Genomic DNA, 57,671 nt, shown 5'->3' with positions numbered 1-57,671 from the left:
GGCGACGAGCTCGGAGACGATCGGCAGCTTCGCATCCGATGTCGCGGCCAACCGGTACCGGTCCTCCCCGTCGGCGCGGGCATACGCGGTTCGGGTTCCGCCGTCGAGCCGGACGCGGACTTCATGGCAGGCGGCCGAAGCGATGTAGCCGAGTCGTTCGAGTTCCTTCCATGGCACCTCGTACTGCTTGGGCCCGATGAGGGAGAACACCTCGTCCTCGCGTCCGTCCTCACGCACCAGCGTCGCGGTCAGGCCGAGGCGACGGCGAGCCTGCAAGCTTGCGGTCAGTCGGAAGATCGGCGCCGGAAGCAGATGCACCTCGTCATAGATGACCAGGCCCCAGTCCTTGGCATCGAGGAGCTCGAGGTGGAGGTACGAACCCTTCCTGCGGGTGGTGAGCACCTGGTAGGTGGCGATGGTGATCGGGCGGATCTCCTTCGTCGATCCCGAATATTCGCCGACCTCGTCCTCGGTCAGGGTGGTGCGGCGCAGGATCTCGTCCTTCCACTGCTTGGCCGAGACCGAGTTCGTCACGAGGATGAGCGTCGTCGTCTGCACCCGAGACATGGTGGCCACACCGACGACCGTCTTCCCCGCACCGCACGGCAGAACGACGACCCCGGACTCACCGGACAGCGACTGGTCGATCGCCTGCTTCTGGTAGTCGCGCAGATGCCATTGACCGCCGTGGGCATCATCGGACAGGGAGATCTCGTGGGCTTCACCGTCGACGTAGCCGGCGTGGTCGGAGACCGGGTGGCCCAGCTGCAGCAGGGCGTGTTTGAGCTCCCCGCGCTCGGAGGGGTGGACGAGGACGGATTCGGCATCGATGCGTTTGCCGAACTTGCCGACGAGGTCGGGCTGACCGACGAGCTCATCGAGCAGTCCCGTCTCCGTCGACGTCAGGGTCAGTCCGTGGATCGGGTGGTCGATGAGGGTGAGCACACCGAAGCGGTCCATGATGTCGACGATGTCGACGAGCAGCTCATGCGGGACCGGGTACTTCGCGAATTCGAGGAGCACATCGACGACGGATTCGGCATCATGGCCGCTGGCGCGAGCGTTCCACAGCCCCAGCGGAGTGATCTCATAGGTGTGGATGTACTCCGGGGTCCGTGACAGCTGCGCAAACGGGGCGATCGCCACGGCCGCCTCGACGGCCAGAGGATGTCCCGATTCCAGCAGCACAGTCCGATCGGACTGCACGATCAACGGACCATTCATTCAATACTTCCCTTCCCGAGGTGTGATGACGCCAGAGGGCACAACACGTCCATCACCCCGATTGTTCCCGCTCCAAGCTACCTGACGGGGGCCCAGCAACCTGGCGCCAGGTTGCTGGGCCCCCGTCAGGTAGCAATTAGGGGGAGGGGTCGACGGAGACGATGCGGGCGACGGACAGGGAGGCCTCGGCTCCGGTGGTCGTCACCACTCCGCGGACGCGGCCGGCGTTGAGGGTGGCCGGCAGCATCTCGATCGTCCGTTCCTTGCCGTGGGAATCCGCGATCCGAATGAGCACGCGCCGCTTCGCCTCCGCCGCTTCCCGCAGCCGATCCATATGCCCTAAAGGCTCATCCGTGCTCACCTGGGCGGCCGCCGCCGGTGCGGACCGCAGGATTCGAATATATTCGCCGAGGTGGCCGTCGCTGACCCGCGGACGTCGCCTCACGCTGACCTCGGGTTCCGATTCGGTGATCACCCGACGTTTGCGCACCGGTCCGGCCGCCGAATGCAGCAGAGCATGATGATCCCCGGCCTCGAGCAGATGCATCGTCCGCTCCGGGCCCAGCTGGGCGATCGCCACGGTCGGAGCCAGCCGTTCGAGACCGGCCGGCATCATCGCCTGATCGGAGAGGATGACATCGAGGTCGACCGGGTCGTCGACGATGAGCACCGCCCGGGCCCCTGCCACCCGCACCCGGCGCAGCTTCGAGGCCGTGTTCTGCACGAGGAATTCCAAGGTCGACGGCAGCTCTTCGGCACTGATGCCTGCAAGTTCGGCCAAGGCCTCCTCCGGGGTGGTCCCGGACTGCATGGTGTCTTCGATGGTCTCGGCGTCGATGCGATAGACGGTGCCCTGGCCGCGTGCCTCGACGACGGCATACTTGCGCAGAATACGGTGGACCCGTGGTTCGATCGGGCCGGTGGCCACGGCGGTGAGATCGGACTGGATGAGCACTGTGTCGACCTCGGCCCCCAGCCCCTCAGTGACCGCGGCGATGACATCGCCGGGCACGGTCAGGGCATCGACGGAGACACCCAACGGCAGGATCGAGGGGTCCTGCTCGGCATGCTCGGCCATCGCCCGATCCAGTCCGGCGGCCAGACGGAGTCCGAACCGGCTCGGACCGAAATGATCCGGCTCCTGCAGCGGAGTCGTCGCCAACCCGAAACTCACACAGGTGTGGAGAACGGCCTCGGTCATTGCGAATTCGTGCGCCGGCAGCAGCGGATGCCGACGCAGCACCTCGGCTTGGATCCACCCGGCCGACCGTGCCGAGCCCAGACCGATGTCATGGAGGACGGAGAGCACGGCGAAGCGCAGCAGCGGCATCGCCGGCACCGACAGCCCATAGCCCTTGAACAGGGACTTCTTCGGAGCAGCGAGCACCGTGAGGCGTTCGTTCTCGCTCGCCCCCGCCGCCAGCTGCGTGACGTCGAGCAGATCGCGCAGCCACGCCCCGACCAGCGCCGCCCACAGTTCGGCACGATCGCCGGCGAGGGCGGAGTCGGCATCGTCGGCGGCCGTCCACTGTGGATCGAGCGCATCGTCGAGGACCCCGATGAGGTGCAGCGATTTCGCCGCCTGCAGCAGGGTGATCGTCTGCTCGAGACCCAGTTCGAGGGTCCGGGCGAGTCGGGAGACGTCCCGTTTCGAGATGCCGCCGCTGGTCAGCCGGGAGATCGGGGAGGCGGCGAGCTCATCGACGAGGCCGCGCAGAGATGAGATGACCTCGGCCACGGCGGCCTGTTCGCTGTTGTGGATGAGCGGCTGGCCGATCGTGGCCGTGCTCGCATCGACCGACGAAGGGTTGATCTGCCACGGATATGCCCTGGCAGATTCGGCCGCCGAGGTGGGCAGCAGGGTGATGGCCTCGGACTGGATCCGCCAGTTCCCATCCCCACCGGCCGGCCATGCCAGGCCGAGGTCGCGCAGTCGGGGCAGGGCCTCCTCGGCGAGGGCGGGATCGATATGCGGATTGCCCGTGATCTTGATCTCCGGCGTCGTCCGGGCCGCCTTGGCCAAGGCGATGAAGACCTCGAGCGACTGCGCATCGAGAGCTTCGATGCCGCGGGAGACCCCGATGCGCGAGGACGCGGCCGCGGCCAGGGCCGCCATCGTCGGGGACTCGGGTTGGAGGAGGTCGCGTCGAGTCCGGACGAAGGACTCGAAGTCGGCATCTGCACTGTGGGACAGCCACTGGCTGAAGGTCATTGACATCGCAGATCAGTCTATCGCGAGGGGTACAATGGAGGCGCAGAGAAGGATCAGAGATCGGACGGAAGGACGCGCATTGTCAGCCACTCGAGTCGACACGACCATCGTCGTCGCCGCGGTTGCCGCCGCAGCCATCGGGGCGCTCGGCCTCATCGGCGTCCTCGGCCAGGCCTGGATGGGACTCACGCCCAGTCCGCTGCTGACCTACCTGCCCATGATCCTCGTGCCCATCGCCGTCATCCTCGCCTGCGTGGCCATGATCCGAGCCGCCATCCGACGCAGACAGACCGGGGTGGGCCACCGCTGAAACCATCACTCATGCCTCACCCCGCAGGTTCGGGTACGGGCATGAGCCCCACCCGCACAGTGTGATCGAATGGTGCGGATCCCCACCTCGCCGAGGCGGCCGACCACCCAATCGCGTACGCCCCCGTGATCTCCCGCCGCGGACAAGGTGCTCACCGCCACCCTGCACGTGACCTCCACGGACAGGTGAGAGCCAGGGATCACAGCGCCGATGCGATGCCCTCGGTCCCGCAGTCGGCATGGTCTGACTGACGGCGATGAGGGCACACGAGCACAGCGACCACACCACCCGACCTGCTTGCCGGCCGCGGAATCCGACTCCGCAGCTGACCGACACACAGCCCGCACCTGCGGGCACCGTACGATCAGCCCGCTTCAACGGGTACGAACAGACAGAAAGGACATCATGCCCACCGGACGTGTGAAATGGTTCGATGCCGACAAGGGCTTCGGCTTCGTCATCGCCGAGGACGGCTCGCAGGCCTTCCTCCATTCCTCCGTGCTGCCCGAGGGAGTCGAAGTCACCAAGGGCACCCGGCTCGAATACGATGTCGTCGATTCCCGCCGCGGAGCGCAGGTGCTCAAGGCCCGCCCGATCACCACTCCCGGCAAGGTCGCCAAGGCCCGCCGACGTCCGGCCGTGGACATGGCAGTTATGGTTGAAGATGTCATCAAAGTTTTGGATGACCTCAACAACGGACTGCAGCACGGCCGTTACCCGGACCCCACCCATGGGAACAAGGTCGCCAGCCTGCTGCGGGCGATTGCCGACGATTTGGAGTCCTGATGTCATCACTGTTCAGTGATTGGCTGGCCCGGCAGACCGCCGCGCCCGCCGAGAACGACGCCGAACAGTCCACCGAGGCGGCCCCAGGCAGCGATGTGCCGACCGCTGCGGGCGAATCGACCGCCGCTGGAAGTGCGGTCGCCGCGGATTCCGGCACGGCTGCCTCGGCGAAGGCAGCGAAGACCGGTCGTCCGCGATCGGGCACGGAGAAGGTTGTCCTCGACACCCAGCTGGCCGCGGCGATCGACATCGCCCGCACCGCCATCACCGAGGTGGCCGGCACCGCCGTCGTCGGCGAACACCTGGGCGCCGTGGCCGAGGCGACCCGCCTGGTCACCCACTACTTCGTGTGCACCGACCCGACCTACCGCGGTTGGCGGTGGGTGGCCGTGCTCGCCCGCGCTCCGCGTGCGAAGAAGGTCACGGTCTGCGAAACCGCGCTGCTGCCCGGGCCCGATGCCCTCGTCGCCCCCGAATGGGTGCCGTGGGAGGAACGACTCGAACCCGGCGACATGGGTCCGCGCGACACCCTGCCGAAGCTCGACCAGGATCCGAACCTGCAGCCGGGCTTCCAGCAGACCGAGGACAATTCGGCGGACAACGTCGACCAGATCCAGAACTTCGAATTCGGTCTCGGTCGTGAACGCGTGCTCTCCTCCGACGGGCTGAGCGCGGCCGCGAGCCGGTGGTCGGATTCCGATGCCGGACCCGACAGCGAGTTCGCCTCACGCGCGGCCGGACACTGCGGCAGCTGCGGCTACCTCATGCCGATCGCCGGATCGCTGCGCCAGAAGTTCGGGGTCTGCGCCAATGCGTGGTCGCCGTTCGACGGTCGCGTGGTCGGACTCGAATCCGGGTGCGGTGCGCATTCGGAGACCGATGTGAGACGGCCGAACAACGAGCCTGCTGAAGCAGTCGTCGACGACTACTCCGGCGAGCTCGAGTTCCAGGAGGGCTGAACCACTCGATGTCCCAGATGTTCCGGTCACTGTCGGAGCCGAACTACCGGCACTGGTTCGCCGGTGCCCTGATCTCCAACACCGGGACATGGATGCAGCGCACGGCGCAGGACTGGATCGTCCTGACCATGCTCACGGACAACAACGCTTCGGCGCTCGGCCTCACCATGGCTCTCCAGCTGGGCCCGCAGCTGATCATGTTCCCGTTCGCGGGCAACCTCGTCGACAAGTTCGACAAACGGCGTCTGCTCATGGTCACTCAGGCGCTGCTGGGATTCATCGGACTCGTCCTCTTCGTCCTCACCATCACCGACGTCATCGTCCTCTGGCACGTCTACGTGCTTGCGTTCACGCTCGGGATGCTGACAACCCTGGACAACCCGGCCAGGCAGGCCTTCGTCTCCGAACTCGTCGGTGAGAAGTTGCTGCCGAATGCCGTCAGCCTCAACTCGGCGTCCTTCAACGGCGCCCGCATGATCGGTCCGGCCGTGGCCGGTGTGCTCACCGCTGTCATCGGGCCCGGTCCCGTCTTCCTCATCAGCGGACTCGGCTTCGCGGCGACGCTCACCGTACTCCTCCGGCTCGACAAATCGAAGCTGCACCCTTCCGGTCGGCGCGGCAAGGGCGGAGTCCTCGGCGGACTGAAGTATCTGCGCAGACGCCCGGACATCACGGTCGTGCTCGTCGTGCTGTTCATCGTCGCGACCTTCGGATTCAACTTCAACATCTACACGGCGACGATGGCGAAGATCGAATTCGGCAAGGACGCCAGCGGCTTCGGCCTGCTCAACTCCGTCATGGCCATAGGCTCCGTGACCGGGGCGCTCGCCTCGGCCAGGCGGGAGAAGCCCCGACTGCGCTTCATCTTCGGCGCCGCCGGCGGATTCGGTGTGGCCGTCGGCGTGGCATCGCTGATGCCCAACTACTACCTCTTCGCCGCCTCGCTCATGTTCGTCGGCTTCGCATCGCTGACGATGATGACCTCGGCGAACGCCTATGTGCAGACGACCACCGCGCCGAACTACCGCGGCCGAGTCATGGCCATCTACGCGGCCGTCGTCATGGGCGGCACCCCGATCGGGGCACCCCTGGCCGGCTGGGTCGCCGATGCCTTCGGACCGCGGATGGCGCTCGTCGTCGGAGCCGCCTCGGGGATCATCGCCTTCGCCGTGGGCCTGCTGTGGATGATCATGGCCAAGGACCTGCGCCTCCATCGGGATCCGAAGTCGCGGATCCGGTTGCACATGAGCTATCAGGGCAGGCCGCCGGGCGGCAGCGGACACTGACGGGTTCGAGCGGGCGGGGCAACTGTCCGCAGGTGGGAGTTCGCCCTGGGGCGGTGTCGGGCGGAAGCCGGCACTCTGCGGGGGTTGGCACTCGGCGGGCCCGGAGGTTCGTGTCATAGACTTTCGATCGACCGCCTCGGCGAGGGATTCGAGGGTCGAGCAAGGGAAACGGACGGACTGTGACAACTGACATCATGACCTCGGTGCTCGTCGGCCTGGCGATCCTCGTCGGCTGCCTGGGCATCATCGTGCCGGTGCTGCCCGGGTCGATCCTCATCGCCATCGCGGTTCTCATCTGGGCGATCATCATCGGCGGACCGACCGCGTGGATCATCTTCGCCATCGTCGCCGTGTTCGTCGCGGCCGGGATGAGCGCCTCGCTCGTGCTCACGGGCCGCAAACTCAAGTCCATGCAGGTGCCGAACTCCTCGGTGCTGCTGGGCGGGGTGCTCGCCGTCATCGGCTTCTTCGTCATTCCGGTGCTGGGCCTGCCGATCGGCTTCGTCGCCGGCCTCTACCTCGCCGAGTATTCCCGCCTCAAGGACGGAAAGACGGCGTGGAACTCCAGCTGGGAGTCGATCAAGGCGATCGGCCTCGGCGCGGGCATCGAGTTCATCCTCGCCATGCTCGCCGGCATCACCTTCGGCATCGGCGTGCTCATCCACTTCTTCGCCTGAGGCTCGCAAGCATCCGTCACCGTTAGGGCTTAACTGCATCGTTGCAGTGGAGTGATTTGCTGCGCAGGGTGAGGGTTGCTCGAAGCCTCGCCAGGTACGTGAGCATCCCCCACCATTAGTGTCAGCTTGGCGCCCGTAGCGGCTTCTCCCACGGCTGCTGGGGCATCTGTCACCTTGAGCGCCGAATCGCCTCGTTGCAGTGGGGTGTTTTGTCGCGAAGGGTGAGGGATGCCCCAAGTTCCGCCCGTGGCGCATGCATCCGTCACCGGTTGCGGCAATACGTCCTCGGAGTGGCTTCTCCTACCGCGGCAAACGCATCCGACGCACTGAGTGCCATAACACCCCTTTGCAACGGGTCGTTATGGCACTGAGTGGAGGAGTTGCGCGGCCGAGGTGCTGGCGGCCGACACTGGAAACTTGCGTATGCGTTGCGTCCGCAGCTGCCTGTCGCGGCTCTGCGCTACTTGAGGGCGTCGATGACGAAGTCGATGCAGGCCAGCAGTGCCCGCACATCGTCGGGGTCGACGGAGACGAAGGTCGCGATGCGCAGCTGGTTGCGGCCGAGCTTGCGGTAGGGCTCCACGTCGACGACGCCATTGGCCCGCAGCACCTTGGCCACAGCAGCAGCATTCACCGAATCATCGAAATCGACGGTGGCCACGACCGACGAACGATCCGCAGCGTCTGCAACATAGGGGTGGGCCGCCTCGGTGGAATCCGCCCAGTCGTAGACGAGCCCGGAGGACTCAGCGGTCCGCTCGGCTGCCCAGGACAGACCGCCGTTGCCGTTGATCCACTCGATCTGTTCGGCGAGCAGCAACAGGGTTGCCACGGCCGGAGTGTTGTAGGTCTGGTCCTTGGCCGAGTTCTCGATCGCGGTGACGAGGTCGAGCGAGGTCGGGATCCAGCGTCCGGAGTCCTTGATCTCCTGCGCGCGGGCGATCGCGCGCGGCGACATGATCGACACCCACAGTCCGCCGTCGGAGCCCATGTTCTTCTGCGGGGCGAAGTAGTAGACGTCGGTCTCGGCGATGTCGACAGCCAGTCCGCCGGCACCTGAGGTGGCATCGATGACGACGAGGGCATCCTCGGCGATCCCGGTCGGACGTGCGATCCGAGTGGCCACACCGGTCGAGGTCTCATTGTGGGGCCAGGCGAAGACGTCGGCGGCGGACTCTCCGGTGGCCGCCTCGGCGGGGGAGTCCACGAGACCAGCGGCAGCCAGGGCCTCCGGTGTCGGGATCGCAGCGGTGCCCGGTTCGGCGCCCAGGACGAGGGACGACTTCAGGTGCGGGGCGGTGTCGGTGGCCTTCGCGAACTTCTGTCCGAACTCGCCGAAGGTCGCGTGCGCGGCCCGTTCGCGGACGAGGCCGAAGGCCGCGATGTCCCAGAACACGGTGGATCCGCCGTTGCCGAGCACCACTTCGTAGCCTTCGGGCAGACTGAACAGCTCGGCCAGTCCGGAGCGGATGCGGCCGACGAGGTTCTTCACCGGAGCCTGGCGGTGGCTGGTGCCGAGCACCTCGGTCGCGGCCGAGGTCAGCGCCTCGATCTGGGCGGGGCGGATGCGGGCCGGGCCGGACCCGAAGCGTCCGTCGGCGGGCAGGAGGTTCTTCGGGATCTCAATGTTCGTCGCAGTCACGCTCGACATTCTACGGCGGGCCCGCCCGGCGCCCGGGACCGGTCCGTCATGTGACGGACGTGCAGACTCGACATTCCCCGCCTCGGCCGCCCCATCGAGGCGGGACCCGGCTGACTCGTGTCCGTGCCGCGTCGTAGAGTGAAGACATGAGTGAGCCCGTCGATCGTCTCCCGCAGACCCGGAAGTCCTATGACTCAGCCGTCTTCGAACACCCGGACACCGCACCCCTGGACCTGCTGCGCCAGTGGTACGACGAGGCGGCCGACCATGTCCGCGAACCGAATGCGATGACCGTCTCGACCCTGGACGAATGGGGCCCGAGCTCGCGCATCGTCCTGCTCAAAGGCCTCGACGAGCGCGGACTGCTGTTCTTCACCGACTACGACTCCGCGAAGGGCCGGCAACTGCGGGCCGACCCCCGCATCGCCGTGAACTTCCCGTGGCAGGACATGGAACGACAGGTCCGCATCCGCGGCCTCGCCGAGGTGGCCGCCCCCGAGGACTCGGACGCGTACTTCGCCGTGCGCCCCCGTGGATCGCAGATCGGGGCGACCGTGTCCAAGCAGTCCCAGCCGGTGACCAGCCGCGAGCAGATGCAGTCCGAATACGATGCAGCGGCGGCCGAGTTCGAGGGTCAGGACGTGCCGCGGCCCGATCATTGGGGAGGTTTCCGCGTGCGCGTCTTCGAGATCGAATTCTGGCAGGGTCAGCAGAACCGGTTCCACGACCGGTGGGTCTTCCGCCGCGCCGACGGCAGTCACGACGCGGCCGACCTCGATTACGCCTCGGCCTGGGAGGTCGTCCGCCTCTACCCCTGAGGTTCCTCCCCTGAGCACCGTCGAGCTGTGCCGCAACGCAGCGGCGGTCGACAGCACCGTTTCGTGGTGCGGATCAGCGGCGCGCCATTGGTCCACGTCACGGGGCCGTGTTGCAGAACGAATCAGCACAGGGCGCCGGCCACCCAGCACAATGGTCACAACATGCGCACCGCAACCGGGCGCAGACGATGCAAAGGAGCACCCATGACACCCCCAGCACTCAGCACCCAGTACGGGCCCGACGCCGTCTTCGATAACCTCATCGGCGGAGCACGGGTGCCCAGCGACGACCGGTCGACGAATACGAACCCGTCCGACCCGTCCGATGTGATCGGCCGGTACGCCCGCGCGGATGCCGCCACGGTCGCCTCGGCGATCGCTGCCGCCCGCGCTGCCGCCCCCGCCTGGGCGGACCTCGGCTCACAGCAGCGATTCGCGATCCTCGACAAGGCCGGCAGCCTCATCGCCGAACGTGCCGATGAACTCGGCGATCTGCTCGCCCGGGAAGAGGGCAAACAGCTCGCCGAAGCCAAGGGCGAGGTGCTGCGCGCTTCCCAGATCTTCAAGTTCTTCGCCGGCGAGACCATCCGCAACACCGGTGAGGTCGTGGACTCGGTCCGCCCCGGACTCATTGCCGAGATGACGCACGAGCCCATCGGCGTCATCGGCATCATCACCCCGTGGAACTTCCCGATCGCCATCCCGGCCTGAAAGATCGCCCCGGCTCTGGCCTTCGGCAACACGATCGCATTCAAACCTGCCGAGCTCGTCCCCGCCAGTGCGTACGCACTGGTCGATATCCTCGCCGAGGCGGGACTGCCCGATGGGGTCCTCAACCTCGTCATGGGGCCGGGCTCCGTGGTTGGGGACGCACTGACCACCTCGGCGAAGGTCGACGCCGTGACCTTCACCGGATCCGTCGCCGTCGGACGGTCCGTCATCGCATCGGCTGCGGCCCACCAGATCAGAGTGCAGTGCGAAATGGGCGGGAAGAATCCGCTCGTCGTGCTCGGCGACGCCGACCTCGAAGCGGCCGCCGAAGCCGCGATCAACGGAGCCTTCTTCTCCACCGGCCAGCGCTGCACCGCGTCCTCCCGCCTCATCGTCACCTCCGGTGTCCACGACGAATTCGTCGCGCTGCTCAAGGAGAAGATGGCGGCGCTGACCGTCGGAGACGCCCGCGCCGAGGGCGTCGCCATCGGACCCGTGGTCTCCAAGACCCAACTCGACCAGGACCTCGATTACATCGCCAAGGCCCGAGCCGAAGGCGGGGAGGTCACCGGCGGTGAGCTCATCGATTCGGACACGGAGGGGTACTTCCTCGCGCCCGCACTCGTCACGGGCACGAAGCCGGGCGACACGATCAACGTCGAAGAGGTCTTCGGTCCGGTCGCCTCGGTGATCGAGGTCGCCGACTACGACGAAGCGCTGTCCGTGGCCAACGACACCGAGTTCGGACTGTCCGCGGGCATCTTCACGACCTCACTGAAATATTCGACCCACTTCAAGCGTTACGCCGATGCCGGAATGGTCATGGTCAATGCCCCGACGGCAGGAGTGGACTATCACGTGTCCTTCGGCGGACGGAAAGGGTCGAGCTATGGTCCCCGCGAACAGGCTCGGGCGGCACGCGAGTTCTTCACAGTGCACAAGACGACCTACACGAATGCGGGCTGAGCAGGCCGGTGCGAATTCCTCCCGAGCGGGCAGATGCACACCCCGGTCGAGCCGTCAGGGGGCGACCGAAGCCGCATCCGGGACGGGGCGAATCCTCGAATCACGGGAATTGCTGAACGCACGATAGGATTGGGGCAGATCGCAACGGCCGCGAACGGGTTCGCCTGTGCGGGGCGGGGCAGGGTCGGAACGACCCGAAATGGTGACAACGCCTGAAATGGTCGAAACGACCTGAAGACGAAGAGTGGAGTGGCTGGTCAGAAGTGAACGACCTCATTGATACAACCGAGATGTACCTCAAATCGATCATCGAGCTCGAAGAACAGTCGATCGTGCCTTTGCGTGCCCGCATCGCCGAGCGCCTGGACCATTCCGGCCCCACCGTGTCACAGACCGTGGCGCGGATGGAGCGCGACGGACTGCTCCACGTCGGCAACGACCGCCATCTCGAGCTCACTCCGGAGGGCCGACGGATCGCCACCGACGTCATGCGCAAGCACCGCCTTGCCGAGCGTCTCCTCTCCGATGTCGTCGGACTCGAATGGGAACTCGTCCACGACGAGGCCTGCCGCTGGGAGCACGTGATGAGCGAGCAGGTCGAGCGCAAGCTCGTGACGCTGCTCTCGGAGACCTCCACCGGGCCCTACGGCAACCCAATCCCCGGACTCGACGTCATCGGCGGCGAGGCCTCGAAGACCACCGACGTCATCGACCTCGCCACGGCAGTCGGCCGGGACGGTGCGAAGAAGCTGACGATCGCTTGGCTGGCCGAACCCCTGCAGGTCGATATCCATCTGCTTCAGCAGTTCCAGGTCGCCGGCGTCCTGCCGGGCAGCGACGTCGAAATCTCTCGCAACGGCGAATACATCACCGTGCAGGTGCCCGGCGCGCAGGACGTACTCGACCTGCCGGTCGAGACCGCCTCGCACGTCTTCGCCTACCGAAGCTGAGACGCCCAGAGACCTCCGCCGATAGCGGCGAGACTGAGTCTCGGTAACGGGACGAGAGGGCGTTTCGGTGACGGCAGCGCTGTGTCTCGATAACGACGAGACCGAGCAACGGTAACGAAAGAGCGGGTGCCCGAACCCCGATTCGTTACAAATGACTGCGATCTCTGACCCAGGGAGTGGATTTTCCACCCCTGGGTCACGTGGTATAACGAGAAAATGTTACGAATATTCTACGCCGTTTAGGGCCTCTGACCTGCGGTTTTATGGAAAACATCACGGTTTTCCTCCGGTGGTTGTGACAAAAACGTGACAATCAGTCACCGATTGGTTACAGTTGTGGAGGTCGTTCACGCAATGACGACTGCACAGCGAGAACCGAACGCCGCGCTCGCTGTGGGATACCAAGGACCAAGAGCGGCGGTTGGCCCGGAAAGCCAATAGGTGCGAGAGGGAAAACGTGGCAACTAAGCAGCATGGCCGCCGCGCCGCCGATGCCAAGGTCAAGACTCCACTGACCGAACTCACTGAACTTCTGAACGCCAACTCAGGCGTCTTCGGCCGTCGCGCAGCAGTTGTCGCTGCCAGCGGTGGTCTGCTGACCGCCGCAGTGATGCCGGCCGCCGGCCAGGGAGCCGACGACCAGAGCAAGGTCTCCGCAGAAGCCGAGGCCACCCAGAAGGTCGATTTCGAGAACCAGACCGTCACCATCGGCGGCGACTCGAAGGACAAGAAGGACGACAAGAAGTCCGATTCCTTCGGTGTCGAGAGCAAGGCCATCACCGCTGAAGCTGCTCCGAAGCCCAAGCCGAAGCCCAAGCCGGTCGAAACCTCCACTCCCTCCTCCGACGAATCCGCCGGAACCTCCGACGACACCGCCAACAGCGGATCGTCCGATTCGGGCGAGTCCGACTCCAAGGACTCGGGATCCATCGACGGATCCAAGGCCGAGCAGGTCCTCGCCTGGGCCCAGAAGGGCGTCGGAACCCCCTACGTCATGGGCGGAACCAGCCAGAGCGGCTGGGACTGCTCCGGCTACACCTCGTGGGTCTACAGCCACGTCGGCGTGAACCTGCCCCGCACCTCCGGTGCACAGAAGGGTGCAGGCCAGATCGTCTCGCAGTCCGAAGCCAAGCCCGGTGACCTCATCTGGCACCCCGGCCACGTCGGCATCTACGCCGGTGGCGGACAGATGTACGATGCCGGTTCGCCGAGCTCGGGAACCTCGAAGCGCAGCTACAGCTGGATGGGCAACGTCACCTTCATCCGCGTTCTCTGATCTTCTTTCCGATTGCTCCGCGTGAGACTCGACGGTCCTCGAGTCGCACGGGGAGCTTTTGTATGCCCGGAAACTTTGGGCGCACACTCGCACCTACCAGATTCGGTGAACGGAAACCGAAGTTTCCGTGACGCTAGCCGTATGAATTGGGTCACGGGCGCGCGCGGCGTTACTCTGGAGAAGATTGAGTTCCATAAATGGTGGACACCAAGTGGTGTCAGCCGCTGATGCGAAGGAAAGCGGATGGGGCATAGTCGAATAATTCGAATAGCCGCTCCAGTCTCTGGTGCGGAGTACATATCTGTCTCCGTGCCCTCTTTCCCAGGCGTCGTGCCCATGAGCACGGCGCCTTTTGTGTTCCCTGGGGCCGGGGCAGCCGGTTTCGGCCCGATAGAGAAGAAGATGAGGGGCGAGATATGAAGACTCTCGTGCTGAACGCCGGTTATGAACCGCTGTCGATCGTTCCGTTCACACGAGCCGTGGTGCTCGTGCTGACCGGAAAGGCGACAGTTCTGGCCGCAGAGGACATTCCGGTGAGATCCGAGCACATGAGTCTCGATCAGCCCTCCGTCATCCTGCTCACCCGCTATGTGCGCCCGCCGAGCAACCGCCGCGTCTCGCTCTCCCGTCGCGGAGTCCTGCGTCGGGACGGCCACCGCTGCGCCTATTGCTCGAAACCGGCGTACACCGTCGACCACGTCGTCCCACGGTCTCGCGGAGGAGCGAACACCTGGGAGAATCTCGTCGCGTGCTGCCGCGAATGCAACAATCGCAAGGGCAATCGCACTCTCAGTGAGATCGGCTGGAAGCTCAGCTTCCTGCCGCAGGAGCCCCGCCTGGGTCAGCTGTGGATGCGTGGGATCGACAAGCCCGTCGAGAAGTGGCGACCATTCCTCGAATACTCCAGCGCTGCTTGACAACAGCTCCAGCGCCGCCTGAAAACGGGCCATCGTCCCAGATAGGGGACCGTGTTGTCCATATGTTGGCGCAATTCGGATAACGATGTGACATAGGTGAAGTTCTCACCGTCAATGTGCTCTAGGGTGGACGAAACAGAAGTTCGCTTCGACCCAAGGAGCTTGCGATGAGTGAGCAGGATCGCCCACAGAACCCCGACCCGGCCCCGGCCGGTGAGCGCGAAGCCGTCATCGTCGGAATCGACGGTTCGCCGCCGAGCCGCAATGCCCTGGCCTGGGCGATCCAAGAGGCACGCTCCCTGGACCGTCCGATCCGCCTCGTCGGCGCCTACACGATCCCGAGCGTGGCCGCGGCCGCCATCGACGTGTCCTATGTTCCCATCGACGACAGCTCGATCCGTGCGGCCGTGACGAACACGCTCAAGGAGGCCGCCGCCGAGGTGAAGGCCGCCGGTGTTCCCGTCGAGGCGGTCATCGAGATCGGAGACGCCGCCGGTGTGCTCATCGACGAATCGAAGACCGGCTGCCTCACCGTCGTCGGCTCCCGCGGGCGCGGCGGCTTCGCCGGTCGTCTCCTCGGCACGGTCTCGAGCGCTCTGCCGGCGCACTCCGCATGCCCGACAGTCGTCGTCCCCTCCTGCTGGGACAACCAGGCCGAGCGCCCCGCGCACCCGACCTCGTCGCGGCCGATCCGACAGGACGGCGTCGAGGTCGAAACCCACGACCCCAATGCCGAGTCGATCGAAGGTCTGCGCTTCGACGGGAAGGTCGTCGTCGGCGTCGACTCCCTCGGCGCCGAATCCCCGGCGCTGTGGAAGGCGGCCCGATTGGCTGTGCGCCGTGGCTCACCGCTGCACATCGTCGCCGTGATCACCACAACGGTCATCGGTCCCGAGTGGCTGCCGAGCACCGCCGACCTCGAACGCCTCGTCAACGAGGGCGCGGACAAACTCGTCGTCGCCAAACAGCGGCTGGCCGAAGAGTTCCCTGATCTCGACGTCACGTGGACGCTCTTCGACGGCCAGCCCGCCGAGGTGCTCGTCCGAGCCTCTGACACGGCCGAAGTGCTCGTCATCGGATCGCGTGGCCGCGGCGGATTCGCCGGCCTCCTGCTCGGTTCGACCTCGCAGTCGGTGCTGCCGTACTCGCAGTGCCCGACGATGGTCGTCCGCGTCGCCCGTGATCACGGTCGCCGCAAGAGCAACGAGGCCCCGGCAGAGCCTGGCCTCTAGACCCCGCCTGAGTCCGTGAATCCCGATCACGAGGAGCGGATCCTTCAGGCCGGAAGACAATCGCCGAGGCGGCCGATCGATACGATCGGCCGCCTCGGCGATGGTGGGTCTGGGCGACATCGGCAAGTGGATCTTGCTCGGACAGGTGGTTCTGGCGCCCCCGGGCAGATTCGAACTGCCGACACCCGCTTTAGGAGAGCGGTGCTCTATCCCCTGAGCTACGGGGGCCAGGTGGTCGTCCTCAACCACGATCACCCAGTGTAGCGTAGAAGAAACCTCACTGTTCCACGGTGTGCCAGCACCTATTATGGACAGATTCTCGTTAGGGTCGAATTGTGTCGGATTCCGTTAGAGACGAACAGTTCCCAGAACTCGGAGATGTCTTCGCCGAGTGGAAGAAGCAGGCTGCCCATCTGGGCGGTCGCGACACCATGCTTCATTTCCGGGACTCCCGTGACGGCAGCATCGACCTCTCCGGCGCCCACCCCTCCGGCCTGGCACAGTTGCTGGCCGGTCGCGCCACCCGACTCTCCAGCCTCATCCGCGACCACGACATCCTCACGGACGCGCGTCGGCGTGCGAAATCCATCCGGTCGAAGGCAGAACAGCTCGACAACGAACGCGGCATCCGCACCGCCCACCTGGCGCTCGGATTCGCTTCGTGGACGGAAAAGGACGCGAAGTTCAAGTTCAACGCCCCCGTCGTCATGCGCCACATCACGCTGGTGCCTCGTGGGTCCCGAGTCGAGGACTACGAGATCGTGCTCGACAACGAGATCACGATCAACCCCGCTCTCGTCCAGCATCTGCGCGAGGAATACGACCTCGACGTGCCCGTCGACGAATGGGTCGACGCGACCGGCGGACCGCACGGCTTCGACCCGGGCCCGGCTCTCGACCGCCTGCGCGATCTGGGGCAGAACGTGCCCGGTCTGCGGATCAACCACCGCCTGATCATCTCGACGTTCGCGAACATCGCAAACCCGTTCTCTACCGACTACCTGCCTACCCAGCATCCCGTTCTGCGGGCGCTGGCCGGTGACGAGGACGTGCGTGCCTCCCTCGGCGGGCCCTCGTATGTGCCGCAGCCGGGCGTGCTCCCGGACGAGAAGATCGCCGCCGCCGAGAAGGCCGAAGCCGAGCAGAAGCGAGCCGAAACGAAGAGAGTCGCCGGCGTCGCCGCTGCCGCCGAGTCCGCAGACAAGGACACCGAACCCGCAGGCGATGAGAAGTCGGCGCCTGAAGCGACCTCCGCGGACGCTGCGAAGTCCGGAGGTGGGACGAAGACTGCGGAAACGGCAGAAGGCGACCTCGCCGAGGATGCTGCTGAGTCCGCTGATGAGTCGGCAACCGGCGGCGAGAAGACCGGTGAGAAAGCTGCGTCCGAGAAGCCTGCGGCCGAGAATGCTTCGTCCGAGGCAGCTGCCGGTGCCGCTGATGAAGCGGATGCCGATGAGGACTACGGTCAGCCGACCGTGCCGATCACCGACGAACCACTCGATGCCGCAGAGCCGGTCACTGCCGCCGAGTCCGCCGTCGACACGACCACCGACGACGAGAAGACGTCGACCGATGCCGAAGCTGTATCGGCGACCAAGTCTGAGAAGACAGCACCCGCGGCTGAAGCCGACGGTGAAGACGTCGTACCCGCTGCGCTTCAGGAGCCGATCACCCCGCTTCCCGACCGGAAGCCGCAGGAGGAATTCCTCGTCATCGACGTCGACGGTGACCAGCAGGCCGTCGTCGACGCTGCCGTGTCCGGTCACTCCGTCGTCGTCGACACCCCGCCCGGAACCGGTGCCACCCAGGTTGCCGTCGCCGTGGCCACCACACTGGCGCACACCGGCAAGAGCGTCCTCTTCCTCGCGCAGACCTCCGATGCGCTCGACGATTTCTCTGCTCGCCTCGGCGAGGTCGGACTCTCCGACTTCGCGGTCGACACCCGCGCTGGTTCGGAAGACATCCGCAAACAGCTCATCGGTCTCATCGCCTCGGCAGAGAAGTCCGAACGCCCGGACCTGTCCTTCCTGCTGACCGAACTCAACGAACAGCGGGCGATTCTGGCCGACCACGTCTCCTCCCTGCACCGCAGGCGCAAGCCGTGGGACGTCTCCGTCTACGAAACCATGCAGCACCTCGCCGAACTGACCTCCGGTGATGACTCCCCGCAGACACCGGTGCGCTTCGATGACGATATCCTCGGCGCCAGCGACGACCGCCGGAACATCCTGCGCGGCAAACTCGGTGAACTCGCCGGACTGGGTGCTTTCACCCTCGATGTCGAAGACACCGTCTGGTTCGGAGCCGATCTCAAATCCGTCGAAGAGGCCGAAGCCGCACGCACCGTGGCCGAACGCATCGGTCGGATGATCCCCGACCTCGTCGCTGCCACCGAACCGGTGCTGCAGAAGGCGAAACTCAATCCGCGCCGCAATGTCGACGACTGGTCCCGCGCCGTCCGCGTGCTCCTGCGCGTGCGCAAGACGCTCGACAACTTCGCACCCGACATCTACGACCACCGCCTCGATGACCTCATCGCCGCCACCGGCACACCCGAATACCGGGCCGATGTCGGCGTCGAGATGGGCATGATGCAGCGCCGTCGACTGAAGAAGTCGGCCGCGGAGTTCCTCCGGCCCGGCGCCGAGGTGGCTAACCTCCACGAGGCCCTCATCGACGTCCGCGCCCAGCGGGTCATCCTTTCGGACCTCGCCGGACATGACGGCCGACCGCAGATCCCGCGCGGCGTCCTCGAAGCCGATGAGATCCTCCAGAGCGTGGAAGCCGATATGGCCAAGCTCGCCCCGATCCTCGAGACGACGCCGGACGGCGGGGACCTCGGATCGATGCTCATCGAGGAGCTCCAAGCACGTGCCGAAGCGATGGGCAGCGATTCGGAGAACCTCGCCGATCTGCCCGAACGGTCCCGCCTGCAGCGTGAACTCGACGGCGAGGGCCTCGGCGATCTCATGGCCGATCTGCGCAGGCGCAAGGTCGACGAGTCACTCGTCGGCCCCGAGTTCGACCTCGCATATTGGGCCTCCGTGCTGCAGACCATGGCCGGTGAAGATCCTGCGATCGGTCGCCACGACGGTGCCGCTCTCCACCAGGTGGCCGAAGGCTTCCGCGAGAACGACCGCGCCTTCGTCGCTGCCGGTGCCTCCCGACTGCGCTACAACCATGCGCAGGCATGGAAGCGCGGAATCGAATCCGACCCGATCGCCGCCGGAGTCATCAAACAGGAGCTGCTGTCGAAGCACACCTCGACGAAGCGGATCTCCACGCAGGCACCCGAACTGCTGACGACTCTGGCCCCGGTGTGGATGGGCAGCCCGTACACGGTGCCCGAACTCTTCTCCGCTCTGCCTCTCTTCGATGCGGTCGTCATCGCCGATGCCGGACGGCTCTCGGTCGCCGATGTCGTCCCCGGAATCACCCGAGCCCGTCAGGTCATCTCCCTCGGAGACTCCCGCCTGCTCGGACCGCGCCCGTTCTCGATCGCGGTCGATCGCTTCGGCATGGACGACGGGAAACATCCCCGCTCGGTGCAGGACCGCCTCGGCGAGTTCCTGCCGCGGATGCGACTGTCGAACTCCTACCGCTTGTCCCCGGTCGGGCTCATCGACCTGGCCAACCGGCACTTCTACGATTCGACGATTTCGACGCTGCCGACCGCGCATACCGGTGAGGGCAGCGGCCTCGAATTCTCCTATGTCGCCGACGGCAGGGGCCCCACGGACATCGGGACCGGTCGGGTCGAGAGCCCCGACGCCGAGGTCAAACGCGTCGTCGATCTGGTGCTCAAGCACGCGCGGAATCGGTCGCGGGAGTCATTGGCCGTCGTCGCGCTCACCCCGCATCATGCGCAGCGAGTGGCGACGGCGATCTCACGGGCGATGAAGGATCTGCCGTATGTGGCGGCGTTCTTCAACGATTCTTCGAAGGAACCATTCGTCGTCACCGACGCCGAACGCGTCCAGGGCATGTCGCGCGATGCCGTGATCTTCACCCTCGGCTATGGCCGCACCGTCCACGGTCGCGTCATCCACGACTTCGGTCCGCTGTCCGGGCCGGATGGTCGTCGCATCCTCGCGGCCACGATGACGCGGGCCAGGAAGCGGCTGACCCTGGTCTCGAGCATCGAGGCAGAGGACTTCGACCGCAGCAAACTCAACGGGGGAGCGGTCATGCTCCCGCAGTTGCTCGAGGAGGTCGCGACCGGCGGCGTCCACCAGCCCGGACCGCACGGCGAGATCTACGATCCGCTGTTCAATGACATCGCCGACCGGCTGCTGCAGCTCGGCGTCGTCGCTCACGAGCACTACAACGGCATCGACCTGGCCGTGGCGAACTCCACCGAGGACGAGCACGGAATGATCATCGCCGTCGCCGGTGACGGACCCGAATACGCGTCGATGCGCAGCCTGCGCCAGCGGGATCGGGTGCTGCCCGAACAGCTGAGCCGCCGAGGCTGGAAGTTCATGCGCGTGTGGTCGACCGATGCGTTCGTCGACCCGCAGACCGAGACCGAGAAGATCTTCGAGACCTGGCGTGCCACCGTGGAGACGATGAGCCCGCAGGCCGTGCTCAACGCGGCACGTGCCGCGTCGGTGGTCGTCGGCCGCACCGGCAGCCGACCGAAGCTCGTGCCCGGTCTGCCGATGCACAAGTACTCCGCCGAAGGCCTCGATCAGATGATCGACTGGATCCAGTCGGATGCGGTCGTGCGCGGCGACGGTGAGATCAAAGATCTGCTGCGCACCGCCCTGGCGCAGAAGGGCAACTCGAGCCGCGGCGATTCCCAGCTGCAGGCCGCCGTGGACCGCTACCGCGAACGCCATGCGCAGGCGAAGAAAGTCACGGGCGCTGAGGTGTTCATCCCACGGTCGAACTCGGCCGGCCCTGTCGAAAACGACATCTTGCCGACCTTCGACACCGGTAAGATCCGTGCCGATGAGCTCCGCTCCGCCGGCCTCGTCCAGACCGCAAGCAATGACCAGGTCCCCGAAGCGGCCGACGAGCCCGCCCACGCTGATTCGGTTGATGCGAAGTCCGACAGCGCCGGTGAGGACAGTGCACGTTCGTCCGCAGAGGCAACTGCAACGCACGACTCTGAGGCCGCCAGTGCAGCTGGGGCCGCCAGCGCGGCTGGGGCCGAGTCCGCAGACTCGGATTCGGCCGACGAAGATTCGACCGCCGCTGACTTTGGCGGGTCGGATTCGGCCGAGGTGGAGTCGGGGGAGTCGGAGTCGGCTGAATCCGGGACAGACGGGACCGCCTCAGCGAAGTCGGGGTCGAAGAACGACGATGCCTGACCGGCCCGCCGGCACCGAGGATGCTGATTGCGGCCGAGAATCGGTTGATGCCAGCGTCAGCGGGTCGAGCACCGAGCTGGAAGGGCCATCGCACGGCGATGGCGAGTCCGGCGCTGAGCCGACAGAGCCACCACACGGCGACGGCGATGCCGAAACTGCTGAGTCTCGGAGGGCCCGGGTCGAAGCGGCGAAGCGTCGATATCGAGCGACTCTGCGCAATGAAGCCGACTCCGGTGGCGGCGGCTTCAGCGAGGACTACTACCGTTCGCAGAAGCCCCCGCACTGGTCATAGCTCCTGATCCGTCTGGTGGCTTCGATCTGACCGGGCATCTCCCCGCCCTTTACGGTCGGTCAATAGCGCCCGATCGGTCTCAGATAGCCCGATAGGTTTCAGACGGGCCGATAGGTTTCAAGCGGGCTGGGAGAGGTTTCAGACATGAAGAAGGCCCGCTCTCGGATGCGAGCGGGCCTTCTTTGCGATCGGCTGGTGATCAGTGCCGCGGAGGCTGGTTCGGATCGATCGGACCGTCGGTGGCGGGACCTTCGGCGGGTCCGGCAGGCGAGGCAACCTGGTTGCGCAGGATCTCGCGGATGTCGCCGAGCAGATCCTCGGTGGTCGGAGGAACTTCTTCTTCGGGAGCTCCGCGCTTGCGCAGCTCGTTGAGCTTGTTCATCGGCACGATGATGATGAAGTAGACGATGGCGGCCACGATGAGGAAGTTGATGGCCGCAGTGATGACCGCACCGATATCAAGGGTGGCCTCGGGCACGCCTTCCTTGAGCGGGATCTGCAGGGCCGGTCCCTCAGCACCACCGACAGCGGCGATGAGCGGGTTGATGATCTTGTCGGAGAAGGCGGTGACGATGGCGGTGAAAGCGCCGCCGATGATGACCGCTGTTGCGAGTTCGACGACATTCCCCTGGAGAATGAAGTCTCTGAATCCCTTAAGCATTAGAGAAACCCTCTCGGTGTGTGTTCACTGAAATGCTGTTATCGAATAGCTCAATTACGTTCCAATAGTACACATGGGTAACTCATTGTCAGCAGAAATGTTCTGCGAGTCTGATCATCGTATTGACGCTTCGGGTAATCGTTGTGATGCTCCGGGTAGTCGGAACGCAGTGATGAATGCCGGTCAGGTGAATGCAGACGTCTCCGACTACCGCAGATCAGCAGGGCGAACGGCCCGGCGATGGCATGGTTCAGCGAGGGAGGATTGCAAAGCTGATGGGGAGTCCGGCGAACTCGGCGACACGCCCGGCGTCATCGGCGGAGAGGATCACGGAAACAAGTTGTCCTGACTCCGCGGCTATTCCTTCGGGTTTGTCGACGAGGCGGGCGATCGTCACTTTCTCGACGACGACTTCCGACCCGCCATCGGGCAGGGACGAGAAGAGGCGGATCTTCTGCCCCGGTTGGAGCAGTGCCGCCGAGGCGTCATCGGCCAGACGGATCGGCATGAGCAGATCGCGACTGCCTTTGGGCAGCGCCTGCTGATCGAGAACGATCGACGAGGTCAGAGGTGACCCCTTCGACAACCCCGCCGAGGTGGCCCGTCCCTTCACCTCTTCAACGGACCTGAATGCCTTGTCGGGGACGAGGTCGGAAGGGAACTGAGTGAGAGTGAGGTCCTGGGCCTTGAGCTCGGTTCCGGGCGCCAGGTCCGACTTCGCGACGACGATCGCCGTTCCTGCGCTGCTCGGTGTGAGCACCCAGACGGCAAGAGCGCAGGCGCACGCGAGGCAGACGGCGGCGAGGATGCGCTGCGGCCGAATGCGAGACGGCCGTGACCAGCTAGACGACGAGGACCGGATGCGGTGGAAGATGCCCATGCGCCGAGTCTGCGGCGGTGCGCGGCCCGCGGCAAGGGTACGGTACTTGCCTGTGGACAGTTCGTGTCGTCCACAGGCGATTGGTGTCTGAGTGACGAGAGCCGGTTCGTCGCGGCATTCGGTCGGCTGGCGGCTGAGGTGAATCACCTGTAGGTGCCGGCTGTCAGCTGGCGGCTGGGAAGTGTCAGCTGGCGACCGGCGTCGCTCAGCTTGCGGCTGGGGTGCTCGCTGCCGAGGAGCTGCTCGATGACGAAGTCGACGTGCTGGAGGATTCCTTCGACGACGAGCTCGAGGACTCCTTCGAGGAGGAGTCTGAACTCGAGGAGCTGACGGTGCTCGACTTGCTCGAGCGGGAGTCAGTGGCGTAGAAGCCGGATCCCTTGAAGCTGATGCCCACGGCGCCGAAGACCTTCTTCAGGCGGCCCTGGCATTCCGGGCAGACGGTGAGTGAGTCATCGCTGAAGTCCTGATGAATATCAAAGGCGTGACCACAGCTCTTGCAGGCGTAGGAGTAGACGGGCATTCGAGACCTTTCTTCGACGACAAGATTATAGTGCACGTCGGAACCTCCCCGGAGCACCGGTCCGGGATATGCACAAGGTTATCCACATATCAACACGCGCGAGTGGGTGCTGATTCCCGACGATCAGGCCGTGAAGATGTGAGTTCCGTCGTCGGTGACGGCCTCCGGGATGCGCAGGTCCCAGACTTCTGCGGCGAGACCCTTGAGGTTGAGCTCGTCGGCGAAGCACACCCCGACAACGCGGGGACCAGAGCCAGGAGCTTCCGAATCAGAAGCTGCCGAACCATTGCGTTCCGAACCAGGGGGCGCGGAACCAGGGGGCTCGGAACCAGGAAGTCCCGATCCGAAAACGCCCGACCCGAGAGGCTCGGCCCCGTGCGGGCCGAAGGTCCTGTCGTAGAAGCCGCCTCCGTTTCCCAGCCGAGCACCATCGGTGCCGAAGCCCAGGGCGGGGACGAAGACGAGGTCGAGGCCGATCGTGGGGGAGAGCAGCTGGGCGGCGGTGAGCAGCTCACCATCCCGGGCCGGCTCGCGGATTCCCCATCGTCCCTGCGGTCTCAGGCCGGCCATTGAACCAGTGACCTGGCCGAACATCAAAGGTTCGCCCACCTTGGTGACGACGGGCAGGTAGACGGTGCCGCCGGATGCGAGAAACTGATCGAGTGCCGGGTCGAGGTCCGGCTCTCCGGGCAGCGCCGCATAGGCAAGAAGGGAACGAACCGGTGTTTCTCGGATGAGGTCCCACGCAGCGGCCGCCACCGTCCCCGCAGCCTCCGTGGTCCCCGGAGTCGCCTCGATGAGGGAGCGGTCTGCGCGAGCTGCGCGGATGCGGGACCGCAGCTGCGCCTTCGAAGTTTGTGAGTCCACGCATTTCAGACTAACCGGGGTTGGCGGATTCGTTAAGATGACTTCATGAGTGATGAAGTGCAGCGCACCGTTCGCAAGGCCGTGATCCCCGTCGCCGGTCTCGGAACTCGGTTCCTCCCCGCCACGAAAGCCACCCCCAAAGAGATGCTCCCGGTCGTCGATAAGCCGGCGATCCAGTACGTCATCGAGGAAGCCGTCGATGCCGGTCTGCAGGACGTTCTCATGATCACCGGTCGGAACAAGCGGCCGCTGGAGGATCATTTCGACCGGGTTGACGGGCTCGAGGCAGCGCTCGCGCAGAAGGGCGACGACAAGAAGCTCGCCGCGGTGCGCCATCCCTCGGAACTCGCTGATATCCACTATGTGCGCCAGGGCGACCCCAAGGGACTCGGCCATGCCGTGCTCAAGGGGCGTCAGCATGTGGGCAATGAGCCGTTCGCGGTCCTCCTCGGTGATGACCTCATCGATGAGCGCAGCCCGATCCTGCCGAAGATGATCGAGGTCGCGGAGAAGACCGGCGGCAGTGTCGTCGCCCTCATGGAGGTTCCGCCCGAGGCGATCCACCTCTACGGCTGTGCCGCCGTCGAGTCCACTGCTGACGACGAGGTCGTCAAGGTCACCGACCTCGTCGAGAAGCCCGCCACCGAGGATGCTCCGTCGAATCTCGCCATCATCGGCCGCTACGTGCTGGCGCCGGAGATCTTCGATGTCCTCGAGACGACGAAGCCGGGACGCGGTAACGAGATCCAGCTCACCGATGCCCTGCAGGAGCTCGCCGGAGACGACGAGGGCCACGGAGTCTACGGAGTCGTGTTCAAGGGCGCCCGCTACGACACGGGAGACAAGCTCGACTACCTCAAGGCCGTTGTGCAGATCGCGTGCGACCGGGAGGACCTCGGCGACGACCTCAAAGCGTGGCTGCGCGAGTTCGTGCCGACGCTGGACTGAGCGCCGACACAGGACCGATCCGACCGTCCTGGTTCAGCCCGTCCGGGCAGACCGACCTTGATCCCGAGAGCGAGGGCAGCCGTGTGTGGCCTGTCATCCTGACTGATCGACAGTCCGATATCGTGCTGCGACCGCTGCGCCGCCGCGACGAAGAGGCCTGGCGAGAGGTCCGCCGATTCAACCGCGACTGGCTGCGCCCGTGGGATGCGACCCTGCCTGCGCCGGGCCAGGAGCTGCCGGGGTTCCGCACGATGGTGCGGATGCAGGACAAACAGGCCAAACGCGGGCAGACCGTGCCGTTCGCCATCGAGGTCGACGGGAACTTCCGCGGACAGATCACCGTATCGGGACTGAGCTGGGGTTCGATCCTGTCCGGGCAGATCGGTTACTGGATCGACTCGCGCGTGGCCGGGCGCGGTATCACCCCGGTCGCCGTGGCGATGGCCGCCGACCACTGCTTCTTCGCCCTCGGACTCCACCGCATCGAGATCAACATCCGCCCGGAGAACACCGCGAGCCTGCGCGTGGTCGAGAAGCTGGGTCTGCGCGATGAGGGGCTGCGCGAGAAGTACATGCACATCGATGGGCAGTGGTGCGACCACCGCACTTTCGCCCTCCTCGCCGAGGAGGTCCCTCAGGGTCTGCTGGCCGCATACAGGCACGGCACCGGCGGGTGGTAGGCGCGAACCGGGGACGTCCAGCCGCCGCCTGGGAATTCGGTGAACTTCGCCCCAGTTTGACCGACACACCTCGCGTCTTCACGACTTCCCTGATGCCTGCAACTTAGGGTGGCATTGTGGACACCAGCATCATCGTCGTCATCGCCATCGTCGTGGTCTTCGCCGTTGCTGTGCCCGCAATGATTCGGAAGTCCGCGACGGATCTCTCGCGCGTCGAAATCGACACGGTTCCGGACAATGCGGCCGTCGTCTCCGCCGAGACAGCCATCCCCGGGCACGACCATTCGGAGCGCATCCAGGTCTTCCACGACAAACCTCGGAAGGTGCCGTCGGTTCCGACCCCGGAGGTCTCACAGGAAGTCGAGGCCCCGAAGCTGAGTCTCTCGGCCTCCACTCCCGAGTTCGCCGTCATCGACGGTCACGCCGAAGCACACACCATCACCGAGGCTGCCGAGCACGCCCAGCTCAACGTCCTTCCCGTTGCGGTCGGTGAAACTTACTCCTCCCTGTCCGCCGACCATGCGGCCGTCGGTCGCGGTGTTGTCGTTTCCAGCGTAGGCGTCGGCACTGACACAGGTGTTCGTGCAGGCGCTGCCACTGACAATGTGCGACTGCTCCACCCCGCGGTCCATGCCGTCTTCAACGACAGCGGCCGCTCCGTCGGGCAGTCGGACAGACAGGGCCGTTCGCCACAGGCCCATCCGCCGCACTCGACCGGCGCGGGGCACAAGGTGTCGACGAGCCGGATGGCTTCGGCCGGCGCCGGTCCAGCTCCTCACGGAGGCGGACCACGTGAAGGCCGGTCCCGGACGGGACGCGACGGCCACCTCGGCGAGGGGATGGCCGGCACAGATGGACAGAACCGACAGATTTCCAATCCGACCATCGGAACCGATGAGGAACATGCGATGACCGAGCAAGCCACGACCCTGCGGGAGTCACTGAAGTCGCTGAACACCATGGTCAGGAGCTTCTCCCTGGTCTTCCTCGCCTCGGTTCTCGGCATCCTTGTGTCGAGTGTGCTCGCGGCCTTCTCGGTCGTGCACATCGCCTTGGCCGGTGTCTTCCTCGGGCTCGCGGTCGTCACTCTCTTCCTCGTGCGCACGCTCAATCTGCGCAAGCGGGAGACGAAGAAGAAGCTGCGACGTCTGCAGGAGACCGCACGGTCACGGTCAGCGGGCCAGCCGAAGCGTGCCGCTGAGCCGGAGCACGCCGCCAAGGTCGAGCGTGCCGCCGAGCCGAAGTCGGCCGAACCGTCGACTGCCACGGCGCGACAGATTGCCACAGCCAGGACGACTGATGCTCAGCCTGTAGCTGGATCGCAGCCAGCTCGCACGGGCGCGAAGTCCGCGAAGTCGCAGACCGTTCCGGTCAAGCAGCAGCCTCGCACGGCCCCGGCATCGACCTCGAGCGGAACCGCTGCCCGGATCGCCGCGGCCGCCCAGGGCACAAGCGCGGCGGCGAAGGCCGCGCAGGCTCGCGCTGCGATGAACCGCTCCGCCGCGGCGAAGAAGTCCCGCGAAGAGGCCGACACCGGAGAGATCCCGCTCGTGCGCATCCGCAAGGAAGCCGCCGAGGGCCACACCACGCGCCAGGTCCTCCTCACCGGACCGATCCCGGTCGTGAAGGAGAACGCCACCGCAGACGGTGACGCGACTTCCGCCGAGGTGGCCGCCGGCTCGGAGGCCGCCTCGACGTCGGGCACTGTCGCCACCGCGGAATCAACGTCGACGGCAGAGTCGAAGGCGACGGGTACCAACATCGACCGCGAGAACGATGCCGACCCCGCCTCGGCGACGTCTGCAGAGAAGGCTCGGACCGAATTCACCAAGGCTCCGGTCTCGCTCGGAGCCGACCTCCTCACTGAGACCGAAACCGTCTCAGATGCGTCCGGTGGAAAGGAAGTCGATGCGGATGTGCACGTTGCGCTTGATGCGGCGGCACGCACGGTCGATGACCCGTTCATGCAGCGCCTGAAATCGCGCGACGGCTGGTCGCCGACCCCGCTGCCGGTGCCCAGCTACGTCGACGCACCTGAAGCCGAGCATCCGGTGCCCTCGGCATCAGCGGCCGATGCCAGCTCGTACGAAACCGAGGCCCGCAGCCGTGAAGATATCGCGGCCCAGTTCGCCGAAGAGCTCGGCTACCGTCCCGAACTTAGCGACTCCGCCCGCGAGGAAGGACCGCTCGGCCACGGGCGCAAAGCGATCCGGACGACGAAGACCGCCGACCTCGGCGCAGTCAACGACGTTCTCGCTCGCCGGCGCGCGTGAAGCCCCGAAGCCTCTGAAGCGAGGTCTGCAAGGATTTCGCGAGGCCGACGCAGACGCCCGTACACTCCGGCGGGCTTCTGCGTACCAGGGCTGCGGTGACCACGAGGGTTTGTCGCTGGCAGTCCAGTTCACGACAGATAGCACCCGTTTGAAAGCGTGCTGTCTGCCATGGAGGGTGCCGCCAGCGATCAGGCGCTGAAGACCGAACAGCAGATCGCATCGCGTCGTGCCTGATCTTCCAGCACGAGTTCGCGGACTTCATTCGGCAGCCGGTCGCGCTGCCAGTCGCGTTCGCCGAGACCGGCCCCAAGGTCCTTCCCCGATGCCCCTCGGGCCGCTTTGATCGCGTAGGCCGCTGCACCGAGGTTGTGCTCGGCGACGTGTCCGACGCAGGCTGCCTGTCCCGCCGCATAAGCGGCGAATCGGGCGGGTCCACGCAGGGGTCGTGCCGCACCCATGGCATGACCGCCGAGGGCGCGAGCCTCCATCATCGGCATTTCACCGGCTGCCCACGCCCGGGCGGCGGCAATGGCTTCGCGAGGTCGTTCATCCTCGGGGCAGACGGCTTCGAAGAACGGCAGGACGTGTTCGGCGCAGTCGGCGGCCCACAGCGCGAGAAAGTGGTGGTCGGAATCGGTGAGGGAGCCGCCTCGGCGAATCGTGATCATCCGGGGATCACGGACCTCCGGCAGGATCACGGGAACCGGCCGAAAATCGACAGCGGTCGCGAGCGGCGAAGCGTGCAGGCGTTCACAGTTGCCGATTGTAGTGGCCCCTCCGCTCGGTGCCTGACCCCAGCGCATCGGCAACCGTGGACGGAGACTGACCGGCGACGTGCGTTTTCCCTGGTGGACACGGGCCGCTCAGTCGTCATCGGCCGTGCTAGATTGCTCAGCGTCGATCACGCGAGGGCGGCCAGCAGGAGGCCGAAGACGAGTTCAGGGGAGAATCCGATGGCCGATATCGAAGACCAGGTGAGAGCTGAACCTGACGTGGGACGGCGTGCACGCCGTGCGGCTGCCGGGTCGTTCATCGGCGCCGTCGTCGAATGGTACGACTTCCTGCTCTACGGGATCGTCGCAGCTCTGGCCTTCGGCGAGCTCTTCTTCCCCGGTTACAGTGACCGGGCGGGCACGCTCGCGGCGTTCGCGACCTTCGGCGTCGGATTCATCTTCCGCCCGCTCGGCGGAATCATCTTCGGCCACTTCGGCGACCGCCTCGGGCGCAAGTCCATGCTCATCTGGACGATGACGATCATGGGCGTGGCGACCGCCCTCATCGGTTGTCTGCCGACCTACCAGGCGATCGGCTGGCTGGCACCGGCACTGCTCGTCCTGCTGCGCTGCATCCAGGGCGTGGCGGTCGGCGGAGAATGGGGAGGCGCCGCGCTCATGGCCGTTGAAAGCGCACCGCCGAAGCTGCGCGCCTTCTACTCCAGCGGGGTTCAGGTCGGCTATTCGTTCGGCTTGCTGCTGGCCACCGGACTCGTCGCCATCCTCAGCGGCGGACTGACCTCCGAAGGCTTCCTGGCTTGGGGATGGCGGATCCCGTTCCTCGCCAGCGCCGGCCTCGTCCTGGTCGGGCTGTGGATCCGTTCCGGTGTCGCCGAATCCGAAGAATATGTGGAGCGAGTGAAGAACGCGGACGAGGACAAAGTTCCCAAACTGCCGATCCTCGAGGCCTTCAAGCGATTCCCCGCACAGATCGCACAAATCGTCGGACTGCGGTTCATCGAGCTTCTGACTATGTACATCGTCACCACCTTCGCGCTGTCGTATGCGACGGACGAACTCGGTCTCGACCGGCAGTTCATGCTCAACATTACGCTGCTCGTCGGCGGACTGGGAATCGTCACGATTCCTGCCTTCGCCTACCTCTCTGATCGGTACGGACGGCTGCGCGTCTATCTCACCGGCGGGGTCGTCGGACTGCTCAGCGCGATCCCGTTCTTCTTCGCTCTGGAATCGGGAAGCACGATTGTCATCGTGATCTTCGCCGTGCTGCTGGTCAATATCGCCCACGACGCGGTCGTCAGCGTCCAGCAGCCGCTGTTCGCCGAAATGTTCAGCCCCGAGTTCCGATACAGCGGAGCGGGCGTCGGCTACCAGTTGGCCAGCGCGCTGGCCGGCGGCTTCACTCCGTTCATCGCCACGTACCTCGTCGGAGTCGGCGACGGCAGCTGGTACCTCGTCGGTGCCTATCTCGCTGTGGGCTGTCTGGTCTCGATCTCCGTCGCCGCCTACCTTGCGAAGAAGGGACGACGCACCGCCAGTGCCTGATCACCTCAGTGCTGACTGACGGCACTGTTGCTCCAGTGCGTTACGTCAGGCCGAGCGCAATTGGTATGGCCGAGGCGGTTGTGGGCGTAGCGGTGTGGGGTGTGGCCCGGTCACCGCGAAGTGGTGAGGCGGTCCCGGGCGCTGGATAGCGGTCAGTCATCGAGGCCGCGCGACATCATCGACAGCGAAGCATGAGCCAGCGCACTCGCGGCGATGAGCTGACGATTGGACATCGTGATGCCGCGGATCACGCTCAGGCAGACCCTGTCGCGACTGTGCTCGATGCTGATCGGGCGGACATGAGACTGAGCGATAGGGGCAATGGCCCGGCACTGGGCGACGATCGAATCGACGGTGACCGGGTATCCCCCCGCATCGACCACCGCGACGACACGGGCCAGTGCATTCCTCGCTGCCGATTCCTCATCGGGCCAGCCGAGGCGATCGATCACCTCGGAGACCAGATCATCGAAGCGGTCAGGGGTGGGGCAGACTGCGGTCGGATGTGTTCCGGAGGCCCGCAGGGCGAACGGCGGGGAACCCGGTGCGCGCTGCGCCGAGGCGGGCAGTCCGGAATTCCCGCGCAAGGCGAGCTCCTGGCATACGCCCATCAGCTCGATCGTCGGCAGCGATTCGTCGTCAATGGCGCGGGTGAGTTCAGCGGTGTCGGCGATTGGAGTGGCCAGCTCCTCGCGCAGCCAGCGGATGAGCGCCAGCCGGTGCAGATGCGTCTCGTCGTAGATGGCCGTCGTCGCATTCTTCTTCTGTCCAGGCGGCAGAAGCCCCTCGTGGATGTAGTACTTGATACTCGCAGCCGAGACGCCGGCGGCCTTTGCCAATGCGCTGAGCTTCACTGTGCCCCTCCTTCTGCGGGTTGCTTCTGCAGGTTTCGTCCTCGACGACGGTGAATGGATAGTGGAAGCGGCGTTCACTATCCACGTTGCCACACTTGGTTAGTGACACTATCTTAATGACATGTTCTCACTCTTCATCGCCATCCATGCCATCGCCGCCACGGGTGTCGTCCTGCTGGGACCTATCCAGATCATCCGCCGCACCAAGGACCGCAAGCACCGTTTCATCGGACGGTCCTGGGTCATTCTCATGTACTTCGCGTGCACCAGCGGAATGTTCATCTACTCGCTCACCGGTTCCTTCACGCTCTTCCACGCCCTGGCGATCTGGACCTTCATCTCCACCACGCTCGGCGTCATCGCGATCCGCCGTGGCAATGTCCGCCGCCACATCGGAATGATGGTCGGCTCCTATCTGGGTGCACTGATCGCAGGCATCTTTGCCGCTGCAGTCCCCGGACGAGAGATCCCACAGCTGGCAGTCAGTGACCCAGGACTGCTGTGGTCACTCGTCGCCGCGGTCATCGTGGCAGTCACCGCCTGGGCGATCTTCGTCCTGCGCTTCGTCTCCGGACACGACCGTCAACAGGAGATCGTCGAGAGCGCGAACATCGTGGGCAATGCAGAAGAAGGCGCCAGCGGCGAACCGCTGACGCCCGCGAAATTAAGCGAAGCAGGCCCGGTCACTGCGTAATGACGACTCTGGGGTGCGAGTTGACGTCCCCGGGCAGGGAGCTGACGAGACCGAGCGTGACGCTCAGGCGACGAACTTGTCGAACTCGTCGTTCTTGACCAGGAAATTCTGCACGTAGGAGCACGTCGTCCGGAACTTCAGCCCCTCCTCGGCGCTGGTCTCCAGTGCATAGCGCACCAGCTTGGCGGCCAAGCCGCGGCCGCCCCACTCGGGGGACACCTCGGTGTGGGTGAAGATGCGCACCGGGCCGTCGGCGGTGTCATCGGCACTCGCCTCACGGTCGATGTAATCGACGAGACCGATGACCTTTCCGGAGTGGGAAACGGTGAAGCGTTTGGCCGCAGCATCCTCGGTGATGGTGAAGGTCTCTCCCGAGATGTCGATGTCCATGGTCATTCCTCCCGAATGTCCGTGCCGGCGGCACTGCGCGATGGTCGTCGGCGTTCGATCGGCGATCGCCGCTGTCCTGACAACTGACACTATAGTTCTGTTTCTGAGGAAGCGACTAGCCTGGTCTGACGCAGCCGACCGGACGATCTTGAAGGAGTCCCACCTATGACCGCACACCCCTCGGCGACCCTGGTCGACGCGCACCGCCAGAAGCTGCGCGCAGTCGGATTCGAGGTCACCGAACTGACGTCCGCCGACATTCCCGACTACGTCGAGCTCGTGTCTTCGGCCTACCGCGGCGAGGGGTCGAAACAGGGGTGGACCACCGAGGCGGACCTGCTCGGGGGACAACGGCTCGACGGTCCGATGGCTGAGGACATGCTCGCCGAGGCGGACTCCCAGATCCTGCTCGCCCGCGATGATCAGGGTCGTGCCGTGGCCAGCGTCTATGTGCGAGAGCCCGAAGACGGAGCCTCCTACCTCGGGGTGCTCGCAGTCTCTCCGCTGGGACAGGGCAAAGGGCTGGGGTCGTTGCTCATCGGCCTCGCCGAGGCGTGGGTGGCCGAACATTGGGGTGCGACGTCGATGCGGATGAGCGTGATCAATAAGCGTGACGAACTCATCGCCTACTACGAGCGCCGCGGCTACGTGCGCACCGGCGAAATCGAGCCCTTCCCCTACGGCGACGAACGTTTCGGGCTGCCGAAGGTCGATGACCTGGAATTCGTGTTGCTGGCCAAGCCCTTGAGCTGAGGGGCGGCAGAAGCGTGGTTGCAGCCGAAGAACGGGTTGCAGTCGGAAAATAGGTCAGCATCGGACACTTCTCTCTGTTGGAGAAAAGTGACCGATGCTGACCTATTCTTGGAGGCCCTGGAACCTGGCCCTGGCGCTCAGCCTCAGAACATCATGGCGGGCACGACGAGGCCGCCGACGAGCGCGACCGGTCCGATGACGACCATCGACATGCCGAACTTCACGAGGATGCGGGTCAGGCGCGGCTTGTCCTCGACCGGGGCGGTCGCGACGACCGTGGCACCCAGCGTCGAGAACGGTGAGACGTCGACGACCGCCGAGCACACGCCCAGAGCGGCGATGAGTGCCCAGCCGGGAACCCCACCCGCGGCGATGAGCGGCAGAGCCAGCGGCACGAGCGCGGCGAGGATGCCCGTCGTCGATGCGAAGGCCGAGACCAGGCCGCCGACGATGCAGAGGACGAAGGCGGCGATGAGCGGCGAACCGATCGACTCGGCGCCTTCGCCGAGCAGGTCGACGGCTCCCATGTTCTGCAGCACGCCGACGAAGGTGATGATGCCGCCGACGAGCAGCACGGTCGGCCAGTCGATCTTCGGGATCGCGGCCTTGCCCGTCTTCGGGTCGACGAGCGCGAGGATCGCTCCGAACATGAAGCAGAGCAGGCCGATGTCCGGTTCCTGACCGAGGGCCGCGAGCACGACCACGGTGCCGATGAGGCCGACCATGAAGATCACGGTGAGGATCTGTACGAAGGTGAACGGCTTGGATTCTCCCGCCACGTCGGTGGTGGAGGAGTCGAAGAGCGCTTCGTCTTCGTCATCCTCACCGAAGGCGACACTCGACGCCGAGGCGGAGCCGCGGGAGATCTTCGACTGGGTGCTCCCGGCCGAAGCATGCTCGGCGGCCGCCACCGTCGTCTTCGAGAACAGCGACCGACCGTACATGAAGTAGGCGACGACGAGCATAACGAGGTAGACGGCCACGGCGATTCCGAAGAGCAGGAATGGGGAGAGGTCGATGCCGGCATCGTGGGCGGTCGAGTACGTGACGATTCCGTAGAGGCTGGTCGGGGCGAAGCCGCCGGCGCCGATGGCGAAGCAGATCGCCAGTCCCATGAGCGCGTAGTCGACGCCGTACTTGCGGGCGACCTGCATGCCCACCGGCATCATGACGAGGCCGGCCAGTGGGGCACCCATGGCCGCAATGCAGCCCGTGATGACGAAGAACACCGCGGGCAGCAGCACCGCCGAGGATCCGACGCGTTCGAGGGCCCAGTCGATGATTTTGTCGACGGTCCCGTTCTCCTGCGCGATCGCGAAGAAATAGGTGACCCCGGCCAGCAGGATCATGATGTCCAAGGGGAACTCGGCGATGATGTCGTCGATGGCCATATCGGTGAAGAGGAGCCCGGTTCCGGCCGCGCCGACGAGCATGAGCACGCCGATCTGCACGCCGCGGACAGCGCCGATGGCGAAGAGGGCGACGAATATGAGCAGAGCAATGATCTGAGTGAGCATGATGTCCTTGCGAAGGCTGAAGCGACACTGAGCATCGCTGGCTGATTCGCTGAGAGACTACCAGTGTTACCGGCGGGTACCGCTGAGGCGTGTCCGATCCGTCGGAAAGTCCCGATAGACGGAAAATCCTCCCCAATTGCTACCTGACGGCGGCCCAGCAACCTCGCGCGAGGTTGCTGGGCCGCCGTCAGGTAGCAATTGGGGAGGGGTTAGGTGAGGAGGATGGCTCCGCCGAGGGCGATGAGGGCGACGATGATCGTGACGAGTGCGGCCAGGGCGATCGGCCGGGCGCCGAGGTTCTTCAGTGATCGCCACTGCACTCCGCGGCCGAGGGCGAACATCGCCATAGCCAGGCATACTGTCTGGATCCAGCTGAGACCGGTGACCGCGATCTCGGGCAGCAGGCCGAAGGTGCGCAGGGCCGCCATGACGAGGAAGCCGACGACGAAGAGCGGAACGATCGGCGGACGTTTGCCCCGAGCCGGAGTCTGCTTCGCCGCGATCGACACCGGCCCACCGGTCGACACTGCCCCCGCGGCCGATGCGCCCGACCCCTTGCTCTCTCCATCCCGGCCTGCGGCTGCGGAGGTCTCGGCGGAACCGGCGGCCGCCTCGGTGTCGGTGTTCGTCAGTGCTCTGTCCTCGCTGCGGCGCACTGCGTAGCTGAACACGGCGACGGTGGGGGCGAGCATGATGACGCGGGCGAGTTTGACGAGGACGGCGATCTCGAGGGCCGCGGGGCCGATGATCCCGCCGATCGCCACGACCTGGGCGACCTCATGGGTGGCGGCACCGCCCCACATTCCGGCGGTCTCCGGGGACAGACCCAGGGCGGTCGAGAGTCCGGGCACGATCGCGATCATCAGGGTGCCGAAGAGGACGACGAGGCCGATCGCGGCCGCCACATCCTCCTTCTTCGACTTCAGAGTCGACTCAACTCCGGCGAGGGCGGCGGCACCGCAGATGCCGAATCCGCTGCCGATGAGCACGGCCAGGGGGCGGTCGACCTTGAGCGGTCCGGCCAGGGCCAGGGCCGAGAGGATGCCAGCGGCGACGATGACGGCAGCGAGGACGAGAACGAGCCACCCGAGGTCGAGGATGTCGCCGAGCACCACCTGCGCGCCGAGGGCGACGATGCCCAGGCGCAGCAGCGGCTTCGCGGCGAAGTTGAGTCCGGGCATGAACGCCTCGGGCAGGGTGGGCACGAGATTGCCCAGAAGGATTCCGAGCACGATCGCCACGAGCAGCGGTGAGAGCACGGGGGCGAGCATGGAGATCGGCCACGCGACGGCCGTGGCCACAGCGGCGACGGCGAGTCCGGGCAGGAGGGAGGCGAAGCGGTTCATGACTTCAGTCTGTCAACGCCTGCACGGTCGCAGTAGACGGTGATTTCTTAGCAACCCATATGGATCTGATATGTCATGATGAGCATATGCACGACCTCGGGAATATGAAGAACTGGCCCGAGCTCCAGGCTCTGGGGCTGCTGGTGGCCCTCAGCGGCAACGCCAGGTCGATCGGCCAGGCCGCGGCGAAACTCGATCTCGCCCAGCCGAATGCCTCCCGCAGCCTGCGCAACCTCGAACGCGATCTCAAGGTCCCGCTGCTGCGGCGCTCTCCGCGGGGTACCGAACTCACCGTCGAGGGCCGCGCCGTCGCCGAATGGGCGTCGAAGGTCATCGAAGCCTACGACACGCTCTACGCCGGCGCCCGCGCGATCCAGGACGCTCGCGCCGGAACCGTCAAGGTCAGCGCTTCGCTGACGGTCGCCGAATACCTCATGCCCCACCACCTCACGACCTTCCGCGCCGCGCACCCGACGATCGACATCGGTCTGTCGGTGGAGAACTCCGCGACCGTCATCGACCGCGTGCGCCGGCAGACCTGCGACCTCGGGCTCATCGAATCCGTGTCCCTGCCGCAGGACCTCAACGCCGAGGTGGTCGGCCGTGACCGACTCATGATCGCCTGTGCCCCGGACTTCACTCACGCCTGGACGAAGCCGATCAGCGTCGAAGAGCTGGCGCAGGTGCCGCTGCTGGTACGTGAGATCGGTTCGGGCACCAGGGAAGTCATCGACGCGGCACTGGTCGGAGCTGGGGGAGTGCGCGTGGCGGGGGAGTACGGATCGAACTCCGCCCTGCGCATCGCCGCCGCCACATCCGTGGCCCCGGCCGTTCTGTCCGAACTCGCTCTGCGTGACGACTTCCGAGCCGGACGTCTGGTGCCGCTGCCGGTGGCCGACGACGTCGACCTCACCCGCGAACTCCACGCCGTATGGGCCAGGAGCCGGCGGCAGTCACCCGGGGCACGTCTGCTGCTCGAGCACATGGTCGACAGCCTCGAGTGACAGGATCCGAACGACGGGACCCGAGTGAAGGCGCCTAAGTGAAGGGGGCCCGAGCAGGTCGAAGTCTCCGCGCCGTCCGAAGCAGCGGACACCGGGCGAACACTTCAGAGTTACGGAAACGTGTCCGAAATATCGCTGTCGATTCCGTGAGATGCGGTGAGGCATATATTGGGGACATGACACAGCCCGAGCCAGCCTCCTCTCCCGCCCGTCATCCCGAGTTCGCTCCGGACACCATCGTCGTCGAGACCGGACGACCTCAGCGCGTCGATGGCGCCTCGGTGAACCCGCCGATCGATCTGTCCTCGACCTTCGTGAGCGCGGGCGACATCTCGAACTCGCCCTATGCCTATGCCCGCTTCGACACTCCCGCATGGACGCCCTTCGAAGAGGCGCTCGGCCAGCTCGAACATGCAGGCCTGCCCGGACTGGTCTTCGGCTCCGGCCTGGCGGCGATCTCGGCCGTGATCAGCCTCGTGCCCGCCGGAGGCACCCTGATCATCCCCACCCACAGCTACCAGGGAGCGCTCGCCTCAGCCGAGCAGATCGCTGGGCGGCAGAACTTCGACCTTGTCACCGTCGATATCGCCGACACCGAGGCGGTCATCGCCGCCCTCGACGAAGCGGGGCACGCGACGGCGGGCGAAGCCGCATCCCCGGGGATGCTGTGGATCGAATCGCCGACGAACCCGATGCTCGAGGTCGCCGACGTTCCCGCGCTGACCGCGGCAGCCAAGGACCGTGGATTCCTCGTCTCCGTCGACAACACCTTCGCCACCCCGCTGCTGCAGACCCCGCTCGACCTGGGCGCCGATATCGTCGTGCACTCGGTGACGAAATACCTCGCCGGGCACTCCGACGTCGTCCTCGGTGCGGTCGTGACCAGCAGCACCGGACTGCGCGAAGAACTGCACACGGAACGATCCATGCGGGGCGGAATCGCCGGTCCCTTCGAGGTCTGGCTGGCCCTGCGCGGACTGCGCACCCTGGCGGTGCGCCTCGACCGCGCGCAGGCCAACGCCCAGGTCATCGCCGAGCGCCTCGCCGCCCACCCGGCCGTCGTCGAAACCCGCTACCCGGGCCTGCCGAACGACCCCGGCCACGCCCGCGCGTCCGCGCAGATGAACGGATTCGGCGCGATCATCTCCTTCACCGTCGCGACCGCGGACAAGGCCACCGCCATCGCCGAGGCGGTCCGACTGTGGACGCCGGCGACCTCCCTGGGCGGGGTGGAATCCCTCATCGAACGGCGCCGCCGACACCCCTCGGAACCGGCGACAGTGCCCGAGGGGCTCATCCGGTTGAGCGTCGGCATCGAGAACCTCGACGACCTCTGGGCTGACCTCGAGGCGGCCCTTGCCTGATGAGGCAGACGCCCGACTATGTGCTCGACCGACCCAGCGCGGACGACCTCGACCAGTTCTTCTCCATCGACTCCGACCCGCGGGTCTGGACGCACCTGCCCAGCGGACGTCTGACCGATGAGGAAGAGGCCGAAGCGATCCTCGTCCGACTGGCCTCGCAGTGGGAACTCGACGGAATCGGACCCTGGATGGTGCGGCAGATTCCGGGCGGGGACATCCTCGGCCATTGCGGCTGCTCGCTGCGTGGAGTCTCCGGCCCCGGTGCCTCACGCGGCACACCCGGAGCGTTCTGGAACCTCGGATACCGGTTCCGGCCCGAAGCGCAGGGACGTGGCCTGGCGACAGCGGTCTCGCGGGAGGCGATGGAGGCCGCGGCAGACATCGACCCGGAGCTGCCGGTCGTGGCGTATCTGCTCGTGGTCAATACCGCCTCGGCGGAGGTCGCTCGCAGGCTCGGCCTCGAACTCGTTCACCGCGCACCCGACGCCGGCAATCCCGACCCGACCGCCGTCCGCCTGGTCTTCGCCGACCGGGAACTCACCGCCGCCCAGCTCGACGCCACATTGGCTTGAGCACGACGCATTCCGCCGAGAAACGGGCTGCGTGTCGAGACACGGGTGTGCGCGGGCGTTTCTCGACGCTTGACCCGTTTCTCGGCGAAGAACGAAGCTGCTCGGGCGTGTGACGCAGATCAACTTAACGTACGTTAAAGTGACGGTAGATGCTTCCGCCCGCCCGAGAGCGGACGGAAGCAGAAGCCCCGAAAGCTACCCGGATCATCGGATTCGTACGAAGGAGTCGCATTGTCCACCAGCGTTCTCACCGAAGTCAGCGGTGATGTCACGACCGTGACCATCAACCGTCCGGAGAGCCTCAACGCGCTCAACGAGGAGACATTCCAAGCCATCGGCACGGCTGTCACCGAGGCGGCCGCGAACTCCCGTGCCATCATCCTCACCGGCAGCGAACGGTCCTTCAGCTCCGGAGCGGACCTGCAGGGAGGAGTGGCGAAGCGCGAAGGCATCGACCTCGCCGGGGCGAATAAGATCATCGCCTCGATCCTCGACCTGCCCATCCCCACGATCGCCGCAGTGTCCGGGCCGGCAGCCGGCATCGGCTGTTCCCTCGCCCTGGCCTGCGATTATCTGGTGATGAGCGAGAAGTCCTATCTCATGCTGCCGTTCACGAAGATCGGGCTCATGCCCGACGGGGGCTCCACTGCCTTGGTCGCTGCCTCGGCCGGACGACACCGAGCCCTGCGCCTGGCGCTGACCGGAGAGAAGCTGCAGGCCGCCGACGCCCTCGACTGGGGACTGGCCAGCGAGGTCGTTCCGGCTGGAAGCCACCTGGAACGTGCCGGAGAAGTCGCCGCGGTCTTCGCGCAGGGCCCGACCCGTGCCCTGGCAGCTTCGAAGCGAGCGATCAACCGGGCCAGCCTGGCCGAACTCGACGCGTCCTTCGCCCGCGAGGTCGAAGGACAGGATGCGCTGCGTGCGAGCAACGACTTCGCCGAGGGGGTCGCCGCCTTCCTCGACAAGAGGGCACCCGGCTTCACCGGGGAATGATTGTGGGTCGGCGCGGACGAAACGGTTCATGACTGCCAGACCGCACGCTGGTCCATAGCGGCCGGACCGCAGACCGGTTGATAACTGTTTGACCACGAATCAAGGCATCTGCATCCGCACCGCCTCCGCACCTGATGTGATGGTGACGACCGCCCACCACGAAACCGGCGATCACGATTCTTCTCCCGTCGCAGCCACAGCGACGAGGAGGGACCGGAGCACGAACGAAGGAGTCTCATGCTGACAGGAATTCCGTCCACCCTGGGCGACAGCTACCAGCTCAACACCACCAGCCTCATCCGCCATGCAGCCACCGTCTTCGGTGATGCCGAGGTCGTCTACCGCCGTTCGGACGGATCCTGGGGCCGGTCGAACTACGCCGACGAGTTCAAGCGCATGGCGCAGCTCGCGCACGGCCTCGCCGACCTCGGCGTCGGTGCCGGCTCCATGGTCGGAGTCCTCGACTGGAACTCTCGCCGCCACCTCGAGCTCTACTTCGCCGTGCCCGGTGTGGCCGCGACCATGCTCCAGCTCAACCTGCGCCTGGCTCCCGAGGACCTCGCCTACGTCGTCAGCCACTCGAAGTCGGACTGGATCTTCGTCGACGAATCGCTGCTGACCGTCGCCGAATCGCTGGCCCCGAAGCTCGACGTCAAGGGCTGGGTCGTCATGACCGACAAGCCGATCGCCGAGATCGAGACGAGCCTGACCAACGTCGTCTCCTACGAAGACCTCATCGTGGAGAAGTCCGAGACCTACGACTGGCCCGTCGTCGACGAGAAGACCGCCGCCTACGCCGGATACACCACCGGCACAACCGGCCGCCCCAAGGGTGTGTACTACTCGCACCGGTCGATCTACCTGCACACGATGGGCGGTCTGGCCGCACTCCACGCGAACTTCGACGACTGCGTCATGCCCATCACCCCGATGTTCCATGTGCTGTCGTGGGGCTTCCCGCAGAATGCTGTGGCCGCCGGCGCCAAGCTCGTCCTGCCCGGCAAGTTCGCCGCCGAGGAATTCGGTGCCATCGCCCAAGCCTTCGTCGAGGAGAAGGTCACCCTGGCCAACGGCGCCCCCGCCATCTTCGGGCCGATGCTGCAGATGATGAAGAAGATGCCGCAGGCCCCGGACCTCAGCGGTGTCCGTCTCGTCTCCGGGTCGTCCGAGCCGCCGCTGTCGATGATGCGCGGGTTCAAGGAGGTCACCGGGGCCGACGTCATCCACGGCTACGGTGCCACCGAAACCACCCCGCTGGCGTCGACGAACTGGAAGATCCGTCCCGGTCTCGACCTCGACGAGGAAGAGAAGTGGGACCTCAAGCGCTCGCAGGGCCTGCCGATCATCGGTGTCGAAATGAAGACCGTCGACCCCGAGGGCAATGAGCTGCCACGCGACGGAAAGTCCATGGGCGAGCTCCTCATGCGCGGACCCTGGATCACCGAGTCCTACTACCAGCTGCCCGACAACGCCGACCGGTTCCTCGACGGGTGGTGGCGCTCGGGCGATGTCGGCACCATCGACCAGTACGGCTATCTCAAGATCACCGACCGTCTCAAGGACGTCATCAAGTCCGGCGGCGAGTGGATCTCGTCGATCGACATGGAGAACGCGATCCTCGACAACCCCGACGTCAGCGAGGCCGCCGTCATCGGCGTCCCCGACGAGAAGTGGGATGAGCGTCCCGTCGCCTACGTTGTGGCCAACCCCGGCGCCGAGGTGACCCGGGACTCGATCGTCGAAACGTTGAGTGCTCGTTTTGCCAAGTGGCAGATGCCCGACGAGGTCAGGGTCGTCGAGGAGATGCCGCGCACCTCGGTGGGCAAACTCGACAAGAAGCTGCTGCGCAAGGACTGGGAACAGTCCTGATCACAAGGCTGATCCGGGCAGCGATCGCTCGAGCCCCGGGCCTGACCAATCACAGCAGCAGCCAGCCGAGCACCCCGGCGCCGATCACCGTCGTCCACGCCGGGACCTTCCACATGGTCCCGGCGACGAAGGCGGCAACGGCCAGCGCCAGGGTCGCAGGCGAGGTGATCCCCTCGACGAACACAGGATCGTAGAGCGCGGCCCCCAGCAGCCCCACGACGGCGGCATTGACTCCGGTCAGTGCCGCCGTCGCCGGTTCCCAGGCACGCAACCGTTCCCAGAACGGCAGGATCCCGACGACCAGCAGACCCGCCGGAAGGAAGATCGCCAACAGGGCGATACCGGCACCGAGGATGCCGCTCGGTCCCGTCGTCATCGACGCTCCGAGGAACGCCGCGAAGGTGAACAGCGGACCGGGAACGGCCTGTGCTGCACCGTAGCCGGCGAGGAACGTGTCGTGGCCGACCAGACCGGTGGGCACGAGTTCGGCCTCGAGCAGCGGCAGGACGACATGACCGCCGCCGAAGACCAGGGCCCCGGCCCGATAGAAGATATCGATGAGGCGAATGGTCGCATCCCCGGTCGCCGCGGTGAGCGCGGGCAGTCCGAGGAGCAGAGCGGCGAAGGCGATGAGGGAGGCGATGCCCAACCGTCTGGCACCGCGGGAGGCGATGCGGCTCTCGGGGGAATGGGGCCCGACCGCGGCAGCTGCTGATTCGGAGGCGGAAACTGAATTGGAATCGACCGCTGTGTAGGGTGCGGCCGCCTCGGCGGAGGCTTCCTGCTCTTTCCCACTTTCGTCGGGCCGTTTCAGCCAGACGAGGCCGAGAACTCCGCCGAGGACGATCGCGGCGATCTGGATGAGCGCCGTCGGCACCATCGAATCCGGGATGACGAGCATGAGGGTGAGGGCGGCAGCGGCGATGCTCGCACGACGAGCATCCGGGGTCAGAGTTTTCGCCATCGACTGCACGGCACCGGCGACGACGGCCACCGCGGCGGCCTTGAGCCCGAGCAGCCACCCGGCATCCCCGAGGTCACCGAAGGCCGAGAGCCCCAACGCGAAGAGGGTGAGCAGAATCGCCGACGGCAGAGTGAAGCTCACCCACGCGGCCGCGAGCCCGGGCAGGCCCGCACGGCGCAGCCCGAGTCCCATGCCGACCTGGCTCGACGCAGGGCCGGGCAGCATCTGGCACAGGGCCACGAGGTCGGCGTACTCACGGTCGTCCAGCCAAGAACGGCGGCTGACGAAGGTCTCGCGGAAGTACCCGAGGTGGGCGACGGGACCGCCGAACGACGTCAGGCCGAGGCGCAGGAACGATCCGGCCACCTCGGCGAGGGGTGCCGGACCAGGCGGCTGTGTGGCCGCCGTATCACTGTTCATCGGTCCTCCGCTTCGCTCAGGTGAACACCCCAGTGAACACGTATCAGGTGACGCCGAGGTGAACGGGACAGCCGCCGGCAGCGCGAGCAGGCTCGCCGCGCCGGGCGAACGGGCAGCGAAGGTGAACGCTCAGGGGTGGTGGAGGAGGTAGGTGCCGCCCTTGAGGCAGGTGTCGACGACCCAGCCGTCGCCGACGAGCCCGGTCAGCGCCGTGCGCAGCGCCAGTCGCCAGCGGCTGGCGAGATCGGCATCCTGTCCGCGCAGGTCCTCGATGTCGGAGGGGAAATCCAGCGAGACGAACTCGGTCTCCTTCGGAACCTCGCTCAGCAGCGGCTCCCCGTCGTCATCGGCGCGCAGGCAGGGGAACGCCGATCCGGGATCGACGACCGAGGCGCGTGCCGGACGGTCGAGCGGCCAGGACACCATCATCCGGTCGCTGGCCTGGCCGGAGTTCACCCCATCGCGCATCTGCCCGTAGAAGTCCTCGAGGTATTCGACCATTCCGACGCCCAGACGCTGGAAGTTGAAGTACGCATTGCGGGCGATGAGCGGGTCGAAAGTCCAGGTCATCTCGGTGATGCCGAGGTTGAGGCACCACAGACGCTGGTGCAGCTTCATAGCGGATCCGGCCCCGCGGCCGATGATCTGATGGCGGACTCCGGCGATATGCGAATGCATGACCGAACCCAGAGGCTGGCCGAAGAAGCCGATGGTCACACCGATCATCTCGTCGGGTTCGTCGACGCTGTACGCAGCGGAGACATAGTTGCCGGCGTGGGCGAAGGCGATGATGAGGCTGGGTTCGAACACGTTCGTGCCGGTCTCGTCAACGTTCCAGACTTCGTCGAGCAGCAGTGAGGCCTTGGCCGCCTCGTCGGCGGTGTGGATCTCGTGCACCTCGATGCGTGCGGTCTCGGCCGCGGCGGCGTATTCGTCCTCCGCCAGGGCGATGATCTCCGAGTCCACTGTTCTCAGTTCTGGGTTCGCGCTCATGGTGACATTGTGCCACCAGGACGCGACCTCGGCAGGAGGCACACGGCAACGATTCGACTACGGCGAACGGGCCGGTGTCTGCCGCCGCACGCTTGGGTGAATGCCCTCGCACGCCCCAGTGAACTCCGCCGCTCGAGCAGGTGGGGCGGGTATAGCCTGGTCGCATGAGCACAACAGTCGCCGTCATCGGCGCCGGAACCATCGGCCGGTCGTTCGCCTTCCTCTTCGCCCGCAGCGGGTACACGGTGCGGGTCTTCGACCCGCGTCCCGACCTCGCCGAGGTGGTCGCCGGCTTACAGGCCGACGTCACCGCCGATGCCTCCGCCAGAGATGAGTTGGCCTCTGAAGTCGGCACCGTGGAACTCGCCGAATCCGTCGAGGCCGCGGTGGCAGGCGTCGTCTTCGTTCAGGAATCCGGTCCCGAGGATCCGGAATCGAAGCCCGTGCTGTTCTCTCAGATCGCCGAGGCGGCTCCGGCCGGGGCCGTGTTCGCCACATCGTCGTCGACGATCCCGGCCTCAACGATCGCGGCCGCACTGCCCGAGCCCGCGGCCTCCCGCGTCATCGTCGGCCACCCGTTCAATCCGCCGCACCTCATGCCTCTCGTCGAGGTCGTGCCGTCGCCGCAGACCTCCCAGGAGACTGTGGAGGCCGCGGTCGAGTTCTACCGCAGCTGCGGGCGCGAACCGGTGGTGCTGGGGCGCGAGATCCGCGGATTCGTCGGCAACCGGCTGCAGAATGCGCTGATGAAAGAGGCGATCTCGCTCGTGCAGAACGGCGTCGTCACTGCCGAGGGGCTCGACACGGTGATGAAGAATTCGCTGGGTCTGCGCTGGTCGGCCATCGGGCAGTTCGAAGGCATGCACTTCGGCGGGGGAGAGGCCGGGATCCGCGGTTTCATGGACCATATCGGACCGGCGTTCGCCGCCATCGAGGACCTGCCGGTCGATATCGATCCCGCAGGTATGGAGGACGTCTTCGAACAGGTCGAAGACGCTTATGGCCCGACCCCGACCCCACAAGCAGCGGCCGTCCGGGATCGGATCCAGAAGGCGGTGCTCGAGGCCCGCGGTCAGGGGCGCTGAAACGTCTTCCCACGTGCTGACCGTTGGCCCGTATTGGTGACGAGTCAGACACTCTCACCAGGACGAATAAGGAATCTTTGAGGTGATTCTCAGCGTTGTCATAAGAGCAAGTGCATTGGGGCTCCGGGGCAACCTGCCCCGGATGCCGCAATGCGATCACCTCAGGAGGAAATCACCATGGGCGGATTCTTCACCGGCGTCGAATCGCCGGGAATGATCGATTGGGCCACGATGCCCACCTACAACACGATCATGTCAGTGGCGGTCGGCGCCGGACTGCTCGCCGTCGTCCTGTTCTACCGGGAACTGCGCCGTGCCGGAGGGACGGCCGGAGTCGCTGACAGCGCAGGATCGAAATGGCGTGGAGGCAGACACGCGCTCAGCACCGACGGATGGGCGCTGATCTTCGGCGTGCTGGGACTCATCCTCACCCTGACCGGTCTGCACATGACGCTGACCTGGCCGCTGGCAGCGGGCGGATTCGCCTTCGACAACGTCATCTTCGGTGAGACGAGCCTCGCCTTCGGCGTGCTCATGCTCGCTGCTGCCTGGTATCTGTGGAAGCGCGGGGCCGACCTCAAGGCCGATGCCGATCCGCTGGGGATGGCGGCAAGCACGGTGAAGCCGCTGTCGATCTTCATCGCCGCGCTCGGACTCGCCCTCTTCGCCATCGCACTCGCGGGAACGGTCTACCAGCTCTTCGCCGCTCCGCCGCAGGAGCCGATCTCCGGTGCCTTTGCTGACTACCCGGTCATCGAAGCCACATTCATGTCACTGCTCTTCGCCCTGGTCGGTCTCGGAGCGGTGCTGTTCCCCTTCGCGGTGCGCAAGGTGCTGAGCACCCCGGTCGACGCGCAAGTCGGTGGAGCTGCGATCTCCGTGACCGGCGTGGTCTGGACGATCACCGGAATCGTGTTCGTCCTCTTCGGCGCGATGAACTTCTACACACACATCGGACTGATCGTCAACACGATGTGATCAGCCGCAGCGGCTCAGACCGCTGCTTGGTAGAAGTACGTGGTGCGTTCGGCGATGAGGCCCTCGGTGTCGAAGAGGAAGAAGTCCGCGAAGCCCACCGAGGCCTCTGAGCCGTCCTTGAGACGACCGCTGAAGACACCGCGACTGGAAGCGCGATCACCGTCGACGAGGATCTCCTGCAGCGAATGCGCACCGGACTCGATGACGCGTTCGCCATGGTAGAAGTCGGTGATCTGCCGGCCGACCATCGTCGGATAGCCTGGCCGATCATAGCTGGCGTCCGCGGCGAACAGCACCGAGGTGGCGTCCGCATCTCCGGCGTCGACGGTGGTGTAGTAGCGCTTCACGAGTTCAGTCACACTGGCCATGGCACTACCGTAACAGTGGCTCATGTCATAGTCGGGCCGGCCCTTGGTCCTCGCTGGCCCGCCGGGTCTCCCTTCGTCGCCGACGGCGACCTCATTTCGCATATCTGTCCCTTATCGGGTTAGTATCGACCTGCTAATGATAACGAGTCTCACTAACTAGAGAGTGCGAATAATGAAACGACACCACACGATGCTCGGATCGGCGGTGGTCGCCTCTGCACTGCTGCTCACCGGCTGCCAAGCCGGCGACGACGCCACCGACTATGACGCGGGCAGTTCGGACAAGAAGACCGCAGGCGCCGCAGACGACAAGGAGGACACAGGGCACGCCCAGGAGCTCGCCGCCGCCCAGCCGCGGCTCGTGACAACCTACGACGGCGGGATCCTCACTCTCGATGCGACGACTCTCGACGTCATCGACGATACGAAGCTCGAAGGCTTCAACCGCCTCAATCCCGTCGGTGACGGCCGCCACCTCATGGTCTCCGTCGCCGAAGGCTTCCGCCTCTTCGACGCCGGAGTCTGGACCCAGCCCCACGGCGACCACACCCACAGCTACGCCGCCGACCCGCAGCTCACCGACACCGTCTTCAACACCGAACTGCCCGGACACGTCGTCAACCACGGCGAGGCCACCGTGCTCTTCGGTGACGGCGACGGCAAGATCCAGACCTTCGACACCGAGGACTTCTCCGACGGCGCCCCGAAGCCCCAGGTCGCCGAGGTCGACGAACCCCACCACGGTGTCGCCGTGAAACTTGCTGACGGGTCGATGCTGCACACCGTCGGAACCGAGGACGAACGCTCGGGTGCGAAAGTCGTCGACAGCTCCGGCAAAGAGATCGCGAGCAGCGACGAGTGCCCCGGAGTCCACGGCGAAGCCGCTGCGAAGGACGAGGTCATCGCGCTCGGCTGCGAGGACGGAATCCTGCTGTACAAGGAGGGGAAGTTCGAGAAGATCGTCGCTCCCGATTCCTTCGGCCGCATCGGCAACCAGTCCGGAAGCGACGAATCGCAGTACATCCTCGGCGATTACAAAGTCGACGAAGATGCCGAGCTCGAACGTCCCGAACGGGTGAGCGTCTCGGATACGAAGACCGGCAAGCTCTCGCTCGTCGACCTCGGCGCCTCCTACAGCTTCCGGTCACTGGGCCGCGGGCCCGAAGGGGAGGGCGTCGTCCTGACCACAGACGGGAAGCTGAAGATTATCGACCCTGCGACCGCCTCGGTGACGGAGGAGTACCCGGTCATCGACGAATGGGAAGAGCCCGTCGAGTGGCAGAAGGCCCGCCCGACGCTCTTCGTCCAGGGCGAGGTCGCCTACGTCAGCGATCCGGCGGAGAAGTCGATCCACATCGTCGATCTCGAATCCGGTGAGGTGATGGCCGAGAAATCGCTGCCGCACGCACCGAACGAACTCACCGGCGTCACCGGCTGAGGGATCGGGACGAACCCGACCGGCGGTGTCCCTGGACACGCAGTCGGTCGGGTCGGCAGCCTCGGTGATGGCTGGGAATCTGCCCAGGAGGTGAGACCGCCGTTGCCGACGCCGGGGTTCGGCCATAGCGTGGGGGATGGACCTGCGATCACACCATCGGTGATCGCCTCAACCCCGTCGAAGTGAAAGAGGACAGCCATGACCACCATGTATCGCGTCACCGACCCGGCGACCGGCCAAGTCGCCGAAGAATTCCCCACCGCCACCGATGCCGAGATCCTCGCCGCTCTCGATCGTTCGGCGACGACATTCGACGAGTGGAGCCGGACCACGGTGGCCGAGCGCGCCGCCATCCTCACGCGCGTGTCCGAGATCTACGCCGAGCGCGCCGAGGAGCTCGCCGAAGTCATCAAGCTCGAAATGGGCAAGTCCGTGCCCGAGGGCAAGGGCGAAGTCCAGCTGAGCTCGATGATCTACAAGTACTTCGCCGACAACGCCGAAGCCTTCATGGCCGACGAACCCCTGCGCGGACCCAAGGACGCCACCGCCATGATCCGCCGCAAGCCCGTCGGCTCGCTGCTGGGCATCATGCCGTGGAACTTCCCCTACTACCAGGTCGCCCGCTTCGCCGCCCCGAACCTGGCCCTGGGCAATACGATCCTGCTCAAGCACGCCCCGCAGTGCCCCCGCTCGGCACAGATCATGGAAGAGATCTTCATCGAGGCAGGCCTGCCCGAAGGTGCGTACATCAACATCTACGCCAGCAACGAGCAGGTCGCCGACATCATCCTGCCCGACCCGCGCAACCACGGAGTGTCCCTGACCGGATCCGAACGCGCCGGTGCCGCCGTCGCTGCCGAGGCCGGAAAGAACCTCAAGAAGGTCGTGCTCGAACTCGGCGGATCCGACCCCTATATCCTGCTCGACACGGACGACGTCCAGAAATCCGCGAAGACGTTCTTCAACACCCGCATGGGCAACACCGGCCAGGCCTGCAACTCGCCCAAGCGGATGATCGTCATGGACGACATCTACGACGACTTCGTCTCCTCCATCACCGAGGCGGCCAAGAAGAACACCCCCGCCGTTCCCGGCGAGGAGGGCTCCCGGCTGTCCCCGCTGTCGTCGGTGGCCGCCGCCGACCGCTTCGTCGAGCAGGTCCAGGACACCGTCAGCGAGGGCGCGACCCTGCTGGCCGGCGGTAAGAAGTACGACGGCGGCGGAGCCTACGTCGAACCCGTCGTCCTCACCGATGTGCAGAAGGGCATGCGCGGATACTACGAAGAGCTCTTCGGACCCGCTGTCATCGTCTACAAGGTCAGCAGCGAGGAAGAAGCCGTCGAGCTCGCCAACGACACCCCGTTCGGCCTGGGGGCCGCCGTGTTCTCCACCGATATCGCCCGTGCCGAACGCGTCGGCGACCAGATCGATTCCGGCATGGTCTTCCTCAATGCTCCGGAAGGCAGCCGCGAATACCTGCCCTTCGGCGGAGTCAAGCGCTCCGGTGTCGGCCGGGAACTCGGTCCGCTGGCGATGGACGAATTCGTCAACAAGCAGCTCGTGTACAAACAGGACTGATCGGTACGACCAGAGCCCGAGAATCCGGGTTCCGATCGTGACCGGGTTGTGATCGCGCTCAGGGCGCTGTCTCTTACGGGGACAGCGCCCTGATTGTATGCTGAGACCACGCACAGGCAATTCTCATAATTCTCAGCGGGAGGTCTTCCCATGTCGGCACCGAAGCCGTCAACCCAGGTCAACGCCGCAGCCTCAAAAGGGATCATGCGGCCGGTCAACCGATTCCTCGAACAGTGGATTCCCTCGGCCCTGACCTTCGCCATCGTCCTCACCCTCATCGTCGCCGTCCTCGCGTTCATCTTCACCGACGCCGGACCGACGGACGTCGTCACCGGCTGGGGTGAAGGACTGGCCGGTCTGCTCGAGTTCATGACGCAGATGTGTCTGATCCTCCTGCTCGGGCACATCCTCGCCAACACCGGACCGGTGCGGAAGCTGCTGGCCCGGCTCGCGCGAGTTCCCGGAAACGCCACCTTCGCCTATGTCTTCGTCTTCATCGTCGCCGCGCTCGCCAGCCTCATCACCTGGGGACTCGGCCTCGTCGTCGGCGCCCTGCTCGCCCGTGAGATCGCAGTGCAGTCCCGCGAACGCGGAATCAAGGTCCATTTCCCGCTGCTCGTCGCCGCCGGCTACTCCGGATTCGTCGTCTGGCACATGGGGTATTCGGGATCGGGTCCGCTGACCGCGGCCACCCCGGACTCCTTCCTCTCCGAGTCCCTCGGCGGGAAGACAGTTCCGGTGTCGGAGACGATCTTCGCCGGCTGGAACCTATTGGCGATCGCCGGAGTCATCATCGTCTGCGCGCTCCTCTTCTTCCTCGTCGCACCCAAGTCCGGCGCCACCGTCTACGAACTCCCCGCCTCGGTGAGTTCGGAGGGGCAGAGCGAGGTCGACGAGGAGGTCGTCACTCCGGCCGACCGGATCGACGCCTCACGAGTGCTCACCCTCATCGTCGGTCTCGCTCTCGTCGCCTATCTCATCATCCACTTCGCCCAAGGCGGGGGACTCACCCTCGACATCGTCAACTGGTCGTTCCTCGCGCTCATCCTCCTGCTCGTGCGCAACCCGTTCGAGCTCATCCACCTGACGAAGGAGGCTGCGTCGAACGTCGGCGAGATCCTCCTGCAGTTCCCGCTCTACGCGGGAATCCTCGGCATCATGTCGACCACCGGACTCATCGCAGTGTTCTCCGACGCCTTCGTCTCGATCTCGAACACCACGACCTTCGGCGTCCTCGCCCTGCTCTCGGCCGGACTCGTCAACTTCTTCGTCCCCTCCGGCGGCGGCCAGTTCGCCGTGCAGGGCCCGATCATGCTCGATGCGGCCAACCAGCTCGGCGTCGACCCGTCGATCGCGATCATGGCCGTGTCCTACGGCGACCAGTGGACGAACATGCTCCAGCCCTTCTGGGCGCTGCCAGTGCTCGCGATCGCCGGACTGAAGATGCGCGACATCCTCGGCTACACCGTCATCACATTCCTCGGCTCCGGGGTGGTGATGGCTGCCGCGCTGTTCTTCGTCTCCCTCTGAGGCTCGGCGAACGTCACACCGAGGCAGGCGGGCCTTCACCGACGATGACACGGTCGGTGAAGCCCCACCTCGGCGAGGGTGAGTCGCTGATCTGCAGATTCGCGTGGCATCACAGGATAAGTGACCGGAAGTGTCTATGTGGTAACCTCCGTTGTTGGCCGTCCCCGGGGATCCGGGGGATCGGCGAGGACGGAATCTCATTCAGCAACAGCCGTTGATCATGCTCGGTTGAGCACCCTGTTCGACCGGGTCCGATGCCACGACGCAACAGCGTCCGGATAAGGAGCACAACCATGTCAGCATCAGTCGACACCCCGCCGGGCGAACCGAAGGGAGAGGCGAAGGGCAAGGTGAAGCCGTCGCTGCCACCCGTGAATAAGCGGGTGTTCCTCGCGGCAGCACTGGTGGCGCTCGCCATCACCGTATGGGCCCTCATCTCACCGACCAATGCCGAGTCGGTCCTCGGCGCCGTCGTCGGTTGGACCTCCGATTGGTTCGGCTGGTTCTACGTCCTTCTCGTCCTCGCCGTCCTCGTCTTCGTCATCTACTTGGCGGCTTCCCGCTACGGCAATACGAAGCTCGGCCCCGAACACTCGAAACCCGAATTCGGGCTCATCGCCTGGGCGTCGATGCTCTTCGCCGCCGGCATCAGCACCGACCTCATGTTCTTCGCCGTGGCCGAACCGGTCACGATGTACCTCACCCCGCCGAGCACCGAAGCCGAAACGGTCGACGCAGCCCGCGAGTCCACTGTGTGGGCGCTCTTCCACTACGGCCTGAGCGGTTGGGGACTCTACGCACTCATGGGTATGGCCCTGGCCTACTTCGCGTACCGGATGAATATGCCGCTGGCGATCCGCTCGGCACTGGCCCCGATCTTCGGCAAACGCGTCCATGGTGCTCTGGGCGAGACGGTCGACTTCGCTGCCCTGCTGGGCACGATCTTCGGTGTGGCCACCTCGTTGGGCATCGGCGTCGTCATGGTCAACGTCGGCCTCAACACGGTCTTCGGAATACCCATCGGTGTCGGCACCCAGGTCGGCATCGTCGTCGTCGGAGTCGGTGTCGCCACGCTCTCGGCAGTTTCAGGTGTGGATAAGGGAATCAAGTTCCTGTCCATCCTCAACGTCGTCCTCGCGATCGCCTTGAGCCTCTGGGTGCTCGTGGCCGGAAATACGAAGTTCCTGCTCAATGCCTTCGTCCTCAACATCACGGATTTCGTCCGTCTGTTTCCGAACATGGCCGGTCAGACCTTCGCCTTCGAAGACACCGGCACATGGATGACCGACTGGACCCTGTTCTTCTGGGCTTGGTGGATCGCCTTCGCCTCGTTCGTCGGACTCTTCCTCGCCCGGATCTCCCGCGGACGCACCATCCGCCAGTTCGTGCTGGGCACCCTGACGATTCCGTTCATCTACATCTTCATGTGGATCTCGATCTACGGAAACTCGGCCCTGGACATCATCCGCAGCGGAGACAAGAAGTTCGGTGAGTCGGTCATGCTCAGTCCTGAGGGCGGGTTCTACGACCTGCTCTCCCGGTACCCGGCCTTCGCCGTCATCGCCGCTCTGGCCACGCTTACGGCGCTGCTGTTCTACGTCACCACCGCTGACTCCGCGGCCCTGGTGATGGCGAACCTGTCGTCGAACCTGCGCAATCCCGCCGAAGACGGACGCGCCGGACTGCGCATCTTCTGGGCCCTGTCGACCGGAGCCCTGACGGTGGCGATGCTGCTCGTCGGGGGCATCGGCGCGCTGCAGAACGCGACGGTGATCATGGGCCTGCCCTTCGCCTTCGTCGTCATCCTCGTCATGATCGGCCTGTACAAGGCCCTGCGAGTCGAGGCGAACCGCGTCGACAGCGTCGATACGACCCTGCCCGGCTCTCTGGCCCGCCGCTCCCGCGGCCCCGGCCACGAGACCTGGCAGCGTCAGCTCGGACGGGTGCTGTCCTTCCCGAATAAGGCGCGTGCCGAGGAGTTCGAACAGAAGGTCCTCATCCCCACCCTCAACGAGGTGGCCGCAGAGATGGAGGGCCGCGGAATCTCGTCGCGCTGCGGTCGCGTCGATTCCGAAGGCGTGTTCGTCGACGACGGCGAACTCTTCCAGTTCGAGGTCGACGGAGACGGGGAGTACCCGTTCCGCTATCAGGTGTGGCCGCACAAGGTCAGCGTGCCGTCATTCGGCGGAATGGTCCCCCGCGGAACCGGCGAGGACTACTACCGGATGGAGGTCTACCTCGACGGCGGCACCGGTCAGGGCTACGACATCATGGGCTTCTCGAAGGAGCAGATCATCGATGACGTGCTCGACCAGTACGAACGTCACGTCGAATTCCTCCAACTCCAGGAGAACATCACCCACCGCGATGACTGAATCGCGATGTCCGGATGACTGAATCCGGCGGGTGAGAGCGGCGCCCGGGATCTTCGGCCTTTTGGCCGGCGGTCTCGGGCGCCTTCATTTCTCGCGCCGAGGATGCGTCGATCTCAAGCGCCGAGGCCGACGGACGCCGCGTGGTGGGCTCGGGGGCGGCCAGATGATCACCCTGCCGTCACGGTGCGCAGGGTTCGGGCGACAGACAGGGCCGTCAGCCCACTGGTGGCAGGGTTCTCCGGGCTCGGCGTCGACCGGATGTCGAACGCGAATTCCCCTGCGGACCCGGACGCCCGGATTCGGTGGGCGGACTGGGTCTGACCGGCAACCGCCTGGAGCACGACCCGCACCCTCTCCAACGAGGCACCGAGCAAGTCGGCATCGGTGCACTCAGGTGCGGTGACGGTCGACGCCGCTCTGGCTCCTGAGTCTGAGGCCGCTGCAGCACGACTCAGTCCGCGGGTGGCCCAAGCGAGGGCGACGGCGATATTGACATTGGCGGGGAACTTCTCGATCGCCTCGGCGGGATTGCCCTCGAACACCGTCAGAGGGCCGTCCTCGGGGCGGAGGCCGCGCAGACGCTCGGCTTCGGGCTCAGACATCCACGGTCGGATGAGTCCGCTCGCCTCCTTCGAGGTGCTGATTTCGACGCTGTCGAGGCCATCGGCCTGAGCCGCCGCCTCGAGCACATCGAGTCCGCCGATCGCCCCATTGGTCACATGCAGGCGGCCGGGTCCGGCGAGCAGACCCGTGCGGGTGTCGGGATCGGCCATGGCTCCGACACTGGTGAGCACGAGAGGGCGACCGGCCGCGATGACGGCGGGGCCGAATCGGGCGGCAGCGGGAACCCCAGCGCATTCGACGATGACATCGAAGCGGTCGAACATCCTCGGTGACGGTGATTGCGTCGACGACGGAGCAGGCAACGATTGGGCCGGTTCGTGAACTGGGGTGGTGAGCGTGGGGAGGTCGACCACCTCGGCGCCGTGATTCGGGCGACCTCTGTGCTTGGCTCGATCCGAGACCAGGGCGGTCAGGTTGAGCGCCCCGGACCCGAGCTCGGGAGAGAACAGCCGGGCGACGTGACGGCCGATGGCACCGAATCCGAGGAGGAGCACTGAGGTCATGGCCGCACCTTATCGGAGACGACTGACACGAGGCTGGACCGTTGCCGCAGGAGGCCGGAGCGTGGGGGTGCGCGGGCAATGTCAGTGCGACGCGATACGGTTGCAGGATGGACGACGAATCACAGCCGAGCGCATCCGGGGGAGCCGTCACCGGCGACGACGGACTGGCCCGCACACCGTGGGCGTACGGTGACCCGAAGCTGCTGGACTACTACGACAGCGAGTGGGGTCTGCCCATCCACGACGAGGCGGGGCTGTTCGAGCGGATGAGCCTCGAGGGATTCCAAGCAGGACTGTCCTGGCTGACGATTCTGAAGAAGCGGGAACGGTTCCGTGAGGTCTTCGCCGGATTCGATCCCGACGCCGTGGCCCGCTTCGGCGAAGGCGAGATCGAGCAGCTGCTGACCGATCCCGGGATCATCCGCCACCGCGGCAAGATCGAAGCCTGCATCAACAATGCCGCTCGCGTGATCGAACTGCGTGAAGACGGCGGACTCGATGCGTTCCTGTGGTCGTTCCAGCCTGCGCAGACCCCGCGACCGCGCACCATTGCCGAGATCCCGACGACCGGACCGGAATCCGTGGCGCTGTCGAAGGCGCTGAAGAAGAAGGGGTTCCGCTTCGTGGGACCGACGACGATGTATGCGCTGATGGAGGCCATCGGCATGGTCGATACGCACCTGCTCGATTCCCACCGCCGAGGAGCGTCCGGAGTGTGGTCGGAATGAATGACATCCGCGTCTCCGCACTCGTCCTCCTCCACCCGCAGCGCCGGGAACTGCTCATGGTGCGCAAGGCCGGCACCAGTTCCTTCATGCTGCCCGGCGGCAAACCCGAAGAGGGGGAGACCGCTGAGGACACCATCGTCCGTGAGATCGCCGAGGAGCTCGGTCTCGATCTGGACCGTCACCGACTGCACGCTTTGGGCACGTTCGCTGCCGCGGCGGCGAACGAAGCCGATCACCGTGTCATCGGTGACGTGTTCTGCTATGACGGTCTGCCGGAAGCACTCGATGCGGAGAACATCGCGCATCTGGCCGAGATCGCCGAAGCCAGCTGGTTTCCCATCGATCCGCTGCCCGCGGACACCGATCTCCGCCAATTCGCGCCGCTGACCCGCAACGAGGTCATCCCGGCGCTGCAGGCCGCGGGGAGATCGGCTGGTTGACCGCGTGAGGCGCCGTCGTCTTGCGCGGTGCGGAGGCGCTTTCACACTGGGCGGGGGTGCACTTTTGCAATCCGGCGCTGGTCTCATGCGGTGCGACGCTGGAACCCGAGGTCGAGGGTGAACAGGTGCAGGGAATGCACCACGGTGATCGCGGCGATGAGGAAGCTCAGCGAGATGTCGATGATGCCGAAGACCGTCAGCGCCGGTGGGCTGACATAGCCGGGTGCCTGCAGAAGGGTGCAGCCGATGAAGATCGCGCCGGTGAGAATCGCGATCAGAACGGCGATTGTCGTGCGACCCACCGCTGCCAGGCACAGCAGCCCGGTGGTGAACAGCAGAGCGAAGAGCGCGAAGACGTCGACTCCCCGTCCGATGCTGAGGACTTCCTGCCACAGGTTCCCGTATGTGACCGAACTGTCCGGTTCGGGGGAGTAGTAGGGGAAGAACGAAGCGGCGATCACCAGCACCACCAGCGGCCCATAGAGGCGGGCATAGGTGATGTTCGTGCGGTGGATGCGCTCGGCGAGGACGTCAGCGCTGCGGAGATTTCCGGTCGTCATCGACCGTCCGTCATCTGTTGCTGTCACTGCGGCCTGCCGTCGGAATCGAGGATGGCGGTACGAGGACTCGTTGCTGTGCCGAAGCACGGCAGAAGCATCTCATTTCTCCGATCAGAGGATTAGGGATTGTGGTCGACGGCGGCCCGAATGGATTAGTCGCCATCAAGCGAACCGATACCTGAAACGTATCCAGGAAAGTTACCGCTCGGTGTTCTCGGGCGACAAGGAATGGACATGACTCACGGGTCATGCCCGCGAAATTTCACATATTCGCACAAAGGCTTTTATGTCGGGTTGTGACCTTATCCCTATTTCGCTGCTCGGGGAGCCGCATTCTTCGCTCGGGAAGGTGCGAGGTCGGGTGCCGTATGGCCCTCGGCAGCCCGACCGAGCTGGACCGAGAGTCGGTGGAGGCATTCGCGGAGGTCGGGACTGTCGATGACGGTGAAGTCGGTGTCCAAGCGCGCCAGGGCCAGGGCCATCGTGGTGAGGCTCTGGCCGCCGACGGTGACGAGACAGCGGTCGTCCTCGAGTGCTTCGACCGTGCCCTCGGCGGACGCGAGCTTCTTCATCACTGTGGGCGCCGGTGCATCGACGATGACTTGGGCCGAATGCCGCCACCTGGGTTCCGTGGCGTGTCGTTCGACGAATTCTCCGATGTCGTCAGCCGGCAGCGGACGTGGAGTGAAGCTCCGGCCGCTCGGGGTCTTCGGCACGATGCGTTCTGCGCTGAAGACTCGCCAGTCCTCAGCCTGGGGTTCGAAGGCCAGCAGGTGCCAGCGGTGCTGACGATTGACGAGTCGGTAGGCTTCGACTTCCAGATGGACCTCGTGTGCCGAGGTGCTGCTCGGGTCGTTCGGTAGGAGAGAGTCGCCGGTGTCTGGGTCGGCTGTAACTGGGCTGGTGGCGCATGAGTCGCCTGTGCCGCCGGGTGAGCGGTCGGACGGTTCACCGAGATACGTGAAGCGCAGGCGTTCGTGTCGGCGACAGTGGTCGATGAGAGTGACGATGAGGTTGGGGTCGACAATCGGCATCGGCTGATTGCCG

Annotated in this window: 48 protein-coding genes, 1 tRNA gene and 1 pseudogene (2 of these 50 only partly in view); 31 read left to right on the top strand and 19 right to left on the bottom strand. The window is 65.6% G+C overall.

Annotation, left to right across the window (positions count from 1 at the left end):
- Both ACOZ9V_RS15455 and ACOZ9V_RS15450 read right to left on the bottom strand, forming a co-directional pair.
- Positions 1-1,224: the 5' portion of a DNA repair helicase XPB gene (locus tag ACOZ9V_RS15455; protein WP_137211323.1), read on the bottom strand. The gene continues 411 nt to the left of window position 1, outside the view; only the first 1,224 of its 1,635 coding nucleotides appear in the window; it begins with the start codon at positions 1,222-1,224; its stop codon lies beyond the left edge, outside the window.
- A 136-nt stretch (positions 1,225-1,360) separates the two neighbouring features.
- Entirely contained in the window at positions 1,361-3,442 is a 2,082-nt protein-coding gene (locus ACOZ9V_RS15450; protein WP_434591484.1) for a helicase-associated domain-containing protein, read from the bottom strand.
- A gap of 73 nt (positions 3,443-3,515) precedes the next feature.
- On the opposite strand from ACOZ9V_RS15450, the gene ACOZ9V_RS15445 reads away from it, so the two are divergent.
- From ACOZ9V_RS15445 to ACOZ9V_RS15425, 5 genes are all read left to right on the top strand, one after another.
- Positions 3,516-3,746 carry a hypothetical protein gene (locus ACOZ9V_RS15445; RefSeq protein WP_101543627.1) on the top strand — a complete coding sequence of 77 codons (231 nt, stop codon included), beginning with the start codon at positions 3,516-3,518 and terminating at the stop codon, positions 3,744-3,746.
- Positions 3,747-4,151: 405 nt separating this feature from the next.
- Complete coding sequence (locus tag ACOZ9V_RS15440) at positions 4,152-4,532, top strand: cold-shock protein (protein ID WP_101543626.1); 381 nt, start codon at positions 4,152-4,154, stop codon at positions 4,530-4,532.
- Complete coding sequence (locus ACOZ9V_RS15435) at positions 4,532-5,491, top strand: DUF3027 domain-containing protein (protein WP_434591481.1); 960 nt, start codon at positions 4,532-4,534, stop codon at positions 5,489-5,491. Before ACOZ9V_RS15440 ends, ACOZ9V_RS15435 begins: the two co-directional genes overlap by 1 nt.
- Before the next feature lie 8 nt (positions 5,492-5,499).
- Complete coding sequence (locus ACOZ9V_RS15430) at positions 5,500-6,777, top strand: MFS transporter (protein ID WP_172170337.1); 1,278 nt, start codon at positions 5,500-5,502, stop codon at positions 6,775-6,777.
- Between the two features lie 179 nt (positions 6,778-6,956).
- Complete coding sequence (locus ACOZ9V_RS15425; RefSeq protein WP_434591478.1) at positions 6,957-7,454, top strand: DUF456 domain-containing protein; 498 nt, start codon at positions 6,957-6,959, stop codon at positions 7,452-7,454.
- Between the two features lie 460 nt (positions 7,455-7,914).
- Here ACOZ9V_RS15425 and serC read toward each other — a convergent pair whose 3' ends face one another.
- On the bottom strand, positions 7,915-9,096 hold the full coding sequence (serC, locus tag ACOZ9V_RS15420; RefSeq protein WP_181270723.1) for a phosphoserine transaminase: 1,182 nt from the start codon (positions 9,094-9,096) through the stop codon (positions 7,915-7,917).
- A gap of 146 nt (positions 9,097-9,242) precedes the next feature.
- On the opposite strand from serC, the gene pdxH reads away from it, so the two are divergent.
- The 6 genes and pseudogenes from pdxH (at position 9,243) to ACOZ9V_RS15390 (ending at position 15,966) form a co-directional block, all read left to right on the top strand.
- A complete protein-coding gene (gene pdxH / locus ACOZ9V_RS15415; RefSeq protein WP_181270722.1) occupies positions 9,243-9,914 on the top strand; it encodes a pyridoxamine 5'-phosphate oxidase in 672 nt (223 codons plus the stop codon).
- A 162-nt stretch (positions 9,915-10,076) separates the two neighbouring features.
- Positions 10,077-11,591 (top strand): annotated as a pseudogene (locus tag ACOZ9V_RS15410) (aldehyde dehydrogenase family protein).
- Positions 11,592-11,854: 263 nt separating this feature from the next.
- Positions 11,855-12,541, top strand: a complete 687-nt coding sequence (locus tag ACOZ9V_RS15405) for a metal-dependent transcriptional regulator (protein ID WP_139908932.1) — start codon at positions 11,855-11,857, stop codon at positions 12,539-12,541.
- Positions 12,542-12,998: 457 nt separating this feature from the next.
- Complete coding sequence (locus ACOZ9V_RS15400; RefSeq protein WP_434591473.1) at positions 12,999-13,817, top strand: C40 family peptidase; 819 nt, start codon at positions 12,999-13,001, stop codon at positions 13,815-13,817.
- Positions 13,818-14,233: 416 nt separating this feature from the next.
- The gene (locus tag ACOZ9V_RS15395; protein WP_139468172.1) at positions 14,234-14,734 is read left to right on the top strand and encodes an HNH endonuclease; all 501 of its coding nucleotides are present in this window, start codon (positions 14,234-14,236) and stop codon (positions 14,732-14,734) included.
- A 167-nt stretch (positions 14,735-14,901) separates the two neighbouring features.
- Positions 14,902-15,966 carry a universal stress protein gene (locus ACOZ9V_RS15390; protein ID WP_434591470.1) on the top strand — a complete coding sequence of 355 codons (1,065 nt, stop codon included), beginning with the start codon at positions 14,902-14,904 and terminating at the stop codon, positions 15,964-15,966.
- Positions 15,967-16,118: 152 nt separating this feature from the next.
- Here the strand turns inward: ACOZ9V_RS15390 and ACOZ9V_RS15385 are convergent.
- A tRNA-Arg gene (locus ACOZ9V_RS15385) sits at positions 16,119-16,194 on the bottom strand.
- Between the two features lie 107 nt (positions 16,195-16,301).
- Here ACOZ9V_RS15385 and ACOZ9V_RS15380 point away from each other — a divergent pair.
- Positions 16,302-21,281, top strand: a complete 4,980-nt coding sequence (locus tag ACOZ9V_RS15380) for a DUF4011 domain-containing protein (RefSeq protein ID WP_434591467.1) — start codon at positions 16,302-16,304, stop codon at positions 21,279-21,281.
- A 491-nt stretch (positions 21,282-21,772) separates the two neighbouring features.
- On the opposite strand, the gene mscL is transcribed toward ACOZ9V_RS15380, so the two are convergent.
- The 4 genes from mscL to ACOZ9V_RS15360 form a co-directional block, all read right to left on the bottom strand.
- On the bottom strand, positions 21,773-22,234 hold the full coding sequence (gene mscL, locus ACOZ9V_RS15375; protein WP_062862383.1) for a large conductance mechanosensitive channel protein MscL: 462 nt from the start codon (positions 22,232-22,234) through the stop codon (positions 21,773-21,775).
- A 250-nt stretch (positions 22,235-22,484) separates the two neighbouring features.
- Complete coding sequence (locus tag ACOZ9V_RS15370; protein ID WP_181270718.1) at positions 22,485-23,114, bottom strand: SAF domain-containing protein; 630 nt, start codon at positions 23,112-23,114, stop codon at positions 22,485-22,487.
- 205 nt (positions 23,115-23,319) lie between these two features.
- A complete protein-coding gene (locus tag ACOZ9V_RS15365) occupies positions 23,320-23,637 on the bottom strand; it encodes an FmdB family zinc ribbon protein (protein ID WP_139468176.1) in 318 nt (105 codons plus the stop codon).
- 123 nt (positions 23,638-23,760) lie between these two features.
- Positions 23,761-24,504, bottom strand: a complete 744-nt coding sequence (locus ACOZ9V_RS15360; RefSeq protein ID WP_434591462.1) for a 5-formyltetrahydrofolate cyclo-ligase — start codon at positions 24,502-24,504, stop codon at positions 23,761-23,763.
- Between the two features lie 45 nt (positions 24,505-24,549).
- Between ACOZ9V_RS15360 and galU the strand changes: the two genes are divergently transcribed.
- From galU to ACOZ9V_RS15345, 3 genes are all read left to right on the top strand, one after another.
- Positions 24,550-25,452 carry a UTP--glucose-1-phosphate uridylyltransferase GalU gene (gene galU, locus ACOZ9V_RS15355; RefSeq protein WP_139468177.1) on the top strand — a complete coding sequence of 301 codons (903 nt, stop codon included), beginning with the start codon at positions 24,550-24,552 and terminating at the stop codon, positions 25,450-25,452.
- 83 nt (positions 25,453-25,535) lie between these two features.
- Positions 25,536-26,132 (top strand): GNAT family N-acetyltransferase, encoded by a 597-nt coding sequence (locus ACOZ9V_RS15350; RefSeq protein WP_139468299.1) that lies wholly within the window; start codon positions 25,536-25,538, stop codon positions 26,130-26,132.
- Positions 26,133-26,248: 116 nt separating this feature from the next.
- Complete coding sequence (locus tag ACOZ9V_RS15345; RefSeq protein ID WP_434591458.1) at positions 26,249-28,405, top strand: hypothetical protein; 2,157 nt, start codon at positions 26,249-26,251, stop codon at positions 28,403-28,405.
- A 188-nt stretch (positions 28,406-28,593) separates the two neighbouring features.
- Here ACOZ9V_RS15345 and ACOZ9V_RS15340 read toward each other — a convergent pair whose 3' ends face one another.
- Entirely contained in the window at positions 28,594-29,073 is a 480-nt protein-coding gene (locus tag ACOZ9V_RS15340) for a putative immunity protein (protein ID WP_434591455.1), read from the bottom strand.
- Positions 29,074-29,358: 285 nt separating this feature from the next.
- On the opposite strand from ACOZ9V_RS15340, the gene shiA reads away from it, so the two are divergent.
- Positions 29,359-30,684: a shikimate transporter gene (gene shiA, locus ACOZ9V_RS15335; protein ID WP_181270714.1), complete on the top strand. Its 1,326-nt coding sequence runs from the start codon at positions 29,359-29,361 to the stop codon at positions 30,682-30,684.
- Positions 30,685-30,836: 152 nt separating this feature from the next.
- Here the strand turns inward: shiA and ACOZ9V_RS15330 are convergent, their stop codons facing one another.
- Positions 30,837-31,538, bottom strand: coding sequence for a MerR family transcriptional regulator (locus ACOZ9V_RS15330; protein ID WP_181270713.1), 702 nt, complete (start codon positions 31,536-31,538; stop codon positions 30,837-30,839).
- A 121-nt stretch (positions 31,539-31,659) separates the two neighbouring features.
- On the opposite strand from ACOZ9V_RS15330, the gene ACOZ9V_RS15325 reads away from it, so the two are divergent.
- Entirely contained in the window at positions 31,660-32,232 is a 573-nt protein-coding gene (locus ACOZ9V_RS15325) for a DUF2306 domain-containing protein (protein ID WP_434591452.1), read from the top strand.
- Positions 32,233-32,295: 63 nt separating this feature from the next.
- Here ACOZ9V_RS15325 and ACOZ9V_RS15320 read toward each other — a convergent pair whose 3' ends face one another.
- Positions 32,296-32,622, bottom strand: a complete 327-nt coding sequence (locus ACOZ9V_RS15320; protein WP_139468185.1) for a GNAT family N-acetyltransferase — start codon at positions 32,620-32,622, stop codon at positions 32,296-32,298.
- A 165-nt stretch (positions 32,623-32,787) separates the two neighbouring features.
- On the opposite strand from ACOZ9V_RS15320, the gene ACOZ9V_RS15315 reads away from it, so the two are divergent.
- Positions 32,788-33,375: a GNAT family N-acetyltransferase gene (locus tag ACOZ9V_RS15315; protein ID WP_139908914.1), complete on the top strand. Its 588-nt coding sequence runs from the start codon at positions 32,788-32,790 to the stop codon at positions 33,373-33,375.
- 143 nt (positions 33,376-33,518) lie between these two features.
- On the opposite strand, the gene ACOZ9V_RS15310 is transcribed toward ACOZ9V_RS15315, so the two are convergent.
- On the bottom strand, positions 33,519-34,892 hold the full coding sequence (locus tag ACOZ9V_RS15310) for an SLC13 family permease (RefSeq protein WP_434591448.1): 1,374 nt from the start codon (positions 34,890-34,892) through the stop codon (positions 33,519-33,521).
- Positions 34,893-35,101: 209 nt separating this feature from the next.
- Entirely contained in the window at positions 35,102-36,238 is a 1,137-nt protein-coding gene (locus ACOZ9V_RS15305) for a YeiH family protein (protein WP_434591445.1), read from the bottom strand.
- 86 nt (positions 36,239-36,324) lie between these two features.
- Between ACOZ9V_RS15305 and ACOZ9V_RS15300 the strand changes: the two genes are divergently transcribed.
- From ACOZ9V_RS15300 to ACOZ9V_RS15280, 5 genes are all read left to right on the top strand, one after another.
- Positions 36,325-37,242, top strand: coding sequence for a LysR family transcriptional regulator (locus ACOZ9V_RS15300; RefSeq protein WP_434591442.1), 918 nt, complete (start codon positions 36,325-36,327; stop codon positions 37,240-37,242).
- Positions 37,243-37,418: 176 nt separating this feature from the next.
- Positions 37,419-38,606 (top strand): trans-sulfuration enzyme family protein, encoded by a 1,188-nt coding sequence (locus ACOZ9V_RS15295; protein WP_434591439.1) that lies wholly within the window; start codon positions 37,419-37,421, stop codon positions 38,604-38,606.
- Positions 38,606-39,178: a GNAT family N-acetyltransferase gene (locus tag ACOZ9V_RS15290; protein ID WP_434591436.1), complete on the top strand. Its 573-nt coding sequence runs from the start codon at positions 38,606-38,608 to the stop codon at positions 39,176-39,178. The genes ACOZ9V_RS15295 and ACOZ9V_RS15290 overlap by 1 nt, the downstream gene beginning before the upstream one ends.
- A gap of 231 nt (positions 39,179-39,409) precedes the next feature.
- Positions 39,410-40,171 carry an enoyl-CoA hydratase gene (locus ACOZ9V_RS15285; RefSeq protein WP_434591433.1) on the top strand — a complete coding sequence of 254 codons (762 nt, stop codon included), beginning with the start codon at positions 39,410-39,412 and terminating at the stop codon, positions 40,169-40,171.
- A 237-nt stretch (positions 40,172-40,408) separates the two neighbouring features.
- Positions 40,409-42,040: a long-chain-fatty-acid--CoA ligase gene (locus ACOZ9V_RS15280; RefSeq protein WP_434591430.1), complete on the top strand. Its 1,632-nt coding sequence runs from the start codon at positions 40,409-40,411 to the stop codon at positions 42,038-42,040.
- A gap of 49 nt (positions 42,041-42,089) precedes the next feature.
- Here the strand turns inward: ACOZ9V_RS15280 and chrA are convergent, their stop codons facing one another.
- Positions 42,090-43,424 (bottom strand): chromate efflux transporter, encoded by a 1,335-nt coding sequence (gene chrA / locus ACOZ9V_RS15275; protein WP_434591427.1) that lies wholly within the window; start codon positions 43,422-43,424, stop codon positions 42,090-42,092.
- 129 nt (positions 43,425-43,553) lie between these two features.
- The gene (locus ACOZ9V_RS15270; RefSeq protein ID WP_434591425.1) at positions 43,554-44,417 is read right to left on the bottom strand and encodes a hypothetical protein; all 864 of its coding nucleotides are present in this window, start codon (positions 44,415-44,417) and stop codon (positions 43,554-43,556) included.
- 164 nt (positions 44,418-44,581) lie between these two features.
- Between ACOZ9V_RS15270 and ACOZ9V_RS15265 the strand changes: the two genes are divergently transcribed.
- Together ACOZ9V_RS15265 and ACOZ9V_RS15260 are read left to right on the top strand one after the other, a co-directional pair.
- Positions 44,582-45,502 (top strand): 3-hydroxyacyl-CoA dehydrogenase NAD-binding domain-containing protein, encoded by a 921-nt coding sequence (locus ACOZ9V_RS15265; protein WP_434591423.1) that lies wholly within the window; start codon positions 44,582-44,584, stop codon positions 45,500-45,502.
- Between the two features lie 150 nt (positions 45,503-45,652).
- A complete protein-coding gene (locus ACOZ9V_RS15260) occupies positions 45,653-46,480 on the top strand; it encodes a DUF981 family protein (RefSeq protein WP_434591420.1) in 828 nt (275 codons plus the stop codon).
- Between the two features lie 14 nt (positions 46,481-46,494).
- Here ACOZ9V_RS15260 and ACOZ9V_RS15255 read toward each other — a convergent pair whose 3' ends face one another.
- Positions 46,495-46,848 carry a nuclear transport factor 2 family protein gene (locus ACOZ9V_RS15255; RefSeq protein ID WP_139468197.1) on the bottom strand — a complete coding sequence of 118 codons (354 nt, stop codon included), beginning with the start codon at positions 46,846-46,848 and terminating at the stop codon, positions 46,495-46,497.
- Positions 46,849-47,020: 172 nt separating this feature from the next.
- On the opposite strand from ACOZ9V_RS15255, the gene aztD reads away from it, so the two are divergent.
- The 4 genes from aztD to betT all read left to right on the top strand — a co-directional run bounded on the left by aztD (position 47,021) and on the right by betT (position 53,769).
- Positions 47,021-48,286, top strand: a complete 1,266-nt coding sequence (gene aztD, locus ACOZ9V_RS15250; RefSeq protein WP_434591417.1) for a zinc metallochaperone AztD — start codon at positions 47,021-47,023, stop codon at positions 48,284-48,286.
- A gap of 198 nt (positions 48,287-48,484) precedes the next feature.
- On the top strand, positions 48,485-49,864 hold the full coding sequence (locus tag ACOZ9V_RS15245) for an NAD-dependent succinate-semialdehyde dehydrogenase (protein WP_259357452.1): 1,380 nt from the start codon (positions 48,485-48,487) through the stop codon (positions 49,862-49,864).
- Positions 49,865-50,014: 150 nt separating this feature from the next.
- Entirely contained in the window at positions 50,015-51,394 is a 1,380-nt protein-coding gene (locus ACOZ9V_RS15240) for a TIGR00366 family protein (RefSeq protein WP_139908903.1), read from the top strand.
- Positions 51,395-51,687: 293 nt separating this feature from the next.
- Positions 51,688-53,769 (top strand): choline BCCT transporter BetT, encoded by a 2,082-nt coding sequence (betT, locus tag ACOZ9V_RS15235; protein WP_434591413.1) that lies wholly within the window; start codon positions 51,688-51,690, stop codon positions 53,767-53,769.
- Positions 53,770-53,936: 167 nt separating this feature from the next.
- On the opposite strand, the gene ACOZ9V_RS15230 is transcribed toward betT, so the two are convergent.
- Positions 53,937-54,896, bottom strand: a complete 960-nt coding sequence (locus tag ACOZ9V_RS15230) for an aspartate dehydrogenase domain-containing protein (protein WP_434591410.1) — start codon at positions 54,894-54,896, stop codon at positions 53,937-53,939.
- A 107-nt stretch (positions 54,897-55,003) separates the two neighbouring features.
- On the opposite strand from ACOZ9V_RS15230, the gene ACOZ9V_RS15225 reads away from it, so the two are divergent.
- The gene (locus ACOZ9V_RS15225) at positions 55,004-55,624 is read left to right on the top strand and encodes a DNA-3-methyladenine glycosylase I (RefSeq protein ID WP_434591407.1); all 621 of its coding nucleotides are present in this window, start codon (positions 55,004-55,006) and stop codon (positions 55,622-55,624) included.
- Positions 55,621-56,064, top strand: a complete 444-nt coding sequence (locus tag ACOZ9V_RS15220) for an NUDIX hydrolase (protein ID WP_434591404.1) — start codon at positions 55,621-55,623, stop codon at positions 56,062-56,064. The genes ACOZ9V_RS15225 and ACOZ9V_RS15220 overlap by 4 nt, the downstream gene beginning before the upstream one ends.
- 83 nt (positions 56,065-56,147) lie before the next feature.
- On the opposite strand, the gene ACOZ9V_RS15215 is transcribed toward ACOZ9V_RS15220, so the two are convergent.
- Positions 56,148-56,624 (bottom strand): hypothetical protein, encoded by a 477-nt coding sequence (locus ACOZ9V_RS15215; RefSeq protein ID WP_434591401.1) that lies wholly within the window; start codon positions 56,622-56,624, stop codon positions 56,148-56,150.
- Between the two features lie 308 nt (positions 56,625-56,932).
- Positions 56,933-57,671, bottom strand: partial view of a helix-turn-helix transcriptional regulator gene (locus tag ACOZ9V_RS15210; RefSeq protein ID WP_434591398.1) — the 3' portion only. 395 nt of this gene lie beyond the right edge of the window; 739 of the gene's 1,134 nt are visible here — the last part of the coding sequence; its start codon lies off the right edge, out of view; the stop codon is at positions 56,933-56,935.

Source organism: Brevibacterium sp. 1718 (assembly GCF_051131255.1).
Taxonomy (GTDB): domain Bacteria; phylum Actinomycetota; class Actinomycetes; order Actinomycetales; family Brevibacteriaceae; genus Brevibacterium; species Brevibacterium sediminis.
Note: the sequence above shows the minus strand (reverse complement) of the source record. Positions and strands in the feature narration are given on the sequence as shown.

Coding starts and splice junctions, on each gene's coding strand:
- ACOZ9V_RS15450 (WP_434591484.1), bottom strand. CDS start 3,442: ATGTCAATGACCTTCAGCCAGTGGCTGTCCCACAGTGCAGATGCCGAC.
- ACOZ9V_RS15440 (WP_101543626.1), top strand. CDS start 4,152: ATGCCCACCGGACGTGTGAAATGGTTCGATGCCGACAAGGGCTTCGGC.
- ACOZ9V_RS15435 (WP_434591481.1), top strand. CDS start 4,532: ATGTCATCACTGTTCAGTGATTGGCTGGCCCGGCAGACCGCCGCGCCC.
- ACOZ9V_RS15430 (WP_172170337.1), top strand. CDS start 5,500: ATGTCCCAGATGTTCCGGTCACTGTCGGAGCCGAACTACCGGCACTGG.
- pdxH (WP_181270722.1), top strand. CDS start 9,243: ATGAGTGAGCCCGTCGATCGTCTCCCGCAGACCCGGAAGTCCTATGAC.
- ACOZ9V_RS15395 (WP_139468172.1), top strand. CDS start 14,234: ATGAAGACTCTCGTGCTGAACGCCGGTTATGAACCGCTGTCGATCGTT.
- ACOZ9V_RS15390 (WP_434591470.1), top strand. CDS start 14,902: ATGAGTGAGCAGGATCGCCCACAGAACCCCGACCCGGCCCCGGCCGGT.
- mscL (WP_062862383.1), bottom strand. CDS start 22,234: ATGCTTAAGGGATTCAGAGACTTCATTCTCCAGGGGAATGTCGTCGAA.
- ACOZ9V_RS15370 (WP_181270718.1), bottom strand. CDS start 23,114: ATGGGCATCTTCCACCGCATCCGGTCCTCGTCGTCTAGCTGGTCACGG.
- ACOZ9V_RS15365 (WP_139468176.1), bottom strand. CDS start 23,637: ATGCCCGTCTACTCCTACGCCTGCAAGAGCTGTGGTCACGCCTTTGAT.
- galU (WP_139468177.1), top strand. CDS start 24,550: ATGAGTGATGAAGTGCAGCGCACCGTTCGCAAGGCCGTGATCCCCGTC.
- ACOZ9V_RS15340 (WP_434591455.1), bottom strand. CDS start 29,073: ATGATCACGATTCGCCGAGGCGGCTCCCTCACCGATTCCGACCACCAC.
- shiA (WP_181270714.1), top strand. CDS start 29,359: ATGGCCGATATCGAAGACCAGGTGAGAGCTGAACCTGACGTGGGACGG.
- ACOZ9V_RS15325 (WP_434591452.1), top strand. CDS start 31,660: ATGTTCTCACTCTTCATCGCCATCCATGCCATCGCCGCCACGGGTGTC.
- ACOZ9V_RS15320 (WP_139468185.1), bottom strand. CDS start 32,622: ATGGACATCGACATCTCGGGAGAGACCTTCACCATCACCGAGGATGCT.
- ACOZ9V_RS15315 (WP_139908914.1), top strand. CDS start 32,788: ATGACCGCACACCCCTCGGCGACCCTGGTCGACGCGCACCGCCAGAAG.
- ACOZ9V_RS15310 (WP_434591448.1), bottom strand. CDS start 34,892: ATGCTCACTCAGATCATTGCTCTGCTCATATTCGTCGCCCTCTTCGCC.
- ACOZ9V_RS15305 (WP_434591445.1), bottom strand. CDS start 36,238: ATGAACCGCTTCGCCTCCCTCCTGCCCGGACTCGCCGTCGCCGCTGTG.
- ACOZ9V_RS15300 (WP_434591442.1), top strand. CDS start 36,325: ATGCACGACCTCGGGAATATGAAGAACTGGCCCGAGCTCCAGGCTCTG.
- ACOZ9V_RS15295 (WP_434591439.1), top strand. CDS start 37,419: ATGACACAGCCCGAGCCAGCCTCCTCTCCCGCCCGTCATCCCGAGTTC.
- ACOZ9V_RS15290 (WP_434591436.1), top strand. CDS start 38,606: ATGAGGCAGACGCCCGACTATGTGCTCGACCGACCCAGCGCGGACGAC.
- ACOZ9V_RS15280 (WP_434591430.1), top strand. CDS start 40,409: ATGCTGACAGGAATTCCGTCCACCCTGGGCGACAGCTACCAGCTCAAC.
- chrA (WP_434591427.1), bottom strand. CDS start 43,424: ATGAACAGTGATACGGCGGCCACACAGCCGCCTGGTCCGGCACCCCTC.
- ACOZ9V_RS15270 (WP_434591425.1), bottom strand. CDS start 44,417: ATGAGCGCGAACCCAGAACTGAGAACAGTGGACTCGGAGATCATCGCC.
- ACOZ9V_RS15265 (WP_434591423.1), top strand. CDS start 44,582: ATGAGCACAACAGTCGCCGTCATCGGCGCCGGAACCATCGGCCGGTCG.
- ACOZ9V_RS15260 (WP_434591420.1), top strand. CDS start 45,653: ATGCGATCACCTCAGGAGGAAATCACCATGGGCGGATTCTTCACCGGC.
- ACOZ9V_RS15255 (WP_139468197.1), bottom strand. CDS start 46,848: ATGGCCAGTGTGACTGAACTCGTGAAGCGCTACTACACCACCGTCGAC.
- aztD (WP_434591417.1), top strand. CDS start 47,021: ATGAAACGACACCACACGATGCTCGGATCGGCGGTGGTCGCCTCTGCA.
- ACOZ9V_RS15245 (WP_259357452.1), top strand. CDS start 48,485: ATGACCACCATGTATCGCGTCACCGACCCGGCGACCGGCCAAGTCGCC.
- ACOZ9V_RS15240 (WP_139908903.1), top strand. CDS start 50,015: ATGTCGGCACCGAAGCCGTCAACCCAGGTCAACGCCGCAGCCTCAAAA.
- betT (WP_434591413.1), top strand. CDS start 51,688: ATGTCAGCATCAGTCGACACCCCGCCGGGCGAACCGAAGGGAGAGGCG.
- ACOZ9V_RS15230 (WP_434591410.1), bottom strand. CDS start 54,896: ATGACCTCAGTGCTCCTCCTCGGATTCGGTGCCATCGGCCGTCACGTC.
- ACOZ9V_RS15225 (WP_434591407.1), top strand. CDS start 55,004: ATGGACGACGAATCACAGCCGAGCGCATCCGGGGGAGCCGTCACCGGC.
- ACOZ9V_RS15220 (WP_434591404.1), top strand. CDS start 55,621: ATGAATGACATCCGCGTCTCCGCACTCGTCCTCCTCCACCCGCAGCGC.
- ACOZ9V_RS15215 (WP_434591401.1), bottom strand. CDS start 56,624: ATGACGACCGGAAATCTCCGCAGCGCTGACGTCCTCGCCGAGCGCATC.